Below are 49,251 nucleotides of genomic sequence, written 5' to 3' on the forward strand. Positions count from 1 at the left end.
AGACTACTCATGTCAGAGCGAGCGAAGTTAGAAGTGTCTATCCCCCTCGAGGCCGCCACCAGTCGATTGATGAACAGGAAATTCCCGACTCATGTTCGCAGGTTAATGCATCATTTGGGTGGGCAGAACATCTCAGGCACCAGCGAAGAGGACGGAAGGAAACCTGGCTTCTTCATGGATGCGATTTTTTCCAACCGTCAGACCGCCTTGAGTGCCGCCATGGCAATCCGAGCATTATCACTTGGGCATTCTGGGACATCCGCGAAGGACTTTTGGTACACAATCGACGACGACGAGATGCTGCTGTTCAAGAACAAAGGTGACTTGTATGCATACGAGTCAAAGAGTTTTGCAAGGGTCTTGGAGGAAAAATTGGGAAGCAAAGTAACTGAAGCCTTTGGTGGTTTCGTAGGCTTCTAAAGAAAAGAGCCGTATCGAGTACCAGTTACAGCTCAAACCAAGAGCTCTAAGCAAGAGCTATTTATCCAGCCCGCTTCCTTCACCACGAGGGAAAGCGGGTTTCTCTTTCCAAGAACCGACATGTAGCTCCATCAGTGCCATAGCAAGATCAGGCAGTGAGCCGCCTTGGAGAATGCCCATCCAAATAGACACCTGTCTTCAGAATAGCTTGTGTTTCTACATATCTGCGTTAAAGAATTTCCTTTTCGACTTCCGTGTTACGCCGCCTCGAGAGGTATGAATGTGAACGGAACTGGTCCGTTCGGTCCATGCAACTCTTTTCGGAAGAACTCACAATGCGTAAGCCAGAACAAGAAAGCGACCTACAGGCCGCTGGCCCTCAGGACGAATCTGATGACACCTTTCATCGGATTGTCTACGAAGCCCCTGAACAGAAGCGATGCGAATTGCTGCACAGTATGTGGCGAGATAAATTTCTATTTCAAGTCGCGGATACCGAATTAGGGGAGATTCTATGCGGGAGTCAACCTTTAGTGCGTGTCTTTACGATCTCAAACGAGCTGGTCGCTCAGAAACTTAAATGGAAGCATGATATTGATTTTGTTGATGAAAAAGTCGTGGCTTCTCAAACCGAAAAGATCCTGAGTTCTATTCAGGATTCAGTACAAAGCAACTATGGAGTCGTCGCGAGTGGAGATGTTGAGACAGAGGTCTGTTCTGAGTTTCCATTCTTAGAGTTTGGGAACGATGGGTTCGTCATCGGACTATTCTTCTCACGTGACAGTAGAAATGCTGCCACAGACAATATCCTCACTGACTGGAAAGGCTGGGGAGTCGGAACGGAAATCAATTTGACTGAACTCCAACAACGCCAAGAGTGGCGAGAGAACTTCCAGCAGTGCTTTGATGACAGTGAAGTTAGGTCGCGTCTCAACGGCATGTCACACGAAGAGCGACTGCAAGAAATTCAAGTTCTTTGGCAGCAAGGCGTTGCTTTTGAAATGACGGATCCTGATATGGGTACGAAGTACAGCAGCGTCGGAAGCGATATATATTTCTACGTGGATTATTCTCTGGGTATTGTCCCACCTTGTGACCGTTCGGACTGTTCTTTCCCAATTGATAAGTCGATCATCCGCGAATACATGGAGTTCTTGGATGACGAAGATGGAGAAAGAATGCGAACGATCGTCCAGATTGAACGAACAATCCGCGATGACGTCGAAGTTAATGGCGGGGAAGTTTTCGTCTTTGAACGCATGCTTCATGAAAACGAAGATGGAACCATCATATATGAGGGGCCGTCATCCACAATGATTGGTTGTCGATTTCCGACCGAAGCAGTCCGTAACCAGTTCGCCAGGGAGATCTTGGACTCCCTAAGCATATATGGAGTGGAGATCGACGAAGATACGAGGGAGGTCATAATGAATCTCAACGAGAGGATTGCATACGCAGCATGGATGAAAGCCCGTATCGAAAGTGACCCGGACAGAGAAAATCAACTTCGTCTCATGAAAGGCCCTACATTCGATGAACTAAAAGAACAAGTCATCAATAATCAGATTGCGAATTGGGAATCTACACAGAAAGAAAAAGACACTTGAGACAAAATCTTCCTTGGTCAGTTAATACTGAAAAACAACCACAATGTTCGATATCTGGCCCACTTCTTCAAAGGTAGAGGAAGTGGGCATTTAAGATCGACTGTGTTATTTTCTTGCCTCTCTTCATATGGAAACAATGAGAATCTTCTAACCAGATAATGTTAGAGCAGCTAAAGCCATAATTCAGAAATGTCGATCTTTCAAATATCTCTTCCCATCTAAAAACAATCAAAGGCAATCTTCAATCCGGCCACGATCCACGCAATCTCTTAATTGAATTCACTCGCAGACAGTTTCTGTGAGGTGAGGGACAATTATATTTCATCTCAGTTTGTTTTTGGTTTTTCATAAGAATTTGTAGCCACTCTGATATATTGCACCGAATCCAGTTTCATTCGTTCCAGGTTATCCGTCAAATCATGCCCACCGCCCAGCACGATAACATTGATTCCCTGCCCTTTACGTAAGATCTTGAGCATCTCATCTTCCCGTTTCTCTTCAGCCTTCTCATCAAATTGAATCTTGCCATTTCCGCCAATGGGATTGGCCGTTTTAAACGCTGCTGAATTTTCCAGTGGGATAACAGAGTTCAATTCATTTGTAATCATCAACTGGGCAGGGACTCCCAACTGCATTAGATCCCGTTTGTATTGTTCTTTCAAAAATAGATCAAATGCACCATCACCTTCTGGCACTTCGAATTCCCGAAGCGTTTTAACGAACGAATTGAACGCATTTAAGTTTTTCTCAGTGAGCCCTTCCAGGTACACAGATCGAACTTCGTGATTCTTGATCAGGTACCTCAGGATCTGCTTCTGCTCTTTCTGAATCGCTTCAACATCCTCCAGGAATTCAAAATACTGCCTTTCGATCTCTGCTTCAGATAATTTACCACTTGAGGAATCAGAAAGATCAGTAGCGAAATCATCTCGGGACACAAAGTGCCAGTTCAGCAGATGAATGATTATTTGTTTGGGTTTGGACTTGATCGGCGTATTTACGACGGAAGCCGTGGTGGGTATTTTACGCAACTGGGAGCTGAGATCTGCCCCTGGACTCGGTTCATCGGCGAAGGTAGCCGCGACTGCGAAGTGCAAGCATAAGAGGACACAGGCACAAAGAGATAATCTGGGCATGACTGGATAGTTTAAAATGGATCCATTCGTAAAAAAAGCCGTCTGTGTGCCTGCTCCAGACGGCTGCTTTATTATACTGCCATGCACATAAAAGCAAACAACTATTTATAAAAAGAACCGCTATGATCTTTCGTCTCTCTCAAAGGCTCAAGCAGAAAATCAAAATTGGTACGCTCAATGCCAGCCCATTAGACCGGAACCCTTTTAGTGACTGGTCATGCCACATCTTTCCAGCTAATCGCCGTCAGTACATTTTGCTGTGTAATACCAAATCATTCTATTGCTGTGTCATGCCAGCCAAAGGTATTACTAATCAAAAGGTCTTCGCCGAAAATGCAGCAGACTGTATCCGGGATTTCACAGCCGATGATGCCAATCAGTGGGCTTTCCGGAAATTCATTGCTCCTGAATTTGAAACAGTTCGGTTTGGTAAAGCATTAAATCGCTCTGTAACAAGTTCAATGAATCAACTGATCGAATACGCTCAGGACTTACTGATTGAGGATGCTATGTCTCCACATGAGGTGGGATTTAAGCTGAATGACTTTTTGCTGTCAGCTATTGTTGAGAAAAAGTCTGATGGGTTTAGCACGCCTAATGATGCATTTCGGAGAATGGTGGATTCCAGAAAACTGGAAGCAGCAGAATCAGATCTGGCAGAACCCCCAAATACTACAACATGGTTTGTTTACATTCTCAGGTGTGCTGATGATTCCTTATACACAGGAATCACGACAGATCTAAACCGGAGATGTGAGCAGCACAATGCTGGAACGGCTTCACGCTATACCCGTAGTCGTCTACCAGTCACTATGGTTTATCATGAAACTCAAGAGAATCGAAGTATGGCTCTCAAGCGTGAACTGGAAATCAAGGCGATGTCACGATCAGCAAAAGAATCGCTCATCAAGTCTATAAAGTGAGAATTTACCCACCACATCTGCCACATGCTTTCCCATCATTCGGCCCACAAATCCGACCACGCTTTGTGTTCTTGAAATATTCACAGTTCTCGTTGTGCCGCACATTGGATGATGTATTCAGCCAGAACTTTGTGCCGGGGGTATTACTCGGCCTTCTCTTTCTGGCCCGATACTCCCAGGGTGGAAGCGGATTGGCATCAGCCCAGAGACCACGTTCCGCCTGTCGGGCTGATCGCTCTAATTTCGCCAGGCGTGCTTCATCGTTGTATTTTTTGTAATGCCAGGCCCAACCATCCTTAATCATCTTTGCGTTGGTGTCCAGGCCGCCCACTATTATGACTCCAAGAGTGCGACCATATCTGTCCTCCCCCGTCTTTTTGACCGTCACGGTTTTGCCGAAAACCATCTTTGATAATGCCTGCTTCGATTTCGTTCCGAAGCTCTGACTGGATTCTGGTGCGTCGATTCCCTCTAGTCGCACTTTGACTGACTGGCGGTTGACCAGCACCTTGACGGTATCGCCATCAGTGACTCCAATCACTTTTCCAGTGAGGGTACTAACAACCTTAGGCGGAGCAGCAAAAACAATCCCAAAGGTGAGCAGAATCAGGATGGCGGTGATATAACGCATATCGTTCCGGTAGAATGAATGGATTAACTGTTTTAAGTGCTGGTAAAATTGCGTCACCACTTACAGAACAGCGGCGATTGATTATCCGGTTAAATTTGGTCGACCTCATCATTACTATGTATCTGATTCTTCAAATCCCTTTCGATCAGAACACGACGCTGACCAACCGGAAGATTGATCCCCAAGCGAGACAACGAAGCAAATAGGACACCTGAAAAAAACACTTCGTCAAGATTCCCAATGAGTGGAAGATTGTCAGGAATTTCTACTACGCCCATTGTTATATTCGAAAGGTAAATCGCAGAAAGCAAGAGCCCCAATACTGCCAAAAAACCAGAGGCACATCCCTGATCATTCGCCATTAGCCGTCTCCATGCTATGTTCGATTCGTAATCGTCCACTCCCACCACACGCATTACATCTCATCGCGACCGAGCCCGTTCCACCACAAGCAGAACACATCACTGCCTCTCCCCCGAATACTCCGGAGGTTCGATGCCCGTCTCCATTACAGATTGCACATGAACCTTCGATACGACCAGTGCCCCCGCAACTCGCACAGTCTCTTGAATTATCAATTTCAACGGGAGTACCCGCTTCGTGGCCACTACAACCTACAAGCATGAGTAGGACGACGGAAAAATACAGCGTAACACGAGTCATATTGAACACCAGATGATTGAGGATGCAAATTTGAATTAGACTAAATTCTGTCGATAATCTCTATCAACCACAAACATACTGAAATTTTGTTTAACAGCAGGTAAATTGTCAAGTGAGTATTATCGCAATAAAAACAGTGCTAAAATCAACAGATTTTAATCAGGAAATTTAAACGCTGAACGATCACCAAGTCCGTTGATAAGATGCTGCAGATACTCGGATAGATGTATCATGCCAGTCCCAGCTAATACTATTCTCATCCTCTCATAATCATTTTGGTTAAGTCGACATTGGTAGCTTAAAGGACGAAATAAATGCGACTTTATCGACAGTCTTTTGAAACTAAGAAGAATGAATGGATTGAAGTCGAGCTACCAGTCAGAAACTTCGTGGCGACCTGGAGAGGCCGGGTTTTTCCCAATCAGAAGTTTGATCCCAGTAATGTGGCTGGCCTGGGATTTCTCCTGGGGGATAAGAAAGCTGGCCCTTTCAAGCTGGAAGTCGAGTGGATCAAAGTGAAGAAAACCGAAGAGTAAATCGTCCCCATCCAGAGCGATCTGTAACAACGCTGAATATCAAGCTCCACTGACAATATAGGAACTTATGCGACCTGTCAGTAAATCAATGGAAAGTAAGCAGCATGCCCCACTTCATCTGCACAACCTGCGGAACGCAATTCAATAAATCCGACCAACCACCTGCCGAGTGCAAGATTTGTACTGATGAGCGGCAGTATGTTGGCTGGAATGGGCAACAATGGACGACTTTCTCTGACCTTCAAGAATCGCATCGAAACGTCATTCGGCTTAAAGAAGCTGGTCTCTATGGGATCGGAATGGAACCATCCTTTGCCATTGGTCAACGGGCACTACTTATTGTTCGTCCCGAAGGAAACATCCTCTGGGACTGCATCCCTCTCATTGATGATGGCCTCATCCAAATGATCAAAGGTATTGGTGGTATTTCTGCCATCGCAATTTCACATCCGCACTACTACACGAGCATGGTGGAATGGAGCCGGGCATTTGATTGTCCTATTTATCTGCACAAGGATGACCAAGAGTGGGTGATGCAGTCCGATCCTGCTGTCCAGTTTTGGGAGGGTGAAACGAAGGAGGTCAGCAATGATCTGACATTGATTCGGTGCGGAGGACACTTTGACGGGGGCACGGTCCTGCACTGGCCTGAGGGGGCGGCTGGAGAAGGAGTGCTGCTTACCGGTGATATTCTGCAAGTGGTTCAGGATCGACGCTGGGTAAGCTTTATGTACTCTTACCCCAATCTGATCCCACTGCCAGCATCGGTAGTTCGGCGAATTGCTGACACCGTCGAACCGTTCAGTTTCTCTCGTATTTACGGAGCCTTCTGGGGAAAAATTGTTGCCACAGATGCAAAAGCGGCTGTCCAGAGATCAGCAGAACGGTACATCAAAGCTCTGGAAGAATAATTTCCGTATTGATGACTCTCACGTGATGATGAGCGACAGGATCAGTACATGTCACAAAATTACCGAAACATAGTCCTCAGATTCGGATCCAGTTCATACTCTCCCTTCAGGTTCTTTATCATGGCCAACTGAGTTTCAAGTTCGTGCTGAATCTGAGGATGCTCGAACAGGGTCTCCGGTGTATAAACCGGATCATCTTTTTCAAGCTTGCAGTCAAGACCATCAATCACTGACTGAGCAACATCCTGGGACACCCCCACATCGTTTCTGCGACAGCATAGAATACACATCCCAATGCTCTGTTGCACTATGGATATAATGGGATCAACATCTCGCATGGGATCGGCCCATCCGTCATCGACTTCCATGAAGTCCATGTCGAGGGCATTCAGTTGATCTTTTTCAGGGATCATACCATTCAACAATGAATCCCAGATATCGTTCAGGATGTCATGTAATGTTCGCAAATCAGATTGTGACAAATTCTTAATGAGGTGATCGTCGTGTGATATTAACAGGCGGTCGGCACACCATACAGCAAACAAGCATCGTTCCAAATGACGAAGCGAACGGAGTTGCTTCGTCATGAATTCATAGTGGTCGTCCATGTCATTGATCGGCTTATTCATGCGTCCTTATGATCCTTGGTGCCAGTCAATTCAGGAATCATCCTGATCGGTGACTTTACTCGCATAAGTTCGTGACCGTGTATGCCAGAACGCCCACAATACAAATACACCCTGCAACGGCAGTCGCAGCAGGTGAATGGTGGGCGAAGCTGGCAGGATCTCCTGGTTCTGGTAGAGGTAGATGTTGGCCGGAAATACAGCAATCAACAGGGCTATGATCCCCCACGCTGCCAGACGTGAATATTTCGGTATCAGCAGCAGAGCCCCCAGTAAAATCTCAAAAACGCCACTGACTAGCACCAGTTCTTCATGAAAAGGGAGATAGGGGGGCATTATTTTCAGAAAGAATGCTGGATTCGCGAAGTGCATCGTGCCAGCCACGATCATGAAGATCGCGAGAAGAAACTTTGAGATTGATTTCACCTGACTCATCTGTGTTCTCGCTTGGGGATGGGGCTTCCCTACTTGTTTTTCTAACTTTAGATTGAAAAGAGTGGTACCCAGTAGTTGTAGTCGACTGGGATAATTAAGCATATCACTTCCCTGTCAGCCAGACTGCCTCCAAACCTCACTCCAATCCATCACCGGCATTTCCCTATACTCTTTCTCTAAATCAGGTTACAGACCAATCCAGACCGTCTGCATGGCTCCCACTGTGCCATTTGTGTCGGGTGTGTTGGTCAACTCAATATATACAGAATATTTTACGATCCCTGTGTTACGCTCTCACGATAGGTATAGGTGTGATACACGACATCGTCTCTCGAACATCAATTCATCTACTTTACAGGAAGTATCAATCATGAAATCTCCGAGATCCATCCATTATCTGATGACCATTTGCTGTTCGATACTGGCGGCATTCTGTTTCGCTGGCTGTAGCGATTCATCCTCATCGACTTTAATAGCTCCGAAGTTCGTTGTGGAAGATTGGAATACTTCGCATGGAGTATTTACAGCATAGTGGTTCATCACGATCAAAAACAATGGTGCCCCCGGATCACAGCTCGTGCAGTTCTGGCACGGAAGTTCTGAAGATAGTGCTTCACGCAATGTCCTCTATTCAAAACGGCACTCTCTTGGATTCGGTGAGCAGAAGACCCTTGAAATCTCATGGACTCATGGAGGCATTGGTGTCTTTGCAAGTGGTGCTATTTATGGCTTTGACGAAGGCGTTGAATTCCTTCCGTAACGGGCATAACATAAAACTTTGAGATATTCACAGAGAGACAATAAAATGAGTAGCGATTCAAAAAGTAATGCAAATCCGCAAGAGCTCTACAACGACCTCAGCAACGAAGTCGCAGATACTCTTCTCGGGCCAAATTCACCAGTAAGAGGCTCTGCTGAATTCGACAGACTGATCTCTGAGCATGACCAATTACTTTCACGCCAAGAGGAGCTGAAAGACTTAGAAAAGAAGCTGACTGAAGTCCTGCCTGGCCTCGAACAGACCGAGGGTAATCTGTCTGCTGCCCAAAAGCAACTGGCTGTAGAAAAGAAGAAATTGGCAGCTTATGCGGGCGAGTTGGGTCAGGCAGCATTCGCTGGCCTCCGTTCCGGTGAGTTGCCAGATCATCAAATCTTCTCTGATCGAAAAGAACTACAGTCCCGCATTGAAAATCTGCAGCGTCAACGAACGGAACTTACTGCCGATGAAAACGCAGGGATGATGGATAAAGCGAAAATTCAAGCTCAGCAACTTAAACTGAAAGGCCAAATCAAGCTAGAAGAGCTGAAGATCAATTCAGTGGACCGGGCTATCGGCGAAGCCATACTGAAATCTAAAGAAAAGTTGTCCGTTCGATGTGATCAGACTGAGAAAGTACTGAAAGCAATCATACACCAGCGTAAGCAGGTCACGACGGCCAAAGAGAAACTAGAGCAGGCGGAAGCAGCAGTGGCAGACCGAAAATCAGCCGCTGCTCAAATACTTGGACGGTCCAACATTACTAATGCGGCTTCACTGAAATCAGAACTCAAAGAAACTCGTAAGGAATATCGGCAGAACGAACAGGCGATCACGAAATCACGAAATCAAACTGTGAACGCAGCTGTAGGGAATCAATCGTTGCGTAAAAATGCTTTGATTGGTGAGAAGCTGCAAGAATTAGAAACCATCTCAGATTCTTCGGCAGCATCGTACCTGCGAGGCATCAGACTAATTCAGTCAGTTTACTCAAGTTGGCAAACATTACCGTTCCGATTGCAAATCGGAGTCGCTTCTGCCTCGATCGTCGCAGTACTGCTTTTCATGGCACTTGGTTATTTCCAAGGTGAGGCTAGCACGCAACTCGATGAAACCATGGGGGACGCCAGTCAATTCCGAATTGTCGAGAAGATTGAAAATGCAGATAAGTCTTTGGAAGTCCAAGAAGTTCGCGGGGACGACACATCTACTCCTCTTTCTCGCCAAACCGCCAAGCCAAGCATCGCAAAATGGAATAAATGGCCTGAACCTGATGAAATCGTAGCTGAGATGGGGTCGCTAACGATGCTACAAGCAACAACGCCGGTCAATCATAGTTTTACAGTCTTGAAACAGATCTCTGAAGGCGTTTACGAGATCCAAATCGAGTTGCCAATCCAATCAAAAGGGCGTGCTGTTTTGTCGACAGTGACAACTAAATTTGAAAGTGACGGTAGAGCTATGCTTCCCCTCACATACTCCGGTACCCAATCATTTACTTTGCAGAATGGATTTAAGCGTCAGATCCGGATTTTTCAAGAGGCGTCTGCTCTCTCTCCGAAAGAAGCCGCGATTCGAGAAAGAGAATATTTCAATGAAATGAAAGCCCTTCGTCGAATGCTCGTATGCTCTTCCATTCACTTCAACGTCCCCATAACAGGCGAATGGAAAGATTTTTATACGGCTGTTGGAGCCGACAAATGGGATGAGATGATTTCAGATGACTCTCTCTATCTTAGCAAACGAGCAAAAAACTATTTTTCAATTGAAGTTTCAAGTGCTTATCGAGAAACCAAAGAAGCGATGGAGAAAGGCTACTCACCTACGCACTATGCGGCACAAAAGAGAGATCTAATGACGCTGAATGCTCTTAATAGCTTCGGTGAGAGTCTTTCCGAATTGGGGGACGTTGGGAGACCACCATTGCATGTTGCGTTTGAATCCTGCCTGGAAGAACTGACTGGAAGGAACGAAACCAATGCCGCCAAGAGACTCCTAGACTGGTTCGCGAACCACGATGCGAGTGTCAAGCAAGTTGATTCCAAGCAACGAAACCTTGTGCACTTACTGGCACTAAATAGTCAAACTGGACTCGACGAATCGGATACATTGCTTGGGTTCCTGCAAAAAAGAGGGTTCAACTTCGGGTCTACTGATTCACAAGGAAACCATCCCGTACATTTGGTACTGCACAGTGTCATTGAAAAGACGACAGACAAAAGAAAAGGCAGGCCGTCGATGACACACGCAGAAACTGCTAAGCGATGTGGAAAAATACTCGACCTTTTCGCCAAATACGGGGCAGACCTTCGCTCGCGAGACAATAAAGGATACACCCTCATTCACAAAGCATGTGAGGTCGCAGATGTTGAATTATTGAAGATAGTCCTCGAAAAAGATATCAACGTAGATCAAAAGAATAAGTCCGGCGATACGCCATTACTACTATTAAGCAAGCATTGGGGAGACGTCGAAGAACGCGATCGACCCCAAATCGAGCAGTCTGTCCAGTTACTGTTAGAAAAAAACGCAAACAAGTTGATCCGAGACTCAAATGGCCACTTCGCCGCATTCCACCTGGGAGACTCACTTCGGCATCTGTTGTTGGTTGAGACCAATAACATACCCATAACGATAGATGGCTGGGACGTCTTCCTCTTCGCTGGTAAGGACGCATTCTTTGCCGGAACCGCGAGCGGTTCCGATCATCGTTTCGCAGTATTAACAGATTCGGGGAGCGTGCTCAAGACGCTTGTACTCGACGAGTTGTCTGGTCCGGTCGCGGCCCACCTCAATGCGGATGGTAGCAAGCTGCGGCTTACTGATAGCGGGTTGTTAACTTCGGCCATCGCAAGAGGATCTGGCCAGGCAATTCCGGATTCTGAGGACAGGTTCTCTTTGAAGCTGTGGGAGGTATCCCAAGAAGGTAAAGTCGAGTCAAAAACAATACGATTCAACAAGAACTATCTTTTCCCGAACGAAAACGTGTTAGATAAAAGCTCAACAAGATTTTCAGATTCTGGAATCATACGATATGAAAACGTGCACACATCGAATGGGGCAGATTCTTCAGTTTCCCTGGCGAGTTATGGTAACAATGGAAGGGAGCTTTGGCGGTACGACCTATCAAAGCTCTCAAAGACTTCGTTTTTAGCGGATGGCCTAATCCAAGTTATGAGCCCAAAAAGTGGAACAGCTACGTTGCTGCACAATGGTAAAAAGGTGGCGAGCTATGACATCAAAGCGATCGGTGCAGACTCTTATCGTCCACCGACTGGAGTGGCTATCACTGAGGCGAATGTGACTGTTGTTCGCACTGATGATTCGGTGGTGATTATTGGAAGTGACGGTAATATAACAGGCCGCATACCTGTGGGATACGGACCGAAATCAACATTTCAGGTGTTTGGCAATCTGGCAATCGTTGGTAATAGGGAAAATGATGTTTTCTGCATTGATACATCAAGTGCAAAGAAGCTTTGGAAAGCTAGAGGTAATCGAGTTGACGGGGGACTGCAGCAAAGCAGAAACGGCGAATGGTTTTGGATTTCTGGTTCGAAATTAGTTCGGTACTCACCCAATGGAGAATTGGTAGGCAAGTGCTTGCTTCCTGGTTTCAAAGAGTCATCGTCATCGCTACCTACTTTTGACTGGCTTGGAGAATCGAAGTTTGGATTTTTGAGTATCTCTGAAGAAGGGTATCGTGACCGACGATTATCTCTTTATCTAAATGTAATAGATATTTCAGAATGGTAAACAGCCTGGTTCGCAAACACCTAAAAAAAGTCCTGCGGCCCCCTATAGGATTGCAGGACTTTTCTTATTCTCTTCCCGGTTTTGGTTTCCGTGTTACGGCCTTTCGATAGATATGGGTGAGAACGGCAACGGCGGTTTAAAATTACCCGCCAGTCACGCTGCTGGAGCGACGCCGTATCCCTGAACTCCTTTTAAGAGAGGAACACGATGAACACAAAGCTTTTAGATTCAAGTCCAACGCCGTCAGAGGTTAGTGGACGAATGACTGAGATGGTACTCAGTGAAGAAGAACTCCATCATCGCTGGAAGGAAGTTAAATTCCGTTTCAACGAGATGTCCGAATCCCAGAGAGTTGACGAATTTCGAAAGTTCTGGGAAATGGACTTCGAAGTTACGGAGTTGGACAAAAAAACGGGCCTGCTTTACAGCAGTTCTCCTCTCATGAGGGTTTTTACGATCTGCCACGAGCAATTAGTCCAAGGCTATCTCCAGTTCAAAGAAGAAAGGCTGGAAACCCAGGAAGAAATTGCTGCCGCAGTACAAATTGTGAAAAGTTCCATCGAATCTACAATCCGACGTTTTAAAGGAATCGTGAAAGAGGAAGGGGCTGAACCTGGATACGCTGATTCAAAAGAACCAGTTAGCTGCTTCTACGGATTTCAAGAAGGATTTGGGAGTGATGATTTTATTATCGGCATGTTCTTCTCAGAAGTCGGTCGAACTAAGGTGATCAAAAAGGTCGCAAAAGAATGGGGGCGATATGGAGTCAGAACAGAGCCCGTTGGAACTGAAAGGAATGTCCACTCTCGGCGAACTTCTCTTTGGAATCGGGATTTTGACAGGAAGGAGTACCGAAAATATTTTGCTATATTGTCCCATAAGCAGCGGCTTAAGGAAATCAAAGACCTGTCAATAAAAGGTATCAAGTTTCGGTACACGGATCGTAAGACAAACCGTGTCTATAACACTTATGTGATTCCATTTGGCATGGGGCAGTTTTCTCGGCAATTCTCTTATGACTTCATGTTCAAGTACTCAGAAGAGAACCTTCCAGGAGCATCAGAAAGGTGTGAAGAAATTGATCGCGTCGAGAAATCCTTGTTGGGCATTATCGCCAATCACAATGGATTTGTAACAATGATCGAACGTGATCTCATCCTGGCATCCAATGCATGCCTGAGTCTTCAGGAATCCGAAGACTTTGATGGTGAAGGACATGTGTATGTGCAGTTTCCCAGCAAAATTGCGAGAAGCCGTGCATCAGAGGAAGTGTTTGAAAAGTTGTCGATCTACGGAGTTCAATTTTCTTTGGAGAAAGGAGAAAAGCCCTCTACAGGCGAACAGAATGCAATTTTACGAAAGGAACTTGATTCCAAACGTGCACGGCTAGATTTAAGCTGGAAGATGTTGGAATCCCGGAAAGCACGCCACCGCGTGGAATCTATCGAGCTTGAAAACGCTGAAGCGGAGCTACTTCAACGAGAAAGAGAAATCAATAAGATTGAACAGAATCTGTCCGAGTGTGAGAAACATCCGAATCATACACCAGTAAATTCGAATAATACAGAATCTATGGGAACGAAAGAAAACACGGAATACTTACCGGCCCCATAAGGCCCTGACCTCAAAGGGTTACGTACCCTTTTTGTGTGTCATGCTGTCTGGGCACTTGGCACCATATGGATGCCTATTCTGGAACACCTAAAAAAAAGGCCTGCGGTCCCCAACGGGATCGCAGGCCTTTGGTGTTGTCCCCTGTGTCCTGAATGCAGTATCCGTATCCAGGGCACAGCACGGGAAATATTAGCTGCTGACACTCAGGTACTGACACTCTGATCAGAATTCAGGCTACGACTCCAGTCGTGGTTCTGTTCACGGAGTTGGGACATCAAGTCACGTATGTGTGAAACTGTTTCTGTTAAACCACCACAGAGCGTCTTCATTTGAGTTAAAACCTGATCTGTAACGATATCCGGTTTCTGACCAGAACGTCCCTGTTCAGTAACATACCGTGGACTCGATCGAGTCTGGGCGGGCTGCTGAGACACCGATGTGGACTCAATGCGTATAGCATCAGACTGCGGCTGCACAGCTTCCGCCTGAGTCAGGAGAGCCCAGACATAGGTACGGTCCCCTTCCCTGCAGGAAGCGGGCGTATCGGGTCCACTCAGATTGATCTCCCGAAATCCCAACTGCAGAGCACGTCTGAAATAATCTCGACTCGTATTGATCCGGAGACTTTCACCGGATCGTTCAGAGCGACATAGAACAAAGTCTCGCTGCTGCTCCTGCCCCCCTTCCCGGGCACGTACCGTGACCTCTCCATTCAGGTCCAGGGTCACTTTATCAGCATCCCCCTGGTGAAATGGTTTCGGCTTCAAGGCTGAGCAGATAAATTCCGCATCCTTATCCGGAACTTGTAGAGTGGCCACCGTTTCTGGCCGTTTATTGATCAGCTCCAGCACATCGGGAAAACGTCCCTTTTCGTTAATCTTCAGCCAGATGGTCCACGGTCCTGACCTCAGGGTCACCCACTCATAAGTATTGCCAACCTCAATCGACTTACCGCGTCGCAATTCCCGACTACAAAGCAAGCGATTTGCAGGGACCAGGAGCTCCCCTTCCCAGGGAAACTGGAAACCATCCTGAATCAACAGCTGCCTGCCATCTGTGCCGATCACCTGCCCTGTAGAGCCCCGCAGCTGCAGATGATCCAGAGCATACCGTGCCGAATCAGTAGTCGCCGTTTCACAGGCATCTCCCAAAGCAACCATCAGCCTGGATTCATTACATTCGAGCTGATCGGGAAGTTCCGGGAATCCCTCGCATTCGACTACTGGATACTCAATTGACTGCGGAATACCTGCATCCTGCCACTCCGCACGGATCTTATCGTTTTCAACCTGCAGTTGAACCTGATCTGACTTCACACCATGACAGCACCGTAACAGACCGAAAGGTGAGACAATCTGCTGGCCCTCCAGTCCTTCGAGTGGAAGTCGATATTCCAACGCGATCTGCTGGTTTCGGGTCCGAATCTGCAGACCATGCTGATCAACCAGAAACTCGACTGGCGGACCAGTTTGACGACTGGTGATCCCCAGACCGCGACTAAAAACAGTTTTTAACTCACGTATTAAAGAACGGGATATTGTAATCATCGTTTCTCCTGTGTGATCAGAAAAAATGTCGATCCGGTGGCTGTCACCGGATCGGCAGGGAAACTGCTATACAAAAGCGTTGATAATGCCAGGTTGATGAAAGAAAGCGACATTCCGCTCCAGATCTGCCTGGTCCCAGTCCAGGATCTGCGGCGGCAGGTCACAGGGTTCGGGATCGAAACTGACGGTCATGGGATCCGCCAGGCTGAATCCACGAAACCGAACTTCCCATAAATCTTCTCCCGTAGCATCAGCGACCTGCTGGTCGAGTTGAGTTTGTGTCATTTGCGTTTACTCCTGTTAAGTTTGAGAAAACGCTGCCCCCTCGGAGCAGCGTGAATTCACACCGCCCCAAAGGGCACAAAAATAAGTTCACTTCATGTATGGACAGCTGGTAGCCAGTGTGCTTCCAGCCAGTCTCGTTCCGCATCCAATGCAGCACTGCGATTGGGGAACGGCCCTAGCAGTGGTCCTGCGACAGGCGATAAATCGGCCGTCCATTGCCCGTCTGCATCGGGTTCGACATGCGAACCACGTTCGATCTGCAGCTGGCCGAGTCCCTGCAAATCGAGCATTTCGTCATACAGACAGCGAACACCGCCGTCCGGTTTGATCAATAATTGCATCAGCTCCTCCTTTAACGTGGACGTCGCTGGATGTTTCGGCGGGGACGGTCCACCAGTAACTGATCCAGGCCGGATTGAACCACAGACATCTGTGACGCAACCTGCTCCCTTAAAGCCTGACTGTTACGCAACTGTTGTGGGTCAACGCCTGTAATCACACGCTGGGCGTTCTCCACCAGTTCATCCAGCTGTTCGTTCGACCGGATATTGAGACTGCGAAACCGATCAAAGAACTCGGTCAGATTGGTCACTGCCGAATCGCGAAAGACCTTAGGCTTTCCATCCTGCCGTCCACTGAGGCGTTCTGTCAGATGCTCCACCATCTGCGTCAGCTCGCTTAAAAACGCCTGCTCGGCCAGCTGCACCGCCTCGTCAAACCGGGACTGCACCCGCTGGCACTCCTGCTCATACAGTTCGGGATTGAGCTGTAGCAGATAATTCGGTGGTTCTACTGACGGGTAATCATGTTCGATCGCAAACATCCCGATCAGCGACGGCGGATAATCGTCTGGATTAAACAAATCTCCCAGCCGTTTCCGGGCCGCACTCCGCAACTCATCATAGTGACGATCCAGTTCATACACCGCTTCATCCAGTTCATCACAGAAAGCGGCGATCTGCTGATCGAAATCAGAAATGGCATCCTGACGGATCAGGCGAATGCCCGGTTCAGGAAAAGGCAGTGAAACCCCTTTCCAGTACGCGACTGTGCGACCGCGAATGGCTGTGACCGCCTTGAACGCCGCATGACGCGTATCCAGCAGCTTCTTCCCCGCTGAAAGGAATTTCCCTTCGGCACCAAACGAATTGGCGGCCTGGTCTTTCTGAGACGAGCTCAGAGACTTACGGACTCCCAGCCAGTTGAAGCTCAATCGGGCTGCGGCCATGGCTGATCGAAGTCGACCACTGGCAGACGTCGAAGCCTGTGTGACAGGTTCATCTAAAACACTGGACATATTGGTTACTCCTCTGAAATGAAACTGGCTGGACGACTTCCCCGCGGGACACCACCCAGCCTGATTTAAAATCCGGAATTTAAAATTTCAGCAAATCAGTTGTTCGAAGCATCACGCTTCACACTGCGACGGGACCGGGACGCCTTCCCCTTCTGACGGTAGATGCCGGACTGACTGGCCGACAGACACCGCCCGCTGGCCCAGGTCCGTAATCGTCCCACTGACTCTGCAGCGGTGACTGCGACGGGAACCACGTTCTGAGCGGCTTGACGCAGAGGCAGATCAAGCAAGGCTGCCAGGCGGCAGCAGGACTTGATTTCCGCACCGGTCCAGTCGGTGTCATCTGGAGCAGACTGGTCCGAGTCGATCTCGAACAGATCCCGGTAGAGTGCCCAGATCGCGTCTTTCTCCTCACGATCGGGGAGATCCAGGAAGAACACCCCGTCAAAACGTTCACTCCGACTGAACTCCGGGGGCAACTTGGAGACGTCATTGGCGGTGCAGACCACGAACACGTCGGACTGGTGGTCGTTCAGCCACGACAGGAACGTTCCAAACATTCTTGATGCGACTCCGGAGTCGCCACTGCCGTTCATACCGGCAAAGGCCTTCTCGACTTCGTCGATCATGGCAATACAGGGAGCCATCGCATCAATGACTTTCAGGGCCTCCCGAGTGCGTTCCTCTGACTGCCCCACAAGCGACCCCATCAGGCTGCCAATGTCGAGATTGAGCACAGGACGACCCACCTCCCTGCCGAGTGCTTTGCAGAACTGGGACTTGCCACAACCAGGTGGGGACAACAGCAGAACCCCACGCGGGCGTTTCAACGGATTCCCACGCTGCGGGTGCAGCATGGCCCGTTTACAGAACGCCTTGAGGGCCGCCAGGCCTCCCAGGCTGCTGAAATCATCGTCGCTGCGGTACAGCGAAAGCAGACCGCTTTTCTTTAGCGTTTGGGTCTTCAGCTCCCAGACTGCGTCGCCTGTGATTCTCCCATCCCGAACCAGTGACAGGCTGAACGCATTCTCCGCTTCCATCCGAGTGAGTCCGGCTGCCGCATCAAGAATCACCTGTAACTCAGCTTCTGCAGGCAGTTCCCCGTCTTCGGTGGCAATCCCACGAGCGATTTCTTCCAGCTCCTGCCGGTCGGGGAGATCGTGCTCCATCGCGACAAACATGCGTTCCAGCTCGGTGGGGATTTGCACCACAGGCGACAGCACGATCACAATCGCCCTGTTTTGCTTTCCCGTGTTGATCTGCTGAGACAACGCCTGGACAACTTCTGCGGACTGCAGGAACCGGTGAAAGTTCTGCAGCACGAGAATGGCCGTTCCTTCAGGTGTGGCCAGAGCATTGATCGCCTTGATGGCGGTTAGCGGATCATTACTACTTCCGCCCTGCTCTGTCTGGCCGGGGACGCTGAGTCCCGTGTCGATGTCCCAGGTGGCCAGCTGCCACTCTGAATCATGGCAGAGTTGAGCAATTTCTGTTAATGCATCCTGGTGCTCATGGGACTGAATCCACAGTCCCGGGAAACATGCCGCGACATGTTCGGCCAGTTTCTGGGTTAATGAAGTGACTGTCGGCATAGCGACTCCTTTTTAAGTCTGTAAATGAAAAAGCCCCAGCTGAAACCGGGGCGTTGATAAAACAATTCGATTTTGGATGTGTAGAGCCAGCCTGTCAGGTACGATCCTCCAGGTCGGCCAACTGGCGTTCCATGCGGGCGATCCGCTCCTGAAGCTTCTCTACCTTGTGGAAGGCACGCTTCAGGCGTGTCATCCAGCGACTGAGGGCCTCCTGCTCTTTGGTCAGGTCTGCATGCTTCTTACGAATACGGGAAATACGACGTGCTTCGACTACCGGATCCTCTCGGGGCTGCCGCTGGATCTGTCGACGGACCTTGGCCATCAGCCACCTCCTTCCTGAAGACGGTGCCGTTCATCGACAACCTGAAAGAACTCCGGCGTTTTATGTTCGCGGGTCTGTTTTCCCAGAGCTTCCTCAATGAACCGGCTGGCGTCGATGCAGGCCGAACCTGTAAAGCCCCTGGTTTGGACACGCGTGGAACCGTTGGTTTCAACGATAATCTCGATGGTGCGATTACTCATGCGGCACCTCCCACTGAAACGGTCAACTTGATGGAACCGTCAGCCTGTGACTGCTCCGTAACGGTATGCCCCTTCTTGCGAGCTTCAATTTTCGTCTTTTCAACGGCATACCCTTGCAGGAAGCGATCTAGTTGCCTCTGTTCGCCCCAACGACCTTCGTAGTTGTCGAAGCGGGCCTGACCGGACTGTGTATCGAACACAGCCGGATATCGCCAGCCAGGCAGCTTGACGATCGTACCGGTGGCAGTGTCGCTGAAGAGCTTAGCCGTCCCCTGCGTGGGTGCTTCCAGTTTTAGACGTTGGCAGGCAGCACTGATGGCTGTCTCGTCCCGGACTTCGGTTTTGATTTCTACAATATGGCTCATGGATTGGTTCTCCTTATGTTGAATGCTGATTTAAAAAGCGGATCGACATCATTGGATTAGACGGCAATAGTTACGACGACAGTGTTTTCTCGTCTTCCTGGGCCAGCGTACCTTGATGCAGACGTGGGCCGGGAAGCAGAAGTGGTTCATCACTGGTCAAATCCAGTGTCAGCAGCTCAGCAACCGCGGCATGATCCGGTTCCTGTGACTGCATCTGCCAGATCACCTGGACGGCTACTAGCAGTGGCAAAAGACAGGCGATTACCAGGCCGATGTTCTGAATGACCGTGGCGATAATGGGATCGCGATTCCGTTGCTCAGCAATTTCGCGACGATCCTGTTCCAGCTGATCATGGCCTGTGTAAATCGCTGACTGCTGCTCGTTGAGCTGCGAAGTCAGTTCCTGCTGGGCTGAAATCAGATCCCGACGGGCTTCTGCGTCCCGTTCAACCAGTTCCTTCGCGGCTTCCGCGAGTTGGTGGCTTTCTTCAACGATTGCTTCCGACTGGTCAGCCATTCGTTGGTTCTGACGGCCCTGCTCCGTCATCGTCTGCTGAGCGAATTCAGCCAGTTGTTCAGCCGGTGCCCTGCTACATCCGGCGATCGTCCCCGGAATAAGCACGGTCATGAGCATTGTGATGCTTCGGATCCGGTTCAGTTGCTTCATGGGTATTTCTCCGCTGGTTAAAGATGCGGGCCAGGAGCGACTGCAGAGCACACCGCAGTCGAAACTCCCTGGCCCAGACAAAGGTCAGCAACACGACCAGCACGCTGCTGGCCGCAATAAGAGCGAAAGTCATGAAATCTCCTTATGAATCAGATTTGCGAAAACGAAAAAAGCCCCGCCCTCCGAGCATCTCGTAGTAAGATGACCGAAAGACGGGGCTGTGACAGTGAAATTGAGAGGTTGGAAGAGCTAAGTTTCCCCTTCATAGAATAGTGACACCGATTGGTTCTGAATTTAGGTCCTTTTACACTACCCCCATGTTTGGTTGCCGGCATCTCCACTGTCTGCCAAGCTGTAATCAATCTAATACTAAGATACGCTTCCAAACACTCTTCGGCCATTCATCCTGATAAAAGCCTTAAACTGCGATGGCTTGACAGTGCATTTAAACACAGGTCTACTATACAAACAATGCCATCACGCCCGAGCAAAAACGCTGAATCTTAATAACGGCCCACAACTTGCTCCTGAAGAGCCAAAGACCTGAGAAAAGTTAAATGTACATTTCCCGAATCGTTGTCCGAAACTATCGCAATTTTTCAAAACTTGATGTTCAGCTCCAGGACGGTGTCACGTGCATTATTGGCGAAAACAACACCGGCAAAACTAATCTTCTGAGAGCAATCCGACTAGCGATAGATGCCAATATGTCATCCCAGAATCGCCAACTGCAGGAGCACGATATTCATTGTGGAGCCGATTTATCAAAGCCAGATCAGATTGTCGTATCTATTGAGTTCAGGGATTACGCAGGAAAAGTAAATGAAGAAGCATTATTGGGATGTTGTGAAGTAGAAAGAAATGTTGCTCGCATCCATTATCGTTACCGTCCTAAATCAGCCATCCTTGATGAAATAGAACATGGAGAATTTGATGACCATCCCCTTTCCATAACAGAAGATTATCATTATGAAATTACTGGGGGTGGTGACAAAGACCCAAAAACCGTTGAATGGAATGAACAACTTGGAACGGCACTTAAGTTCGGAGAATTGCAAGCGTTTAAAGTTGAATTCTTACGTGCTCTTAGAGATGTGACTCAAAGTCTACGTCAATCATTCGATTCCCCTTTAGGACGTCTGCTCAATTCAAGTGATATCGCCGATGAAGAAAAGGATAACTTAGTCGAAATTCTAAGAGTAGCTAATGAGGACATAGAAAAACAACCAACAATTCACAAAACAGGTGAGAGCATTAGAGAGTCTTTTGAAAGTGCCGCAGGAGAAGCTTTCAAGATGGGACTCAAACTTGGAATGTCAGATCCTTCATTTTCATCAATAGCAAGATCTTTAAATGTCCTCTTGTCAAATGAATCAATAAAGGATTTTGAAGTATCTCGAAATGGACTCGGTCTCAATAACCTTCTTTATATAAGCATGCTACTGAAGTATTTTGAGAATCGTGCATCAAGCGAATCCGCAGCTGGGCAACTTCTTTTAATCGAAGAACCAGAAGCACATTTACATCCTCAGTTACAACGTGTGCTTTATAACACACTAAAAAACAAAAACTGCCAAGTTTTTTTGACAACACATAGCACACACATAAGCTCACACGCTCCAATTGAATCTTTCATCACATTATCCAATGATGGAACGTCTGCAACTTCAGGAGTTGTCCCTAAGCATGCATCAGAATTAACTGAAAAAGAAACTGGAGATTTAAATCGGTTTCTTGATGCCACAAGATCCACACTTCTTTATGCAAGAAAAGTCTTGTTGGTTGAAGGTCCTGCAGAACTTTTTCTAATCCCAGTACTTGTCAAACATTTAATGGGAATAGATCTCGATAGCCATGGAATAGCTGTAGTTCCAATCTATGGAAAACATTTTGAAACATACGCGAAGCTATTTGGCGGGAATGCAATTCGGAAGAAATGTGCGATCATTTGTGATGGAGACTTAGCAGTTGAAGAGGTCCCCAAAGAACTCCCCGAAGATTATTTCCTTTTAGAATATTCTGTCAATGTAGAGGAAAATGATTATCTGCAAGTTTATGAATGCCCAGTAACTTTTGAGAGAGCAATAACACATCCTGATAATTTAGAAGTTTTTGAGAAAACCATAGAAGAATGCAATTTTTCAACTAGATTAAAATGGTTCAAAGAGGGTATCGCCACACTAAGTGCCGAAGAAACAGATGAGGATACATATAAAAACACTTTATTAAGATTGCGGGAGATTGTTCTCAATTCTGCAAACGATTATGGAAAAGCTCGATTCGCACAAACTGCATCAAAACATGTTAATTTAGCAAAAACAATGCCGTTCTATATTCAAAAAGCCATTGAGTGGTTACTGGAATAATGAAGCTAACACCAGAACAACGAGCGGCCCTTGATCACAAAGGGAATGTAGTATTAGAAGCATGCCCTGGAAGTGGCAAGACACGAACTATAATTGCCAAACTGATAAGATGTATTGACCAGCTTCGTGATACTCCGAGGAGAATCGCATGCATAACTTACACCAATGCAGCAGTGCATGAAATCGAAAACCGAATTAAAGAATTTGGTTCAATTGGTGATGATGAATATTGTGATGTCTCAACAATTCATTCTTTTTGTCTAAATAACATCTTACGATATCATCATTGGCGAATTGAGACTTACAAGGATGGTTTTAAAGTTCTTCATCCAGATTCAGAAGAATATAAAGATCTAGTTCTCGCAATTGCTAAAAAACATAAAATCAGCGACTTTGGGAGAACGATATTTGATTCTTTGAATCGCAAGCCAGATGGTACACCTATGGTCCCATCCGGAATACCTGAGGACGCAGCCCTTGAATTCTGGGATCTTTTAGAGAGCAAAGGATTGATAGACTTTTGCAATATCATCTATCACTCGTACTGTATTCTCAGAGACAACCCAAGTTTAGTCTCAAATCTTGCTTCACGATTCAAATTCATTTTGGTTGATGAATTTCAAGACACCTCTGCTCTTCAAGTCAAGATTCTCACCTTGATTTATAACCAAGACAAGTCTGATTTTTTTTTGGTAGGTGACCCAGAGCAATCTATATATAGCTTTGCAGGTGCTGAGCCTGATTTGATGCAGGAGTTTTCAGAATCAATCGGGGCCACCAATTTTTCTCTTACAGGAAATTTTCGATCAAGTACACCAGTTGTCGATTGTGCCGAGTTATTGATTCCACGTACCCCTGCAATGTTCGCCGCAGGCCGGGCAAATGTATTCACCGAAGCCCCTTCTTATGAGCATTTTGAAAATAACTTTCTAGCAATCACAGAAGGCTTGATACCTCAAGTAGAAGAATTAGGTATTCCTTTTGGAGAAGTGGCGATCCTAGCTCCTACGTGGTATGAATTATTAAAACTAGCCAGAGAACTTCGGCACTTTCCATTACCAATAGTTGGACCTGGAGCTAGGCCATATCGGAAGCGTCATCTTTTCGCCTCAATGGCGGAACAGTTGTGTGCCTATGCGGAAGCTCCTTCTCCAGACAGCATTTCTCCAGCAGAAAAAGAACTGTTTTTTTTAGTACAACAAATTACTGGAAAACCCATATTTAGTATTTTCTCTTATGACGGACGTAAAGTACTATTCAAACTTTTTTATGAAGCACTACGACTTAAGGAAAAATATGAAGGTGCTCGCGATTGGTTATTAGCGGCTTCTCAGAGCATGGCTAAAATTTTAATTGACGAAGAACTTATCCCCTCTTCCACAGCCCATCTCATGCATGAATCTACTGTAGATATTTTAAGGGATATGGAGAAAAATGATATTGATTTAGAAAACCTTACCCTCAAAGATCTCGGGATGTTTGCGAATCCAAAGGACAGCATTAAAATGATGACTATGCATAGTGCCAAAGGACGAGAATTTATGGCTGTAGCATTGATTTCAGCTTTAGATGGTATGACTCCCTATCACAATTCCTATAATCCCCTGACTCAGGATGGGCTAGACGAGGGACGTCGTTTATTTTACGTTTCGATAACGCGAGCTAAGCGTTTACTAATGATCTCCACCAGAGAAGATTGGAGGAGCCCCAGTCGCTACCTAGCTGAAATTGATCTGTTTTAATTCTCAAAACCCCATTCATATCCTTCTCACCTCTTCGAAAGTAGCGAAAAGTACTTCGAGCAAGAGTTGAAACAAGAACTCTGACAAATCAATTAGATATACAACATGGAATGGGCGAGCAGATCATGAAAATTGTCGTCTGGAATACCGCATGGGCGGTCCCTGGTTCGAAGCGTTGGCTACTGCTTTCTGAACGAATTCAACAACAGCTGCCTGATGTGATCTGCCTGACGGAAGCCAAGACAGGGTTACTGCCCCAGCAAGGCCACGTAATCGAATCCGCTCCCGACTACGGATATCCACTCAAACCAGGTCGGCGTAAAGTCATCCTTTGGAGTAAACTGCCCTGGAGTGAAGTTTCGATACATGAAAATCTTGATTTTCCTTCAGGACGGATCGTCAGTGGTATAACGCAGGGAATTCGTCTGGTGGGAGTCTGCATTCCCTGGAGTGCCGCCCATGTCACTGGGGGCCGAAAGGATCGGAAAAACTGGGAAGATCATCTTCTCTACCTGGATGCGTTAAAGCAGTTGGTAAAAGAACTGGATCATAATATCCCCCTGACGATCATTGGGGATTACAACCAGCGTCTGCCCCGATCAACACAGCCCAAATATGCCTATGAAAAACTGAACGATTTACTTTCTTCCGGTCTGACGGTCCACACCGTAGGCAATCTGGGACCAGAAGGAGTCCAGCTGATTGACCACATCGCAACCTCGGAAGACCTACAGGTACATGATCTGACCGTATTGGACCGGGAGACCACAGAGGGAGACAGGTTATCTGATCACTTTGGAATCGCTGGTTTCATTAAACCATCTAAGTTGAAAAGAGAATAATGTGTCCCCCACATGCGACGGGTTTCATTCGCGGGAGCACGTTAGGAGTCAGTATAACCTAAATACAAAACCCGCTATTTCTGTGGAACTTCTGAATAATACTTGAGCGATTCAGATTGATACCAATTTACCAATGAGAATGTAACCTGAGGTAGAGAATCCGGGGTCAAGTAGTCGGTATTGTACATTTCCAACTGCAGTAAACCTATGAATGCATTGCGGTGGCAAACACATCACTCGCTATCAGCTATCAGCTTGCTAATGTTCCACACCTGTATGAACACCGTACTGAATCAATGTCTGCACGAATTCGTTGCACAGATAATCGAAGGAGAGGGGTTTCGTGTCGCGGTTCAAGCTCACGTCTCTGGGGCGGGTCTCGGTGCATTGGTCTGATGGAGTTGGCCAATGGCCGCAGTGGTTAATGAAAATAGTCCGACTTGCCAGCGATCCAGCGTCCTTCGACTTCGCGTCCGACTATCTGACTAATCGCCTCCTTGCTGGCAGAAGAAAGCGGCTCCTCCGGACCCGTGGCTACTTTTCCCTCTCGAATAGTCACGAATTTGTTTTCATACAAATAGTCGCATCCAAATAAACAAATTGGCATGACAACGTATGGGTCGATTCGTTCTGCTTCGGAACACTCGCTACGTTTCTTTTTGTGGGCGGTTCGCAGAGCGGCCGATTCGAATTCCTTGCCGCAGATTGCACAAGATTCACACAGTTTGTCTCCAAAGATCCATTCTCGTAATAGATCCTGCTCTCGCCGCCGGTTCGCTTCATGTTCGGCATCTGTTCCCAATTCCGCAATGTCTTTCAGCCTGTTAACGAATTCCTGATAGCGATCGTCTTTTTGATTACCTGTAGAATCATCATCTTTATTGCAGACGAGCGAAAATTGGTAGGTCTTTCTGCCACCTGTTTTATCAATGTGGATTAGAGGCGAGTTGTGCACGGTTTTATTGATCAGCGGATCACCGTATTCCAAGGATTTCAGATGCCTCTTCAACTTTGGCGAATCGACTGGTTCTCGATCAATTGAATCGAAAAAATGAATACACTCGTTTTCAATATCCGAAAGCGTGCCTTTCTCACCATGAAAGGTCACAAATTCATTTTGAACTCGGGTCAACTTTGAAGACCTGAGAAACTGTTGAATAACGGCAACTGGTGGGAAAGGTAGTTTAGAAGACCGGCTCCGCAATCCGTTTTCAAGTGTCTCGGCAAGACGTTCAATCTCGCAACTTGAACCGGTACAGTATGCCTTCTCCATTAGATTGATCAAACGGTTGTCTCTATCTTCAAAAAGAAACCATGTCTGATTCTCGTGAAGACATTGCCAAGACTCAGGAATCCCGTTGATTAGACGCTTTATTTCCTGATCATTGAAATGTGTAAGCTCGAGTGCATCCAAGGTAATCATACCGTGTCTAGATGGGAAATTTCGCAATTTGATGATATCTCTCATCACATTTTTTTTCACATCCTTGTGGACAAACAGAAACTGTTCGAATTTCGCTGCATTCGAACGGGCAACTTTTTCACCCGTTGGCGTGTAGAGCTCGAATTCCTCGCACATGCCTAAATCCTTTAGTAGGACATGCAAATGAGCAGCCAAGTAATATTGAGGTATGAAACCAAATTTACAAAGTGCCGATTTCATTTCAGACCAGAAAGAAACGGGTTTAGACGAAACAAGTTTTGCAGCACCTTGAATGCCATCTATCTGCTTGATTCTCGAGTTCGTTGTAAAAAATTCTTCGAGGATCTGCCTAACCCTCTCCCTAGTACCAATTGAGTACTTCTCCGAGATAAATTCCAATGTTGGCAAAATGTCATTGGAAAATCCGTAGTAAGCTAACGCAACTTTCGCGTTTCTCGCTTTGTGTTCCGTTTGACGAGCAGAGGTAACAAATACCTCAAGGATTTCTTCTTCAATGCTTTTCATCATGGAAACCATCCTGAAAGTTCGTTGAATCTGCAATAATATTCGTAGGACGCTAGCGGATTAGCTCAGATTGCGAATAACTTAAAAAGATCATACAAGCTCGCGGCACAAACCTCACCAACCCCGTAGGGTCAAAAATCTCCACCGACGGTTAGATGCAAGAGATTCCTTACATCCGAAAACCGAATAATCTTATTCTCAGCCGATTGATCCTAAGCAAATCTGTCACAACTCAGCGATCGGCTTGGTGTGCATCCAAAGCCTCTCTGCTGATACCGCGTCTGGTTTTTGACGTCAAGCCCGAAAAGTGCCAGCAGACTACAGGAGTGATGATCTTCCCTTTCAGTTTGGCGGTGTAGTGGTTGAATCCACCGATCTCACCAGAGTAATAATTGCTTGGCGGACGTGCTACGGCAGCTCCGGCCAGCGAGTCATCAGGTAAGCAAGATCTCGCTCGGTTTGTGCCAGTGGGTATCCAAAACTCGCACAAATAAGATGACGGGGACGTCATGACAAACAGCACAGCGAAGTCGAGAACCGCGATTTGCTTTTCGCTATCGAAGAGCTACCAAAGATCCAGTAACTCGACCACCTCATCGGTCAACAGGATTCCCGCGAAGTCCCCACGTACTACGAGTACCATTTTGTGTACTGGCTAGTTATGATCCAAAGTGTCAAATAGCATTGAGAGGCTAATAAAGTCACACTGTCATTAAGAATGGTTGCAATATCATAACTTTGACAACTCACTAACGAAAAGGAGTTTTATTGACATGCCACTCTGGGATAATGAATGTGATGTTCTTGTTGATCAGGAACTAAGTATCAATGGTACATTTAGAAAAACACCACTCCAGTATAAACATCAAGAAACACTCAATCGGATGAATGACAACAATTTGCCTGATGGAGTTAGACTCATTAAAGCACTTTATGCTCGAATGGTTGAAAACTGGGAACTTGGTGGGAGCCCGCAGAATACATCAGATGAAAACTGGCGTTTTACACAATGTCTTGTTTTGGGTAAAAATAATTACACTCACGAAGTAACTTTAGAACGCACAATGATCACTGTCTTGAATAATGAGAATTGGGTGAATCAAATCCCCGTCGATTCAGGGCTCCTTGAAAATTCTAATCGCTCTGTTGATCTAGCGTATAGAGAAGGCAATACGATTCAACTTATTGAACTGAAAGTAGACTCAAATACACCACTGTCTGCAGCAATTCAAATTCTGAAATATGGTCTTACTAATGCATTCTTTCGCACACATTCAGAGGAACTTGAGACACAGAATCTACAAACACCGCTGCTTAGTGCTGATGAAATTCAACTCCGCGTCCTTGCTCCGGCAGCTTATTACAATCGTTTCGATGAACAGACTGAATGGTTAAGGAATTTCGGGAATAGAATCAATGATGGACTTGCGGAATTCTCAGCTAAGCAACTTATGGATTCTGGTATGAACCTCACAACATTCCAGTTTGAGGTATTCCCTGACAATTTCCAATGGGACCCTACAAGACAAGCTGATGATGAACACCGAAAAGAAGTACTGACCGCCGTAAATGGCAGGAGACCATTATAAAAACACCCTACTTTCATTTTAGTGAGCCATTACAGGCTCCTGTAAATCATTTTTTTGGACCTTAGGTATAAACGAAGAGGGCATAAGGTCTTTTCAAAAGACATGAAAGACATCAAGTTTGCTTTTGAAGTGATGACGCCCAAAACATGTGAGATATATAATTCCGAAAAACGCTGCAGATCAATTCCGACAGTTCGGCCTATTACCAGAGTTGGTATAGTTGGCCTGAATTGGTGGGTAGTACAGTTCTTGCCGTCGATGATCTTGACGGTCCCACCCTTGCGACAATGAGTTGTTACCTTAATAGCTCCGAAAGATTTCAACTTTGAAAAGTGATTTTCCTGAAGTGATGTTGAAACCATTTTCTGGAACATCGCTTGTCATTAAAAGGAGCTGTTATGTTAAGAAGCAACTTACCTGATAAATGGATCACGTGGGGAGAATCTCTCCCAGAATATTGGTCTTCAATTATCAACGATCCAGAACTTCACCCTGAAATACGAGACAATACAGTCACTGTGTATTATCGCGGGGCTGCCCTGATTCGAAATCTCTCCCCGTCAGGCGATACTTTCATCGGAGATGTCCACTTCAAATACGTGCCAGTACATACCACCGATGGTTCAGAATACCTCCGTTTTTCTGGTAATGCTCAAGGATTACGGTTTGAAAACAATCTGGAACCACAAAACTTAGGAGACTGTGGTCAAGATGTGTTAAATGAGTACAAACGAAAGATGCGATCTGTAGTCCAGCATGGCGAATCACAGATTATCCATCACATAGCATCCCATCCAGCTAACGTGATTATTGATCAGGAAATCCCACTTCAGACTACTGGTAGCCCTACCTCTGAAAAACTCAATCTTTGTCATTATGACACACAACACCAATCCGCGGTCTTCGTAAAAATCAGCATGATTCATGACCCCAGGCTCAAAGCGGATGCCGACCAGGTCCCTGAAATCATCCAGCAATTAAAACGATTTCGCGAACAAATAGAAAAGCATCACCAGACCATGATTGATACTTATCAAAGGACAGTAGCAATCAAACGTCAAATTGGTCTGTCAGAACGGGTTGAGGCCATACCACCTTCAGGACCTTCCCAACTGATGAAAAAAGTACTTCTGGTCATCGGTGGGTGCAGTCAACATGATGTTGAATCTGTTCTTAATGGAGAGGATGAATGGTCTGACTTCCGTGATGCAGTAGAAAAAGAGGCTGCCGGACTGATTCTCTGTGGAACCGCTGGTTGCCCGTTAGTATTAGAAACAGGCAGCCAATCTCTGATTTTTGACAAGTCTGTGTACAACACCGCTCAACATTAAGCTGCTTCAGCAGATCATGGCTCAACCAGGAATGGCTCACCATCCTGAAGGAGTTGTACGTTTTCAAAGTGTTCCCGGAATCGGCCTGGTTCAAAGGTGTGAACTGGAATGATCGTCTGAGGATTGATGTTCTGTACCAGTCGGACAATGTCTGCTGAAAGTATATGTCCGCTGGTATGAACCTCATGGATCGTTCCATCGACCTGCCCAATTGAATCGCGAGTCGAGTCCCAGCCCGACTGCTCCAGATAACCATGCCAGCGTGAATACAGACAACAGACTTCCTGGGGAAGCCCTTCCTTAAAATCATCCAACATCGAAGAGCGAAAGACCATCACATATTTCTCAGGACTTTGCATTATTTCGTCCAGTTTGATTTCTGCATGCTCGAATCGCTCCACCTGCTTAACTCTCCCCCTGCGTGTATTCGGCTGCCTGAGGCTCTCAGGGACGTAGACCCGAACCAATCCTGCTGACTTGGGCTGCGGTATTGTTGGGATCTCATTTTTCAGCAGATACATAATGAAAGCAGTATAGACATCAGCCACGAAGATTCGCTTTGTTTTTATGGCCGCACGGATGAAGGCCACCAGTCGGTCTACATGCTGCGGCGAAAAGGAGGCGAGAACCAGGCTTTCGCTTTCCAGAACGAGCTCTGTGATATCCTCTTCGAGTTCGTATTCGTTCTTCGTATTTCCATCCGGAAAACCGAAGTGCGTGCCTTCCATCAACATCACATGAATGGTTTTGTCCTGGAGAACTTCGATCAACCGACGGTTCATTCCCGGTTTTCTGCCATGGGACCTAAGATCTCCGGAATACAAAATCGACTGTCCCTCAGCCTCTATTAAATATGCCAAACATCCATAGATGGAATGATCTACGGGGAACCCTGTGATTTTAAAATCCCCGATGGTGACGGGTGATTCTGGTTCGACTTCACAAAATTGCTCACGCGACAGCTCCACCTGAGCTGCAAACAGGCTGCCTGCCAGCATCATTTTGCTCGTACCAGAGCTGGCATAGACCGGAATCTGAGACTGACAGTGCTCAAGCAGTCCCGTGTGATCCATGTGTGCATGGGACAGCAGAATGGCATCAGGTTCCCCTGCCCCTTCATATAAGCCCGGAACCTCTGGCAATAGCCCCTCATTTCGAAGCTGCTCTTTTGTCATCTTTCTGATCTTAAAGCTGTCCAGAGCCTGTCGATTGCGATCAAATAGCGGCAGACCGATATCCAGAATAATCCGTGAGTTGTCTGTACTGACCTCAATACAGCTCCCCCCCACCTCCTGAGTTCCCCGATGTACTGTGATCCTCAAAATTTTTATCCTAATTCAATATTCTTGACCTGAATTTGACCGTCGTCAGTCTGTTCCAGGACCACTTCTGGAGAGTCTGGGTTCCGTCCCAGGAACTCCAATTTCACGATATGGTCTTCCTCATCACAAGTCAGTCGGGCAATAGTCATATATTCTCGACCTGGCTTATGCTCGCGAAATTCCCCCATATGCACTCTGTAGCCTTCACGCGTCCCCGAGAGACGAATTTTGATGAATGTTGTCTTGTTTTTATCAAGAATCCAAAGCCCCTCCCAGCCCTTTACACGAAGAAATTCAATTTGCGTCAGAGGATCATCCTCCCAGTAATCTATATCTCGTTCTGAATTCTGTGGATGGGAAACTTGTAATGCCAGATAATCCGGCTCATGTTCCGGTATGCCTGTCTCCATCTGGATATTGAGTGCCACTCGAGTCCGACTCTCTGTTTTCATCAGCCTCGGTTCTGATGCTTTCCAGTTGTCCCCCAATGTAGCTCGCAACTCAAACCACTCATAATCGTCTTTCAGCAGTTTTCCATCCCGGAGAGGGTACCACCAGTCCATCTGCTCGGCAGTGAATACGGCCGCTTGAACAGTCATCCCGAAAAAGGCTCTGGAGCGGTTGATTTCGACCCAGATCCCTGGTTCTGATGGACTAGGATTCTCATATACTGAGCCAAGATATTGATGATCCTCTTGGAGTAATATCTCTAGAATGGCATCTATAATCATCTGCCGCTCTTCCACAGTCATTTCCATCTCCCCAATTGAACGAAGAAGCTTCTATCAGCTTCTGTCTTTTACATACCATTTCTTTTCAAAAGCATTCCAGGTGAGCGTATATGTCGCGACCTGCTCCAAGGGTGTTCCTGCTCGCGAAATCGACCCATAGACTACGTTTAAGCGATAGGCTGGCCATTCTTTCCAGTCTTTCGTCAAATTCGCTGGTTTAGCAATCGCTAAAGGATCCGGTTTATCCGGAACCACACTTCGAATTTCGTAGCTGATGGGGTTTACCTGCGACTGCAAGCGGGCTTTGAAGGTGGCCGCCTCATTGTCCTGGCCTGACATCCATTTATCAAATTCCCCCGCCAGATAGGCTCTGGCCGCCTGCTCTGACCCTTCTGGTCCCGTTCCACACCCCTGGATAAGTATGATGGCTGCGAACAGCAAAGAAAAGTATTTTCGTGATTTCATTTTGGCTTCCTTCGAACACTGGAAAAGATTGAGTAAGTCTTTTCTTTAGTACCCGAAGGTAATGACAAAGGTGGGTCCTACTTTTGACTGCTTGTTTGATTCGATAAAAAAAGCCGATTCTGAGCTCTCACTCGATGTGTTCTTTCAGAGACCGCTTGATAATCTGACCATACCTTGGTGTTATTGGCAACTAATAACAGATCCGGATGCTTTGTGCGTTGTGCCGCTTGATACAAGGGCGACTCTTCACCACCGAAAGAAGCATAATTTCCACCCCACGCATGATCCTGGAGAACCACAGCGAACGGGTTCACTTCTGCTTGCGACCACAGATTCTGACATGCCCAGACAGCTTCAGCCTGAATATGCAAGAAAGCCAGATACTCAAATCCGTGTTCGTCGGCACGATCCTGGTCTCGCTCGAGAATGGTCCAAAATACGGATTTTAAAGCAGGCACTTGATCCCGAACCGGGTGTGCCATATCAAGCTTCATATGTCGACGGAATGTCGCTGTGGGTATTCCTGAAGCAACTACGGGAGTATAACCATTACAACCTTGGGGCGGACCGGCTTTTAAATCGTCACTTACCTGCTGAGCTGTTGTGGTTAAGTCGATATGGACGAAGCAATAAGCACTTTTTGTGGCATTAAAGATCGCGATCGCTCTCCCGTCAGTGCCAGCCCCGGGATAGTAGACCACCCTGGATGAGAAAAACCGCCTGATCGTTTCCGCAGTGAACTCTGGTTGATGACAAACCCATTCTGGCTGGTTAATCCGTAACTCACTCAGATACTCATCGACTGTCGGCATAAGTTGCCCTTCTGTCCTATTACGGGACATGAAACTGAATGAGACCGTAATGGCCAGATGTCATCACATTCAGTGCTTATGATTGGTCGAGTTAAGACTGATTGCAGCATTCAGTTCCTGAAGCAGCATCGTTCTGAGCGTTTCGGGAGCCTCCACCTTCACTTTTCCGGACCAGGCTAAGACCCAGTGCAGGATTTCATCGAGGCCATCCACGGTAAAATTGAGCGTCACAGAGCCATCTTGATGTTGTTTGACCTCTTGAGTATGGTGCCAGATGGTTTCCGTAACAATTCTGGCTGCCTGCGGCTCAAACCGTAATTTGACTTGATAAGACTTCTCTCCCCGATAAACAGACCAGGCATTTCCGAAATACTCACCAAGATCAAACTGGTCAGGTACCGATGCCGCCCCTTCCAACATCCGCAGGCTTTTAAAACGAGCCACGCGGAACGTTTTCGCCTCTGTTTCGCCCTCTATATGGCCGATCACATACCAGGCCTGCTTGACTAGACAGAGACGATAGGGATGAATTGTCAGCCGTACTGTCTCGTCTTCGTAAGGGGAATCATATCTTCCAGAAACTTTATTTCCCTGAAGCAAAGCGTTTTGCAGCGTTTTTACAACTACCTGATGCTGGCTGTGATCGACCAGCTTGAGATCAAATACTTCAATCATACGAGCAGCATCGGCAATCAGTTGCTGAATCTCGCCATTGCCGGTTGCAGCCAGCTTTCGTGTTGTGGGACTGGCACCAGAACTGATATCCAGTCCCGAAGCCTTGGACAGTGCTGTGGCGACCACCTGTCCGATCGTTTCATCCTGAGTGAGCATCAATGTGGGAAATTGATAGTCTGCCCGGACCCGGTAACATTTATCAGCAGGATCGACATACCAGGGCACTCCAGCAAATTCCAGTACTTCCAGATCCCGCTGGATCGTTCGGGTAGAGCATTCCAGTTCGCTGGCAATCGCCTTCAGATTCCATCTACCTCGAGACTGAATTAAATTCAGGACCCCCAGCACGCGTGCGATGCGTGCATTTTGCCGAACTCTCCGATCACGATCCAGACGACGCGGGACACTGGAATCTGGTGGTAATTTTTTCTTTTTTGAATTCATTAAATTGGCATGTTCTGAGAAAATATAGGACCGGTCATGATTTCCATCTTATTACACACTTCTGACAAAGGTGGGTCACATCCCAAAAATCACCAATGATCGAGAAATCAAGCTTCCAGGATTTCACCTGTCTCTGTAACCTGCCAGACTCTTTTTGATTCAACATCCATTGCAGTAAGGAGGCCTTCAAAGCCACACCCTGTGTCAATGCATCGGTAAAACCCCTCATCCCGAACCGAACCAGGCGTGTGTCCCAAGATTACGGTTTTGCCGCTGACATGTGGTCGTGGGGCCGTTTCTTCGAGGGAGAGCCAACGAAGTAGCGAAGAAGGTTGATCATTGAGTGCAGAGTACCAGCAATAATTCGCATGGGTGAAGATGAACTTCCCCGTCTCATAATACGAACAGCACTGGGAAAGAAAGTCCCAATGCGACTGGGGGATCTGGTTCACTCCAGCATTGTCGCCGTAGGATCGTATGGTGGCCTCTCCTCCGTGGAACCGCCACCGTTGTTCTGCATGATGATCATCGCGGCTGTCCAGCATCATCTCTTCGTGGTTTCCCAGGATCGGAATCAATTGACACTGTTCCTGAAGTCCCAGGAGCGTATCCAGAACTCCACAACTGTCAGGACCACGATTGATATAATCTCCTAAGGTGACAATGACATCGCCTTTCTTAGGGGAAATCTGACTCAGCAATGCCTGCAATGCTAAACTATGCCCGTGAATATCACCAATCGCGATCAGCCGCTTTGATTTTTCCTCTGCCACAAAATCCCTTTCTGTAATCAGTGCCCGCTTCCAGCGAAGGTATAATAGCAAATAGTTTTATGCAAAGGTGGGTTCGAGCGAGATATTATCTAGTCATTTTAAGAGCAATAGTCCAAGAATCCGCTTTTAATCTGACTCCACTACTATACTTGACTGGTTCAAATCGACGATTTTCTTTCTCGTCATCAGTGCAGATTGATCTGCCCCGTTAACCGTAACCAGAGATTGTTTTACTATTCAGAATTCTAGACTAATAGTAGATACGACCATTCGATTGATTGATCAGTTTAGACATCTCATCGTCGAACATAGTTTCAGATGATTCACAAAAATACATGGGTCTATTCTTATGAGAAATCTGTGAAATACTTGAACTTCAATTAGTAAATAATAGTTGGTTGCCTACAACTACCATTGAGAGTAATTCCGACGGGAATGAAATCACCCAAGAAATTAAATTATCAAATCCCTTCAGTATGCCTGTCTGTGATTTGTGGTGTTTCAGTGTTTCATCCACGCAAGCTGTCTAAGCTCTATAGAAGTTCTTCGTAATGCAAGATTTCGCAACAGAGATACGGGAAGCGGTTCATGAATTGCACCAACAGATCGAGTCGACTTATCTTGCATTTCGTATGATGCATGGAATCATTTCGAAGCCGGAGTATTCCTGGATTCTGACACAGCTCTACTATCTTCATAATTTTCTGGAGCCGACTTGGCAGACAGACAGTAATCTCGCTGGATTCTTCGACCTTAAAAAATATTCTCGCCTGCAAACGATCAAGGCTGATCTTGAGCTGCTCGTGAATGGTGACATGCCTGCTATCCATGAAACAACCCAAAAGCTACTTCAGAATACTTCAACCATGTATCAGCAAAATAACTTTACGCTGATTGGCGTATTGTATGTTCTGGAAGGATCGCGTCTGGGCTCAGTATATTTAACCGAGCCCCTGATGAATGCACTGTCCCTCCAGGACGCAACAGGGGCCAGTTATTTTCTTTGCACCCCGGAGCCATGGTACAAAGACTGGTATCGCTTCAAGGAAAGCATGAATCATATTGTCGGGCTACCTCAGCAGTTTGAAAACATTAAGCATGCTGCAGTAAATACTTTTGAAGGAATGATTGAGCTTTACCAGACAAAACCAGCTTAAAGTGATCTTTAAGATGATCCTATTTTCTTATGAAATACACAATTCTGTTTTGACTCTTCCCTAACTTGGCTGTGCCACTACACGCTCGGTGGTATCCCATCCACTCTATAATAACATTCAGCAGGAAATAAAGAGACAATCCTTGGCTGGAATCAATTGATGACTTATGAATTTGACGCGAGAGAATAAAGTCTACATCATTGATGATGATACGGACGTAGCCCAATCCACGGTTACTCTACTGGAGACGCAGGGATTGAAAACCGCGTTATTCAACTCAGCAGAGGCCTTTCTGACAGAAACAGCCCCTGGCATATCAGGTTGTGTGGTCTCTGATTATGAGCTGAAAGGCAACTGGAACGGAATTGATTTACTGAGAAAAACACAGGCTCTGGGTTACAGAGTCCCCTTCATTGTCGCCTCCGGCTCTATGAACCACAGTGCCCAGATGACTGCGAAAAAGTCAGGTGCATTTGCGATTCTTGAAAAACCTTATCCCGCACAAGTTCTATTTGAGACGATCCATGCTGCACTGAACCATCAGGACCGCCACTTTCCAGAGTGAGTATGGAAGATGATAATAGTTCATCCATTTTGAGAGTCAGATTCATACTGCATCGAATCGAAAGATACTAAATCCGTCAAACATTACAATTAGTCTATTAACTTACAATTCGCCTGAAATAAAAATGGAAATCTTTCATCTGGCTTTGATCACAACTACATTACTGTGCTCATTAGTTGCTGGTTTTCTCTTCGCATTTGCCGTTGTCGTCATGCCGGGCATCAGCAGTCTGAGTGACCAGGATTTCATACGTGCTTTCCGTGCGATGGATCGTGTGATTCAGAAAAATCAACCGATCTTTATGTTGGTCTGGATTGGTTCGCTCATTATGATAGTTATATCTACGATTCTGGGCATTTCAGAATTATCCCGTGTCCAGCAGGCATTACTGGTCATTGCCACGTCTCTGTACCTTCTGTCTGTGCAGTTGCCAACAGTGGCAATAAATATTCCACTCAATAATAAACTGCAATCTCTCAGTGTCGAGAAGATGGATGCAGATGCCTTAAGGGTTGCTCGCGATGAGTTTGAAGCTCGATGGAAGTATTGGAATGCGATCCGGACAGTCTTCGCTTTTATCACTTCGTTGATGCTCATTATCTTGCTGTTACTCCAGTGATTACACATCCATACGTGACGATGCCCCCTCTACCGAAGGACATCTCGACCGGGTAATTGCGATTCTATTAGGCCACACAATTCACTGAAATAGAGGGCGGAAGCGAAGCTGTTCTGCTGCCTGCAGATATACTGCTCCAACAAGCCAGTAGTAGTGCCCTGAAAACGAGAGGCCACTAATCCTTTTAGCCCGTGTCATAGTCGAGTCAGGTCGCCGAGTTTTACGCGATATTTGTACTAAAAAGTGCTATTGCCGGCCCGTTTCTCAAATCTGAATACCAGGGGGAGATTATGTAATCGCACCAAGATGTCGTGAAAAGACAACTGTAATTTTTTTGATAAACTTCATGTCGATCAAAACTTCCTATTGCAGAAACATAAGCCCACATTTATATTAAGATTGTTTATTAAATAATAAAGTAATCACTTGCTACACTCCTACCTGGTATCCGCTACCAACTAACTCAGAGCAGCAAGTTTAGATCTCATTACTTCATACGTCTGAGTCCATAACTTTTTCCTTCCTTACATGATCCTACCCTTTTAAAGAAGAGGCACTCCATGAACCCACAACGCAAACTGAGAAGAGGATTTACTTTAATCGAACTTCTGGTCGTGATCGCCATCATCGCGATTTTGATCGCCCTGCTCCTGCCAGCAGTCCAGCAGGCCCGCGAAGCAGCTCGTCGCTCAACCTGCAAAAACAATATGAAGCAACTGGGACTCGCCCTGCATAATTACAATGACAATTTTCAGGCACTCCCCATCGGGGCCCAGACCGGCTCGTATTCTAACTGGCGAGCCGCTATTCTCCCCTACCTTGATCAAGCCAACATCTATTCTCAGCTGACACGTCCGAATGGTTACTATGCCCACAGCGGTTTCCCCGGGAATACGGTGCTGTATTCGGTGCGCCTCCCCGTTTACAAATGCCCCTCTAACCCTTTCGGCATGACCAACACGACTGACTACAGTCTTTCTGACAGTACCTCTAATCCCAGCCTGCAGAGCATGATCGTCGATTACGTCGGCATCTCTGGTGCTACCCCCGATCCTGTGGGCCGCACCAATGTCTGCACCGGGGACATACTGGCGAGCAGTTCCAGCAACTGTAACACTGGAATGATGATCCCTTACAAAAGCATACGTTTCCGTGACTGTATCGACGGGACCTCGAATACCGTCATCCTTGCGGAACAATCTGGACAGGTGAATGGACGTCAAAAAGGAGCTAACGCCCTAGGTGCCTGGCATGGCTGGGCCAACGCAAGCCTTTCCACTTGGAATGCCGGCACAACGTTGCCCCTTAGCTCCGGCGGCTTCTGGTACACAGCCGGGACTACGACTGTGCGGAATCCTCCTAATGCCTTCTGGTCTTCCGGAGCCCCCGGATACGCCAACAGTGCCTATTCTGCTAACACGGTCATTAACTCACATCACGTGGGTGGCGTACACGCCGTACTGACCGATGGCTCCGTTCGCTTCCTGTCTGAAAACATTGACATGAACACGCTCCGCCAACTATGTGTACGTGATGATGGACAGGTCGTTGGAGAATTCTAAACCATAGATGTTTAGTGAATCACCTCCCCTGAGGCTTCGGTCCAGGGGAGGTGATCCCCCTTGAGATCACCCATTTATCCCATTGGAATCGCGATGAAAAAATCTTCTGCTTTACATACTTTCCGTTTATTCGCTTTGATAGCCTTCTGCATTTTCCTCATCACTCTGAATAATGCCTGCAGTCGAACTCCAGGTTCAGACAAGCCTCGTGGTGAAATCTCAATCACAATTACAAATGGTGGTGATCCTGTCCCAGAAGGGCAGGTCGACCTGGTCAATGAACAGACAGGAGAAGGTGGAGGAGGCCCGCTGAATGAATCGGGAACCGCCACGATTGAAATGGTCGCCGTAGGTAATTACACATTAACTGTGAATCCGCCCCCACAGGAACCCATTGCTCCCGGCATGGATCAACCCGAGAAGCAACCCAAAGAGTACGCGAATATCCCTGAGAAGGTTCGCAAGATTCAGACCAGCCCACTGACCGTCGATGTACAATCAGGGACCAATGAATTCTCTTTCGATCTTAAAGAAATCCAGTAATCAGATTTCGGCGGTTTCCCATGAGCAGAATCAATTCTTGACGTGCTGCCTTTGTTCGCATCCAGAATTTGGCAGACTAATCAGGATTTTTGGACCAATTGAGGAAGAGTAGGCAAACATACCTACCAAGCGTCATTCGTCTGAACAGACTAATTCCCAGCTCCGGGAAGCCAAGACGCTAATCGAATGCTGGAGAAGAATACAACTTCATCAGGTCGCATAGATCCCGGAAATAGAGGGCAAAGCCGTTCTGCTCGCTTGTTGAAGTGGAGCTGAAGCAGTCGAGAGAAAACTAAGTCGTGTGACTGGTGTCATTACAGGGGAACTTCAGGTCGGTTTTGTACGCGACGAATGATATTCGTATTTATTGCTGCGAGACTACAAATTTTTCTTCACGCTTGGGTCTTGCAAACGTAAAATCTGGAAACTTTTTCGTTTTCTGGACTTCGTTTTGGGCAGTGGTTTGACTTCATGAATAGACATCCAGACTTTCATTTTAAGCTTTAGATCGAAGGGGACTGATTGATGTTCCCATTTCTGTGTCGTTCCTATTGCCAATTCGTCTGAAGAATGAGACAGAATTTTGTATTTACCTAAGTGGTATCTTCCGACTTCTTTCTCGCCGTTATTCCACTCAATCGTAAATTGATCAATACCTTCATCGAGACAACTGGCATTCACCACACCTGCTTTCAGACCCCATTCTTTAAAATTCATCCGAGTCGCCTTGAAAATAGTGCCTTCCGTTGCTTTAGGATTCGCCCAAATAAAGATGTGGTATGTCTCGACTTTATTATTTCCCTGCTGGGATGCATGAAAAAAACTATGAGGATATTCCTCTGCGAGAGCAAGTGTTTCAGGCATCATGATTAAAAACATAATCGTCAATATCTTATACACGATAGATTTCTCCATGTTTTCGGGACTAAGATACTCAGCGGTTCGGCCCAGGGATGTCCAAAAGGCTTGATATGTTCCCGTTGAACAATGACCCATTCTACGAACGACACCTGTCACACGAATTTGAATTCCGACTTTGGTAGAGATTCCTTAGGCTTGAAGTTTAGTCAGATTCATGTTCATTTTATCGTCATTTGAGATTGCCCTTCCTGAAAACAACAGTCAGAACTTTAGAAAAATACTCACTGAATCGTACAATTCGGTTACTATCCTGACGTGCCCCCCTTAACCGCATCCAGTACTCGAGATACTAATCAGGATTCTGCCCCTCTTGAGGAGAAGGCGAACATGCCCAGAGGCGTTTTCATCCGGACAGATCACTTCGAAGCACTCGTAAGCCGAAGTCCATATTGCCCAGGGGATGGCGATTCCCAACCTCAATGAAAGCGAAAAGAATGACCGTCCAGAAGAGGTCCAATTAGGCGGCCAAAATGGTCCAATCGCGGGTCCAATTAGAGAAACAGTCTCTCCGCAAACCCCTTGTTTTTAAGTATTTACGACTTCCGTTCTGGAAACCCGCCGCCTCCACTTAATGGCCACTTACCCAAATCGGTAAGTGGCCATTTTTATTTACCTTACAAGAATCAATACCTTAAATAAAACCGCTCATTTTGGCGATATGTCTGATTTCGTGTCTGATTTTCGCCTTGCGATGTCTGATTTTCGGCAATATCATCCATCTTCAGACATCAGAATCCACTGTTTTTCAGGGCGGTTTCATGGCCAAGAAAAAAGAACTCTGCCGAGACAAAAAGGGGTTATTCGTACGAAACCTCGGCTGGAGAAAAACTCGCAGCGGATACTCCCAAAAGAAGTTCTATCTCGGACGGCAGGAACCTCAGGCTAGGATCGCCAGCCTCAAACTGGAGCAGCTCTGGGACGCTGTGTGCCGAAGATGGGAAGCAGCAACTCCACCAACTCCTCGGCTATCATCTAAACCAAACCCCCGGCACAAGATCACCACTGAAACGATCAGCACCCGCAACGGACCACTCACGGCACTTCACTCAATCGGCGTCGGTGAATTAGATTTTGAGAGGCCAGGGAAACCGGTATGGGACAAAGTTAGTCTGACTATTGCAGAAGCGATCCGGAATGGTGAAGCGACCGTTCGAGTGCCACTACCGCGTCAGCTCGGGCAATCTGGTCTAACCTCCCCTTCGATCGGACAATGGCTGGACCAGCTTAGGCGCGACGTTCCATTTATTCACATCGAATTACTGGATGAAGAGCTGCAGGGTGAAGCAGAAAGTGAGATTAAAACAGAAGGTGACAAACTGATCAAACGAGGGCGCCGCATGCTTTTCCAAGGTGCCGGTGGGGAAACAATGCACCTGGCACTCGATGAATACATTAAAGCTCTTGAAAGTAAACATGTAAATCTCGACGGCACAGTAAACCCGACAGGCACCGCGCAAGTTCGCCAGGCCCAGTTTTTAAAAGAGTGCCTCTCTGATTGTTTGTTAGCGGATTTAGACACTCCAAGAATTTTGGCCTACCAGGAAATGTTAGCGCTCAGACCACCCGGAAAACGCGTTAAACGAATCGCCGTGCGGACTGCAAGGAACTACATCAAACAGTTCCGACACTTCATCAGGTGGCTCAGCACAGCTCCAGGATTTTCTTGGAAACGCCCTTCCGATCTTGAATTTACAGCTATCAGAATTCCCGAAACAGTCCAGGAGAAAGCGACTGCGGCCCGCACTTCAAGGGTTCAGACTTATTCTTACGACGAAATTCAAATCCTTTGGGAATACGCGTCTCCACTTAAGCGGCTCCTACTTCTCATGGGGCTCAATTGTGGCTTCGATGCAAAAATGATTGCAACACTTCAACCTGAAGATATCCACCTCAACCAGGAACATCCTTCTGCTCGAGAGATCCAGTATCAGTCGACTGAAAATGACAGTTGGATATTTCGCCTCCGAAATAAAACTTCCGTGTATGGAGAGTGGAAACTATGGCCGATCACCGTGTCAGCCCTAGAATGGTGGCAAAAACAGCGATCTCAAATCGAGATTGCCGAGGATGTTTCCGCTTTTCTAGTCAACCAGAAAGGACGTGCCTACGATACTCCGACGGCAGGGAATGACAGGAACATGCAAATCCCCAACCTCTGGAGAGGCCTCACTGATAAAATCCGCAAAGATGAAGATCATTCCGAGTTTCGCAAACTCAGCTTTGGCAAGCTTCGCAAAACTGCTGGTAACCTAATTCGCGTTGAATCAAGTGGAGAGGCAGCAGGAATCTTCCTATGTCACGGAACTCCTGTGAAGTCAGATGACTTGCTGGACTTTTATACCAATCGTCCCTTTGCAAAAGTTTTTGAAGCGATTGATCTTGTCGGCCAAAGACTAAGTCCAATCTGGTCCTCCATAGAATGCCCCTTCCCAGAGCAGCGAAAAAGGGGAGGCAGCAACATCAGCCAGAGCAAGATCCGTCGAATCAAGTCCATGCGCAGGCAAGGCTTCAAGCTGGACTACATCGCAAAAAATCTGGGAGTCACAAAACAGACAGTTAGTCGCCATAGCCACAAAAAATAAAACACTTGGTCTGAAAGAAGCTTCAAAACCATTCTTTTCGTTTTCAGGCTCCTGCAGGTTGACATAAACACACCCAAACCCGCTCGCTTACTTCATGGAATCGACTGCTTTATGACAATCTTGATCCCACTCGTGCATTCTAATCACAGAACAAAACCGAACACAGTGCGATATCCCTAGGTAAAACAACGAAAAGAAGCCTGTGCTGGGACATTGTAAATCCCCCCTATTATTCTCAGCAAGCCGCTTAATGCTCCTTTGGCGTCCCAGCACCAAATAAGTCCCATCTTTACCTAGAAATGACCTGAGAACGCTACAGGAGGCTTATAATCGACGCTATTTAGCAAGCCCACCGATGAAATATCTCCCGAATGCAGTTCTTCTCAGCTCCAACACAAGAAGTGTACACACACGAACCCTACCCGCTTGGCATAGACTGAAGCCCTTGAGGTAGTGCACAAAAAAACACCTCCACTAGAAAAACCCTCCGCACCTTGCCTAATCCAGACCTCTTCCAACTGACAGAAACTACACACACAAACAGTACAGCAGGTAAAAATATTCCGAGTGATTGGAGAATATCAACCGCTAAATATGCCCTGCCTGTCCCCATCTGGATCAAGTAAGTATGAGGGCCACCACCGCCCCCCTTTCTTATGACCTGCTCTCAGTTGGCTCCGATCCGGGCACCAAGAAGACCTCTACAAACTGACAACATCTGATTCGTAGAGGCAACCGAGACTACCAGGGACTGCAGAGCTTGTTTCTCGATCACGCCCCCCCAGACTGTGGCCGAAATCCACTACACGACGGTCCCTCAAGAACTTTTGAACGAGGCGATCGCCTGGCTGGGTCGCGAACTGGGGATCGTCAAGGACAAGTCTGACTTGAGAACGATGTAAGTTATGTTGAACTTCAAAACCACTTTTGTGATCGTCCCGATATGCAGACGCTGAAAAATCCCGAGTAACCTGAAGTTACCCAATATTACCTCAGAGAGCCTCACAGGTGGCTGGGCTGTTAAGGACTGCCCACACCGCAGAACATATTTGACTGTCACGACACAGTTGGCAAAATAGACGACACGTTTTCAGCAATAATTGCAAGGGTGTTAGTATTATGTCAGACAGAAAGCTCTCCCGGCAGCAACTATACGAACAAATCTGGTCCGTCCCAGCCTCTCGTCTGGCGACAGAATTTGGGCTTTCTGATGTCGGGCTGGCAAAGCTTTGTAAACGCCATGATATCCCCCGCCCCCCACGTGGCTACTGGGCCAAGAAAGAAGTTGGCAGAGCTCCAGCACAAACCCCACTCCCTCCGGGCGAAAATGACGACCAGATCATCGTTTCCTATGTAGAACCAGAACGCTACGAAAAATCAGGCTTGAGAGGGCAGATTCAAAAAAGTGAAACGGAAGAAGAAAAGCCTGAGAAGAGAATTGAAGTTGCCAGCAGTTTAAGAGGCGCTCATAAGCTGATTACTGCAACGAAGGAAGAATTTATCGGAGCTCAAGCAGGTGATGCTGGAATCCTTCTTCCAGATCAAAATCCATCCTTGAACATCAGTGTCACTCGAAACTGCCTTCACCGTGCGTTTTTAGTGATGGATGCACTCATTAAAGCGCTGGAGCTCAGAGACCTGATCGTCTCTGAGGGCCCCACTGTTTCCATCTTCGGGGAATCTGTTGCTTTTGGAATCAAGGAACGTATCAAAGTCACGAAGGAACTACCTGAAGAACATGACCTGACCGGTGCTTACCACTTTGCCTATAAAAACTACGTGACGCACGAAATCGCCACAGGGGAATTATCTGTCTATATCGATGAACCGAATTCGTATCGAATAAGTGGTTACCGCAAACAATGGAGAGATACCAAAAAACAAAGGGTCGAAGACTGCTTAAACAAATTCGTCAGCGGCTTAGTCAAATTTGCCGCTCGCAAGCGAGAAGTCAGACTGGAGGATGAAGAACGTGAAAGAGAATACAAACAAGCTGCCGAACAACGTGCGTTAGAAAAACAACAGCGAGCGGAGCTGCGACAACAACAGGCAGAGGAGCAGGATCGGGTAAATAGTCTGGTTCAGGAAGCCAGATCCTGGAAAACCAGTCGTGAGATTCGGCAGTACCTGGATTTCATCCGTGAATCGAACAAATCCAGTTCAGGGGCTATTACTTTATCTCCTGAACTGGAGCAATGGCTGTCCTGGGCCGAAGATCAGGCTGACCGCCTGGACCCACTCAAAGAGTCTCCGTCTTCGATCCTCGACCTCGATATCCCGGAGGAGCCTCGATCGTGGTTCTAACACCGACTCGGTACCGTCTGGCACAGTCACGTGAAGAAATTGAACCCCTGGTCCAACTCTGCAGAGAGGGCAAGGTGTTCCAGGTCCAGGAATGGATCATTGAGAACAGGCCAGTCGATCCCCCAGCCCCTGCCAATGGAGGTAATCAAAAACATACCCCGCTACGGTACGCGATAGAGCGTGGTTTTCACAGTCTGGTAGAAGTGCTGCTGGAGGGGGGGGGCCTCGATCGGCACTGAATATGGCTACTGTCCCATGAGCCTGGCGATCTCAAAACAAAGGCTGGACCTGGTAAAACTGATCGCAGATCGCGGATTTCAGGCGTCTGAGATCAACATGGATGAAGTCTTTGAGTCATGGGAACCCGAAATCATGGAGTTTTTCATCGATAACGGTGCCGACGTGGAAACTGGCATGCCACTGGCGACTGCATTGTGTAATCGAACCCGGACCGCACTTAGGATATTCAAAAAATACCGGGAGCGTTTTCCCAGTTTTCAGGAACAGGCGAATGTGGCTTTGCGCCATCACTGCCAGGAAGGAAACCTGAAGTGGGTCTCACTCCTGTTGTGGGCAGGCGCTGACCCGTTTACCCCTGGTGAATCTGAGCCAGGTAGGGAAATTGATCCCGAAGATGGCGGACTATCCGCCCTCGGTTTTGCAGCACTCTGGGGGAACTACAAAGTATTCTCCTTGAAACAGATCAAGATCAGCCCCGATCATCCCGCGGTCTACGAGATATTGAAATATGCCGACAGAGACGAAGGCTACGACCTGATCCATGATCTGCTCAAACAGGGAATGAATCCGAACGAGCAGGACAATGGAGGCTGTTCTGCTATCCAATCCTTACTGGTTTCATTAGACACATGCATGTTCATGAGATACAGCTCCAGGGACGATCATGGCAGGAAATATGATACAGAGACTGCACGCAACAAGCTTAAACTAATTCATCTGCTGGCGAAGTACGGCGGGAAATGGATACCTGCCGAGACTGGCGAGATCACAGAAGCTCGCCGGTCACTATTGAAAATGACCGCTGACTACACCGTGGAATTCGCCTGGATCATGTCAAAGTATCAAGGATGTTCGAGAACTGACATCAAGACTCTGCTAAAAACTCCCACGATCAAAAAACATACCAAAGAGCACCGTCAGCAGCTGGATGAACTGATCGATCAACTCACTACTGAATAGTCAGCCTGAAATAACACCAATTACCTGGTTCCCTTGTGAATAAGGCTTACCTTCCAGGATTCAGTATCCAAGACCTTTCCCCAGTCGTTTTAGAGTCCCTGTCAGATGCCCCAGATACTCTTCACGACTTCCGTCAACAATCAGCCGGGATTTCCTCCCAGTCTTCTGTATTCCACTTCAGAACCGGATTCAGGCTTATTATCTTGCCACCCAGAAACATGCCCATATGATCAGGCGACACTGACACATTGCCCACAGCTGTATTGAAAATCTACAACAAACAACTCACTTACACGAGAGATTAGCGCTATGGAGTAAATCCTTCTCGAATGTTATGAAATACTCAACAATTTAAGCACATTTCCACATAACGAAGAGTTACCAAATCTTGCTCTTCACACACAGAATATCTGTTTATAGTTCAGTGAATTAGGTCAATGGGGCGCGCTGGCGTGCATTTTTGGCCCCCGCTAATATCTATTTAGCTTCAGATTGTGCGCTGTAGCGGTTCATTTATAACTCCTGCGACGTCTTCAGCAGCGCTTTTACTCACTCAAAAGCAACTTACTTTGAAGATCCGTAGCCACTTATTGTGACGTACCAGACCATTTGCACAGTTGTCTAGCAATTCAAAACCACTTTCTAAATCTAACGCAGGCTACCTCGAAACGAGAGATAGCGCATGCTTTTGGTAGCTTCCAGGCACGTAACCAGCCGGTCCGGCTCTACCTTAAACATGGAAGCCGGATAAGGCACGGTCTTCGCGACCAGGTTCACCAGTTGAGACTTCTTTACGTGTGGGATGTACTCCGGATGACAGGACGCCTCCAGCTGGTTTTCGTAGGGACTTCCCAGTAAAACGATGCCTGACCGCCAGGAGAGCCACTTTCCCGCTTCAGGTCGAGGACGCACGAACGTAAACACGAATGACCCATTAACGAGCACTCCCTGCTTTTGCAGCGCATCCAGTTCAGACAGCCGGAAACCGGTTGAGATGCTGTACGCCTCCTGCAGACTGTCAACGACGGTCGGCTTCCAGAACGCGAGCACACCCCCGCCAGTGCTCAACTGGTTCTTGGCGGGGAACATCACTGGCAGCAGATGATTCCAGACCTTGAACGTGTAATGCCTGCCCCAACAGAAAGGGCAGACCTTATGCAGCTGACACACGTAGGACCTTTGATCCGTGGTAACGCTTACCGGGGGACAATTACGGCCAAACACAAAGTGTTTACGCGCTGGTTCGTAACCAGCCTCTCGCAGTTTAGGTAACAAAACCTGTCGCCAGCGTTTCTGCAACAACTCGATACACTTCTTCGGTTGCTTGTGAAACTTCTTCGAGACACTGGACACCACGACGCTTCGCCAGTAGGCCTGATCGCCGTAGCCGTTTTTAACTTCCAGAATTTTGTACTGCTTGTCCTTCGCCATTCGATTCCCCCTTTAACGGCAACACAGCTACCGGATGCTCGTCCACCCTATCCTCTTCCCGCGACCCGACAAACACACGCAGATCGCCCGCACAGACATCGAGTACGATCAACTGATCCGAACCCTCAATCTCAACGAGACCGCCGTGTTGATCGGAAGTGACGGTCATTTGATGCTTTTCATGTGTGGTTGCGTCTTCTACTTCAAACTGATAAGCAAGTTCTGACATAACACCTCCCATATAGATAAAAGATGTCTATATGGCATATAGACATCTCTCTAAAACCCAGTGAAACATATATAGACAACTTTTTCAACTCACATATAGATAAAAGATATCTATATAGCATATAAACATCTCTTCTTGTCTATATATAATTACCTAAAGGTAATACAGTTTTACTTCGCTACGCTTACGCTTCGCTCGTAAAACTTGGAATAATACCTAACTCTTCTTCTTTTTCTGCTTACGAGAAAGACTCCATTCAGGGTGAGGAACTTTCAGGCGATCCAGATGATCAATACACTCACTTAAAGTCATCTCTCCAAAGTTGGGAATCTTCATCAACTCCTCCTGAGTCATCTGAGCCAACTCCCCGATCGTGGCGACCTTGTTTGTCTCAAGACAGTTAACAGTGCGCACACTCATTCCCGAATCTCCAAGGGCCGATCCGAGCAGGGCGTCCAGGCGCTCGATTAGTTATCTCTCCAAAATCACAGCAACGACTTCTGGGGCGCTCTTTAAAAAAGCAATCTGCTTCTTCACAGACAACTGCCCGATCTGCTCGTCGTGGTTTCATATCTGTGAGATTAGATTCCACACAGGACCCTCCAAGACACATGAGGCCGATCGGAGCGATGCCCGCACGAACGGTGATACCAGCTTCACCGTTTTAGCGACGCTAAATCCTCTTTCAGGTCTCTGAAATAACATCGCGATCTGAGATGGATATCCCCAGGCAGTGTGGTAATGAGTCTCCCGTAACTACACGCGTGCAAGCTGATCACAGAGTGAATCTAAACGCTGTGCGATCTCC

47 protein-coding genes are annotated in these 49,251 nt (G+C 47.1%); 21 read left to right on the forward strand and 26 right to left on the reverse strand.

Features of this window, described 5'->3' with window-relative positions; all coding sequences use genetic code 11:
• Positions 1-9: 9 nt before the first annotated feature.
• Both RID21_RS03830 and RID21_RS03835 read left to right on the forward strand, forming a co-directional pair.
• Positions 10-420 carry a hypothetical protein gene (locus RID21_RS03830; RefSeq protein ID WP_155363050.1) on the forward strand — a complete coding sequence of 137 codons (411 nt, stop codon included), beginning with the start codon at positions 10-12 and terminating at the stop codon, positions 418-420.
• 335 nt (positions 421-755) lie between these two features.
• Positions 756-2,027 carry a hypothetical protein gene (locus RID21_RS03835; RefSeq protein ID WP_350187249.1) on the forward strand — a complete coding sequence of 424 codons (1,272 nt, stop codon included), beginning with the start codon at positions 756-758 and terminating at the stop codon, positions 2,025-2,027.
• A 326-nt stretch (positions 2,028-2,353) separates the two neighbouring features.
• Here RID21_RS03835 and RID21_RS03840 read toward each other — a convergent pair whose 3' ends face one another.
• Positions 2,354-3,058 carry a hypothetical protein gene (locus tag RID21_RS03840; RefSeq protein WP_350187250.1) on the reverse strand — a complete coding sequence of 235 codons (705 nt, stop codon included), beginning with the start codon at positions 3,056-3,058 and terminating at the stop codon, positions 2,354-2,356.
• A gap of 227 nt (positions 3,059-3,285) precedes the next feature.
• On the opposite strand from RID21_RS03840, the gene RID21_RS03845 reads away from it, so the two are divergent.
• Positions 3,286-4,086, forward strand: coding sequence for a GIY-YIG nuclease family protein (locus tag RID21_RS03845; protein WP_350187251.1), 801 nt, complete (start codon positions 3,286-3,288; stop codon positions 4,084-4,086).
• Positions 4,087-4,090: 4 nt separating this feature from the next.
• Here RID21_RS03845 and RID21_RS03850 read toward each other — a convergent pair whose 3' ends face one another.
• Both RID21_RS03850 and RID21_RS03855 read right to left on the reverse strand, forming a co-directional pair.
• Positions 4,091-4,717: a thermonuclease family protein gene (locus tag RID21_RS03850; RefSeq protein ID WP_350187252.1), complete on the reverse strand. Its 627-nt coding sequence runs from the start codon at positions 4,715-4,717 to the stop codon at positions 4,091-4,093.
• Positions 4,718-4,806: 89 nt separating this feature from the next.
• Positions 4,807-5,079: a hypothetical protein gene (locus RID21_RS03855; RefSeq protein WP_350187253.1), complete on the reverse strand. Its 273-nt coding sequence runs from the start codon at positions 5,077-5,079 to the stop codon at positions 4,807-4,809.
• 615 nt (positions 5,080-5,694) lie between these two features.
• On the opposite strand from RID21_RS03855, the gene RID21_RS03860 reads away from it, so the two are divergent.
• Positions 5,695-5,916: a CIA30 family protein gene (locus RID21_RS03860; RefSeq protein WP_350187254.1), complete on the forward strand. Its 222-nt coding sequence runs from the start codon at positions 5,695-5,697 to the stop codon at positions 5,914-5,916.
• Positions 5,917-6,020: 104 nt separating this feature from the next.
• Positions 6,021-6,827, forward strand: a complete 807-nt coding sequence (locus RID21_RS03865; RefSeq protein WP_350187255.1) for an MBL fold metallo-hydrolase — start codon at positions 6,021-6,023, stop codon at positions 6,825-6,827.
• Between the two features lie 59 nt (positions 6,828-6,886).
• On the opposite strand, the gene RID21_RS03870 is transcribed toward RID21_RS03865, so the two are convergent.
• Positions 6,887-7,456, reverse strand: coding sequence for a hypothetical protein (locus RID21_RS03870; RefSeq protein ID WP_350187256.1), 570 nt, complete (start codon positions 7,454-7,456; stop codon positions 6,887-6,889).
• 30 nt (positions 7,457-7,486) lie between these two features.
• The gene (locus RID21_RS03875) at positions 7,487-7,990 is read right to left on the reverse strand and encodes a DoxX family protein (RefSeq protein ID WP_350187257.1); all 504 of its coding nucleotides are present in this window, start codon (positions 7,988-7,990) and stop codon (positions 7,487-7,489) included.
• Between the two features lie 703 nt (positions 7,991-8,693).
• Between RID21_RS03875 and RID21_RS03880 the strand changes: the two genes are divergently transcribed.
• On the forward strand, positions 8,694-12,401 hold the full coding sequence (locus RID21_RS03880; protein WP_350187258.1) for a hypothetical protein: 3,708 nt from the start codon (positions 8,694-8,696) through the stop codon (positions 12,399-12,401).
• A gap of 207 nt (positions 12,402-12,608) precedes the next feature.
• Entirely contained in the window at positions 12,609-14,015 is a 1,407-nt protein-coding gene (locus tag RID21_RS03885; protein WP_350187259.1) for a hypothetical protein, read from the forward strand.
• A 203-nt stretch (positions 14,016-14,218) separates the two neighbouring features.
• Here RID21_RS03885 and RID21_RS03890 read toward each other — a convergent pair whose 3' ends face one another.
• From RID21_RS03890 to RID21_RS03935, 10 genes are all read right to left on the reverse strand, one after another.
• Positions 14,219-15,562 carry a hypothetical protein gene (locus RID21_RS03890; RefSeq protein ID WP_350187260.1) on the reverse strand — a complete coding sequence of 448 codons (1,344 nt, stop codon included), beginning with the start codon at positions 15,560-15,562 and terminating at the stop codon, positions 14,219-14,221.
• Between the two features lie 66 nt (positions 15,563-15,628).
• Positions 15,629-15,847 carry a hypothetical protein gene (locus tag RID21_RS03895; RefSeq protein ID WP_350187261.1) on the reverse strand — a complete coding sequence of 73 codons (219 nt, stop codon included), beginning with the start codon at positions 15,845-15,847 and terminating at the stop codon, positions 15,629-15,631.
• Positions 15,848-15,939: 92 nt separating this feature from the next.
• Positions 15,940-16,188, reverse strand: a complete 249-nt coding sequence (locus RID21_RS03900; protein WP_350187262.1) for a hypothetical protein — start codon at positions 16,186-16,188, stop codon at positions 15,940-15,942.
• Positions 16,189-16,199: 11 nt separating this feature from the next.
• Positions 16,200-17,144 (reverse strand): hypothetical protein, encoded by a 945-nt coding sequence (locus tag RID21_RS03905; RefSeq protein ID WP_350187263.1) that lies wholly within the window; start codon positions 17,142-17,144, stop codon positions 16,200-16,202.
• A 95-nt stretch (positions 17,145-17,239) separates the two neighbouring features.
• A complete protein-coding gene (locus RID21_RS03910; RefSeq protein WP_155363071.1) occupies positions 17,240-18,736 on the reverse strand; it encodes a Ycf46 family AAA ATPase in 1,497 nt (498 codons plus the stop codon).
• Positions 18,737-18,830: 94 nt separating this feature from the next.
• Positions 18,831-19,058 carry a hypothetical protein gene (locus RID21_RS03915; protein WP_350187264.1) on the reverse strand — a complete coding sequence of 76 codons (228 nt, stop codon included), beginning with the start codon at positions 19,056-19,058 and terminating at the stop codon, positions 18,831-18,833.
• Positions 19,058-19,258 (reverse strand): DUF2997 domain-containing protein, encoded by a 201-nt coding sequence (locus RID21_RS03920; protein ID WP_350187265.1) that lies wholly within the window; start codon positions 19,256-19,258, stop codon positions 19,058-19,060. Before RID21_RS03920 ends, RID21_RS03915 begins: the two co-directional genes overlap by 1 nt.
• A complete protein-coding gene (locus RID21_RS03925) occupies positions 19,255-19,623 on the reverse strand; it encodes a DUF1257 domain-containing protein (protein WP_155363074.1) in 369 nt (122 codons plus the stop codon). Before RID21_RS03925 ends, RID21_RS03920 begins: the two co-directional genes overlap by 4 nt.
• Positions 19,624-19,693: 70 nt before the next feature.
• A complete protein-coding gene (locus RID21_RS03930) occupies positions 19,694-20,251 on the reverse strand; it encodes a hypothetical protein (protein WP_350187266.1) in 558 nt (185 codons plus the stop codon).
• Positions 20,214-20,423 carry a hypothetical protein gene (locus RID21_RS03935; protein ID WP_350187267.1) on the reverse strand — a complete coding sequence of 70 codons (210 nt, stop codon included), beginning with the start codon at positions 20,421-20,423 and terminating at the stop codon, positions 20,214-20,216. Before RID21_RS03935 ends, RID21_RS03930 begins: the two co-directional genes overlap by 38 nt.
• 424 nt (positions 20,424-20,847) lie before the next feature.
• Between RID21_RS03935 and RID21_RS03940 the strand changes: the two genes are divergently transcribed.
• From RID21_RS03940 to RID21_RS03950, 3 genes are all read left to right on the forward strand, one after another.
• Positions 20,848-22,656 (forward strand): ATP-dependent nuclease, encoded by a 1,809-nt coding sequence (locus RID21_RS03940; protein ID WP_350187268.1) that lies wholly within the window; start codon positions 20,848-20,850, stop codon positions 22,654-22,656.
• Positions 22,656-24,398: an ATP-dependent helicase gene (locus RID21_RS03945; protein ID WP_350187269.1), complete on the forward strand. Its 1,743-nt coding sequence runs from the start codon at positions 22,656-22,658 to the stop codon at positions 24,396-24,398. Before RID21_RS03940 ends, RID21_RS03945 begins: the two co-directional genes overlap by 1 nt.
• Before the next feature lie 125 nt (positions 24,399-24,523).
• Positions 24,524-25,240, forward strand: coding sequence for an endonuclease/exonuclease/phosphatase family protein (locus RID21_RS03950; protein WP_350187270.1), 717 nt, complete (start codon positions 24,524-24,526; stop codon positions 25,238-25,240).
• Positions 25,241-25,661: 421 nt separating this feature from the next.
• On the opposite strand, the gene RID21_RS03955 is transcribed toward RID21_RS03950, so the two are convergent.
• Positions 25,662-27,191 (reverse strand): hypothetical protein, encoded by a 1,530-nt coding sequence (locus tag RID21_RS03955; RefSeq protein WP_350187271.1) that lies wholly within the window; start codon positions 27,189-27,191, stop codon positions 25,662-25,664.
• A 770-nt stretch (positions 27,192-27,961) separates the two neighbouring features.
• On the opposite strand from RID21_RS03955, the gene RID21_RS03960 reads away from it, so the two are divergent.
• Positions 27,962-28,777, forward strand: a complete 816-nt coding sequence (locus RID21_RS03960) for a hypothetical protein (protein ID WP_350187272.1) — start codon at positions 27,962-27,964, stop codon at positions 28,775-28,777.
• Positions 28,778-29,175: 398 nt separating this feature from the next.
• Entirely contained in the window at positions 29,176-30,108 is a 933-nt protein-coding gene (locus RID21_RS03965) for a hypothetical protein (RefSeq protein ID WP_350187273.1), read from the forward strand.
• Between the two features lie 14 nt (positions 30,109-30,122).
• Here RID21_RS03965 and RID21_RS03970 read toward each other — a convergent pair whose 3' ends face one another.
• From RID21_RS03970 to RID21_RS03995, 6 genes are all read right to left on the reverse strand, one after another.
• The gene (locus RID21_RS03970; protein ID WP_350187274.1) at positions 30,123-31,430 is read right to left on the reverse strand and encodes an MBL fold metallo-hydrolase; all 1,308 of its coding nucleotides are present in this window, start codon (positions 31,428-31,430) and stop codon (positions 30,123-30,125) included.
• Positions 31,431-31,435: 5 nt separating this feature from the next.
• Positions 31,436-32,182: a hypothetical protein gene (locus tag RID21_RS03975; RefSeq protein WP_350187275.1), complete on the reverse strand. Its 747-nt coding sequence runs from the start codon at positions 32,180-32,182 to the stop codon at positions 31,436-31,438.
• A 33-nt stretch (positions 32,183-32,215) separates the two neighbouring features.
• Positions 32,216-32,626 (reverse strand): hypothetical protein, encoded by a 411-nt coding sequence (locus RID21_RS03980; RefSeq protein WP_350187276.1) that lies wholly within the window; start codon positions 32,624-32,626, stop codon positions 32,216-32,218.
• 77 nt (positions 32,627-32,703) lie between these two features.
• Positions 32,704-33,438 carry a hypothetical protein gene (locus tag RID21_RS03985; RefSeq protein ID WP_145181804.1) on the reverse strand — a complete coding sequence of 245 codons (735 nt, stop codon included), beginning with the start codon at positions 33,436-33,438 and terminating at the stop codon, positions 32,704-32,706.
• 69 nt (positions 33,439-33,507) lie between these two features.
• Positions 33,508-34,557 carry a helix-turn-helix transcriptional regulator gene (locus RID21_RS03990; protein ID WP_145181802.1) on the reverse strand — a complete coding sequence of 350 codons (1,050 nt, stop codon included), beginning with the start codon at positions 34,555-34,557 and terminating at the stop codon, positions 33,508-33,510.
• Positions 34,558-34,664: 107 nt separating this feature from the next.
• Positions 34,665-35,330, reverse strand: a complete 666-nt coding sequence (locus RID21_RS03995; protein ID WP_145181799.1) for a metallophosphoesterase family protein — start codon at positions 35,328-35,330, stop codon at positions 34,665-34,667.
• A 551-nt stretch (positions 35,331-35,881) separates the two neighbouring features.
• On the opposite strand from RID21_RS03995, the gene RID21_RS04000 reads away from it, so the two are divergent.
• From RID21_RS04000 to RID21_RS04020, 5 genes are all read left to right on the forward strand, one after another.
• Positions 35,882-36,487 (forward strand): biliverdin-producing heme oxygenase, encoded by a 606-nt coding sequence (locus RID21_RS04000; protein ID WP_145181796.1) that lies wholly within the window; start codon positions 35,882-35,884, stop codon positions 36,485-36,487.
• A 166-nt stretch (positions 36,488-36,653) separates the two neighbouring features.
• Positions 36,654-37,052 (forward strand): response regulator transcription factor, encoded by a 399-nt coding sequence (locus RID21_RS04005; RefSeq protein WP_145181793.1) that lies wholly within the window; start codon positions 36,654-36,656, stop codon positions 37,050-37,052.
• 124 nt (positions 37,053-37,176) lie between these two features.
• On the forward strand, positions 37,177-37,671 hold the full coding sequence (locus tag RID21_RS04010; protein ID WP_278441063.1) for an anthrone oxygenase family protein: 495 nt from the start codon (positions 37,177-37,179) through the stop codon (positions 37,669-37,671).
• 560 nt (positions 37,672-38,231) lie between these two features.
• The gene (locus RID21_RS04015) at positions 38,232-39,233 is read left to right on the forward strand and encodes a DUF1559 domain-containing protein (protein WP_350187277.1); all 1,002 of its coding nucleotides are present in this window, start codon (positions 38,232-38,234) and stop codon (positions 39,231-39,233) included.
• Between the two features lie 93 nt (positions 39,234-39,326).
• A complete protein-coding gene (locus RID21_RS04020; RefSeq protein ID WP_278439748.1) occupies positions 39,327-39,776 on the forward strand; it encodes a carboxypeptidase-like regulatory domain-containing protein in 450 nt (149 codons plus the stop codon).
• Positions 39,777-40,154: 378 nt separating this feature from the next.
• Here RID21_RS04020 and RID21_RS04025 read toward each other — a convergent pair whose 3' ends face one another.
• Positions 40,155-40,676 carry a hypothetical protein gene (locus RID21_RS04025; RefSeq protein WP_278439746.1) on the reverse strand — a complete coding sequence of 174 codons (522 nt, stop codon included), beginning with the start codon at positions 40,674-40,676 and terminating at the stop codon, positions 40,155-40,157.
• A 779-nt stretch (positions 40,677-41,455) separates the two neighbouring features.
• Between RID21_RS04025 and RID21_RS04030 the strand changes: the two genes are divergently transcribed.
• From RID21_RS04030 to RID21_RS04045, 4 genes are all read left to right on the forward strand, one after another.
• Entirely contained in the window at positions 41,456-43,279 is a 1,824-nt protein-coding gene (locus RID21_RS04030) for a hypothetical protein (RefSeq protein WP_350187278.1), read from the forward strand.
• A gap of 1,119 nt (positions 43,280-44,398) precedes the next feature.
• A complete protein-coding gene (locus tag RID21_RS04035) occupies positions 44,399-45,583 on the forward strand; it encodes a hypothetical protein (protein WP_350187279.1) in 1,185 nt (394 codons plus the stop codon).
• The gene (locus RID21_RS04040; RefSeq protein ID WP_350187280.1) at positions 45,574-45,822 is read left to right on the forward strand and encodes a hypothetical protein; all 249 of its coding nucleotides are present in this window, start codon (positions 45,574-45,576) and stop codon (positions 45,820-45,822) included. Before RID21_RS04035 ends, RID21_RS04040 begins: the two co-directional genes overlap by 10 nt.
• A gap of 16 nt (positions 45,823-45,838) precedes the next feature.
• The gene (locus RID21_RS04045) at positions 45,839-46,783 is read left to right on the forward strand and encodes an ankyrin repeat domain-containing protein (RefSeq protein ID WP_350187281.1); all 945 of its coding nucleotides are present in this window, start codon (positions 45,839-45,841) and stop codon (positions 46,781-46,783) included.
• 648 nt (positions 46,784-47,431) lie between these two features.
• Here RID21_RS04045 and RID21_RS04050 read toward each other — a convergent pair.
• From RID21_RS04050 to RID21_RS04060, 3 genes are all read right to left on the reverse strand, one after another.
• Positions 47,432-48,214, reverse strand: a complete 783-nt coding sequence (locus tag RID21_RS04050; RefSeq protein WP_350187282.1) for a hypothetical protein — start codon at positions 48,212-48,214, stop codon at positions 47,432-47,434.
• Positions 48,177-48,443, reverse strand: coding sequence for a hypothetical protein (locus RID21_RS04055; RefSeq protein WP_350187283.1), 267 nt, complete (start codon positions 48,441-48,443; stop codon positions 48,177-48,179). The genes RID21_RS04050 and RID21_RS04055 overlap by 38 nt, the downstream gene beginning before the upstream one ends.
• A gap of 216 nt (positions 48,444-48,659) precedes the next feature.
• The gene (locus tag RID21_RS04060) at positions 48,660-48,863 is read right to left on the reverse strand and encodes a DNA-directed RNA polymerase subunit alpha C-terminal domain-containing protein (RefSeq protein ID WP_350187284.1); all 204 of its coding nucleotides are present in this window, start codon (positions 48,861-48,863) and stop codon (positions 48,660-48,662) included.
• Positions 48,864-49,251: the final 388 nt, after the last annotated feature.

The sequence above is a fragment of the Gimesia sp. genome (assembly GCF_040219335.1).
Classification (GTDB): Bacteria; Planctomycetota; Planctomycetia; order Planctomycetales; family Planctomycetaceae; genus Gimesia.

What these genes read in the sequence shown, in the direction of transcription:
- RID21_RS03855 (WP_350187253.1), bottom strand. Translation starts at nt 5,079, where the DNA reads ATGGCGAATGATCAGGGATGTGCCTCTGGTTTTTTGGCAGTATTGGGG.
- RID21_RS04030 (WP_350187278.1), top strand. Translation starts at nt 41,456, where the DNA reads ATGGCCAAGAAAAAAGAACTCTGCCGAGACAAAAAGGGGTTATTCGTA.
- RID21_RS03930 (WP_350187266.1), bottom strand. Translation starts at nt 20,251, where the DNA reads ATGACCGTGCTTATTCCGGGGACGATCGCCGGATGTAGCAGGGCACCG.
- RID21_RS04000 (WP_145181796.1), top strand. Translation starts at nt 35,882, where the DNA reads ATGCAAGATTTCGCAACAGAGATACGGGAAGCGGTTCATGAATTGCAC.
- RID21_RS03830 (WP_155363050.1), top strand. Translation starts at nt 10, where the DNA reads ATGTCAGAGCGAGCGAAGTTAGAAGTGTCTATCCCCCTCGAGGCCGCC.
- RID21_RS03935 (WP_350187267.1), bottom strand. Translation starts at nt 20,423, where the DNA reads ATGACTTTCGCTCTTATTGCGGCCAGCAGCGTGCTGGTCGTGTTGCTG.
- RID21_RS04045 (WP_350187281.1), top strand. Translation starts at nt 45,839, where the DNA reads ATGAGCCTGGCGATCTCAAAACAAAGGCTGGACCTGGTAAAACTGATC.
- RID21_RS03920 (WP_350187265.1), bottom strand. Translation starts at nt 19,258, where the DNA reads ATGAGTAATCGCACCATCGAGATTATCGTTGAAACCAACGGTTCCACG.
- RID21_RS04050 (WP_350187282.1), bottom strand. Translation starts at nt 48,214, where the DNA reads ATGGCGAAGGACAAGCAGTACAAAATTCTGGAAGTTAAAAACGGCTAC.
- RID21_RS03990 (WP_145181802.1), bottom strand. Translation starts at nt 34,557, where the DNA reads ATGAATTCAAAAAAGAAAAAATTACCACCAGATTCCAGTGTCCCGCGT.
- RID21_RS03845 (WP_350187251.1), top strand. Translation starts at nt 3,286, where the DNA reads ATGATCTTTCGTCTCTCTCAAAGGCTCAAGCAGAAAATCAAAATTGGT.
- RID21_RS03880 (WP_350187258.1), top strand. Translation starts at nt 8,694, where the DNA reads ATGAGTAGCGATTCAAAAAGTAATGCAAATCCGCAAGAGCTCTACAAC.
- RID21_RS03865 (WP_350187255.1), top strand. Translation starts at nt 6,021, where the DNA reads ATGCCCCACTTCATCTGCACAACCTGCGGAACGCAATTCAATAAATCC.
- RID21_RS04020 (WP_278439748.1), top strand. Translation starts at nt 39,327, where the DNA reads ATGAAAAAATCTTCTGCTTTACATACTTTCCGTTTATTCGCTTTGATA.
- RID21_RS03980 (WP_350187276.1), bottom strand. Translation starts at nt 32,626, where the DNA reads ATGAAATCACGAAAATACTTTTCTTTGCTGTTCGCAGCCATCATACTT.
- RID21_RS04005 (WP_145181793.1), top strand. Translation starts at nt 36,654, where the DNA reads ATGAATTTGACGCGAGAGAATAAAGTCTACATCATTGATGATGATACG.
- RID21_RS04055 (WP_350187283.1), bottom strand. Translation starts at nt 48,443, where the DNA reads ATGTCAGAACTTGCTTATCAGTTTGAAGTAGAAGACGCAACCACACAT.
- RID21_RS03890 (WP_350187260.1), bottom strand. Translation starts at nt 15,562, where the DNA reads ATGATTACAATATCCCGTTCTTTAATACGTGAGTTAAAAACTGTTTTT.
- RID21_RS03925 (WP_155363074.1), bottom strand. Translation starts at nt 19,623, where the DNA reads ATGAGCCATATTGTAGAAATCAAAACCGAAGTCCGGGACGAGACAGCC.
- RID21_RS04035 (WP_350187279.1), top strand. Translation starts at nt 44,399, where the DNA reads ATGTCAGACAGAAAGCTCTCCCGGCAGCAACTATACGAACAAATCTGG.
- RID21_RS03975 (WP_350187275.1), bottom strand. Translation starts at nt 32,182, where the DNA reads ATGACTGTGGAAGAGCGGCAGATGATTATAGATGCCATTCTAGAGATA.
- RID21_RS03910 (WP_155363071.1), bottom strand. Translation starts at nt 18,736, where the DNA reads ATGCCGACAGTCACTTCATTAACCCAGAAACTGGCCGAACATGTCGCG.
- RID21_RS03940 (WP_350187268.1), top strand. Translation starts at nt 20,848, where the DNA reads ATGTACATTTCCCGAATCGTTGTCCGAAACTATCGCAATTTTTCAAAA.
- RID21_RS03895 (WP_350187261.1), bottom strand. Translation starts at nt 15,847, where the DNA reads ATGACACAAACTCAACTCGACCAGCAGGTCGCTGATGCTACGGGAGAA.
- RID21_RS03875 (WP_350187257.1), bottom strand. Translation starts at nt 7,990, where the DNA reads ATGCTTAATTATCCCAGTCGACTACAACTACTGGGTACCACTCTTTTC.
- RID21_RS03835 (WP_350187249.1), top strand. Translation starts at nt 756, where the DNA reads ATGCGTAAGCCAGAACAAGAAAGCGACCTACAGGCCGCTGGCCCTCAG.
- RID21_RS03850 (WP_350187252.1), bottom strand. Translation starts at nt 4,717, where the DNA reads ATGCGTTATATCACCGCCATCCTGATTCTGCTCACCTTTGGGATTGTT.
- RID21_RS03955 (WP_350187271.1), bottom strand. Translation starts at nt 27,191, where the DNA reads ATGATGAAAAGCATTGAAGAAGAAATCCTTGAGGTATTTGTTACCTCT.
- RID21_RS03900 (WP_350187262.1), bottom strand. Translation starts at nt 16,188, where the DNA reads ATGCAATTATTGATCAAACCGGACGGCGGTGTTCGCTGTCTGTATGAC.
- RID21_RS03965 (WP_350187273.1), top strand. Translation starts at nt 29,176, where the DNA reads ATGTTAAGAAGCAACTTACCTGATAAATGGATCACGTGGGGAGAATCT.
- RID21_RS03860 (WP_350187254.1), top strand. Translation starts at nt 5,695, where the DNA reads ATGCGACTTTATCGACAGTCTTTTGAAACTAAGAAGAATGAATGGATT.
- RID21_RS03985 (WP_145181804.1), bottom strand. Translation starts at nt 33,438, where the DNA reads ATGCCGACAGTCGATGAGTATCTGAGTGAGTTACGGATTAACCAGCCA.
- RID21_RS03885 (WP_350187259.1), top strand. Translation starts at nt 12,609, where the DNA reads ATGAACACAAAGCTTTTAGATTCAAGTCCAACGCCGTCAGAGGTTAGT.
- RID21_RS03950 (WP_350187270.1), top strand. Translation starts at nt 24,524, where the DNA reads ATGAAAATTGTCGTCTGGAATACCGCATGGGCGGTCCCTGGTTCGAAG.
- RID21_RS03915 (WP_350187264.1), bottom strand. Translation starts at nt 19,058, where the DNA reads ATGGCCAAGGTCCGTCGACAGATCCAGCGGCAGCCCCGAGAGGATCCG.
- RID21_RS04015 (WP_350187277.1), top strand. Translation starts at nt 38,232, where the DNA reads ATGAACCCACAACGCAAACTGAGAAGAGGATTTACTTTAATCGAACTT.
- RID21_RS04060 (WP_350187284.1), bottom strand. Translation starts at nt 48,863, where the DNA reads ATGAGTGTGCGCACTGTTAACTGTCTTGAGACAAACAAGGTCGCCACG.
- RID21_RS03905 (WP_350187263.1), bottom strand. Translation starts at nt 17,144, where the DNA reads ATGTCCAGTGTTTTAGATGAACCTGTCACACAGGCTTCGACGTCTGCC.
- RID21_RS03945 (WP_350187269.1), top strand. Translation starts at nt 22,656, where the DNA reads ATGAAGCTAACACCAGAACAACGAGCGGCCCTTGATCACAAAGGGAAT.
- RID21_RS04010 (WP_278441063.1), top strand. Translation starts at nt 37,177, where the DNA reads ATGGAAATCTTTCATCTGGCTTTGATCACAACTACATTACTGTGCTCA.
- RID21_RS03870 (WP_350187256.1), bottom strand. Translation starts at nt 7,456, where the DNA reads ATGAATAAGCCGATCAATGACATGGACGACCACTATGAATTCATGACG.
- RID21_RS03960 (WP_350187272.1), top strand. Translation starts at nt 27,962, where the DNA reads ATGCCACTCTGGGATAATGAATGTGATGTTCTTGTTGATCAGGAACTA.